53 protein-coding genes (2 of these 53 running past the window's edge) are annotated in these 55,525 nt (G+C 68.4%); 19 read left to right on the top strand and 34 right to left on the bottom strand.

The genetic code is table 11. The annotated features are described in order from the left end of the window. On the top strand, positions 1–1,010 hold the 3' portion of the coding sequence (locus MRBLWO13_RS11200; protein ID WP_341974078.1) for a helix-turn-helix domain-containing protein. It extends 637 nt beyond the left edge of the window; only the last 1,010 of its 1,647 coding nucleotides appear in the window; the start codon falls outside the window, past its left edge; the stop codon is at positions 1,008–1,010. Here MRBLWO13_RS11200 and MRBLWO13_RS11195 read toward each other — a convergent pair. From MRBLWO13_RS11195 to rsmA, 3 genes are read right to left on the bottom strand one after another with little or no spacing between them, the layout of a single operon-like run. Then, on the bottom strand, positions 1,000–1,932 hold the full coding sequence (locus tag MRBLWO13_RS11195; protein ID WP_341974077.1) for a 4-(cytidine 5'-diphospho)-2-C-methyl-D-erythritol kinase: 933 nt from the start codon (positions 1,930–1,932) through the stop codon (positions 1,000–1,002). The two genes, MRBLWO13_RS11200 and MRBLWO13_RS11195, sit on opposite strands and share 11 nt — an antisense overlap. A gap of 10 nt (positions 1,933–1,942) precedes the next feature. Continuing rightward, complete coding sequence (gene mgrA / locus MRBLWO13_RS11190) at positions 1,943–3,010, bottom strand: L-glyceraldehyde 3-phosphate reductase (RefSeq protein WP_341974076.1); 1,068 nt, start codon at positions 3,008–3,010, stop codon at positions 1,943–1,945. Between the two features lie 23 nt (positions 3,011–3,033). Next, on the bottom strand, positions 3,034–3,909 hold the full coding sequence (rsmA, locus tag MRBLWO13_RS11185) for a 16S rRNA (adenine(1518)-N(6)/adenine(1519)-N(6))-dimethyltransferase RsmA (RefSeq protein ID WP_341974075.1): 876 nt from the start codon (positions 3,907–3,909) through the stop codon (positions 3,034–3,036). Between the two features lie 36 nt (positions 3,910–3,945). Between rsmA and MRBLWO13_RS11180 the strand changes: the two genes are divergently transcribed. After that, complete coding sequence (locus MRBLWO13_RS11180) at positions 3,946–5,199, top strand: MFS transporter (RefSeq protein ID WP_341974074.1); 1,254 nt, start codon at positions 3,946–3,948, stop codon at positions 5,197–5,199. Between the two features lie 31 nt (positions 5,200–5,230). On the opposite strand, the gene MRBLWO13_RS11175 is transcribed toward MRBLWO13_RS11180, so the two are convergent. After that, the gene (locus MRBLWO13_RS11175) at positions 5,231–5,797 is read right to left on the bottom strand and encodes a WHG domain-containing protein (protein WP_341974072.1); all 567 of its coding nucleotides are present in this window, start codon (positions 5,795–5,797) and stop codon (positions 5,231–5,233) included. An 80-nt stretch (positions 5,798–5,877) separates the two neighbouring features. On the opposite strand from MRBLWO13_RS11175, the gene MRBLWO13_RS11170 reads away from it, so the two are divergent. From MRBLWO13_RS11170 to MRBLWO13_RS11160, 3 genes are read left to right on the top strand one after another with little or no spacing between them, the layout of a single operon-like run. Beyond that, positions 5,878–6,246, top strand: a complete 369-nt coding sequence (locus MRBLWO13_RS11170; protein WP_341974071.1) for a DUF4267 domain-containing protein — start codon at positions 5,878–5,880, stop codon at positions 6,244–6,246. A 42-nt stretch (positions 6,247–6,288) separates the two neighbouring features. Continuing rightward, positions 6,289–6,885, top strand: a complete 597-nt coding sequence (locus MRBLWO13_RS11165; RefSeq protein ID WP_341974070.1) for a helix-turn-helix domain-containing protein — start codon at positions 6,289–6,291, stop codon at positions 6,883–6,885. Continuing rightward, on the top strand, positions 6,878–7,600 hold the full coding sequence (locus MRBLWO13_RS11160) for an SRPBCC domain-containing protein (protein ID WP_341974069.1): 723 nt from the start codon (positions 6,878–6,880) through the stop codon (positions 7,598–7,600). Before MRBLWO13_RS11165 ends, MRBLWO13_RS11160 begins: the two co-directional genes overlap by 8 nt. On the opposite strand, the gene MRBLWO13_RS11155 is transcribed toward MRBLWO13_RS11160, so the two are convergent. The 11 genes from MRBLWO13_RS11155 to rsmI form a co-directional block, all read right to left on the bottom strand. Beyond that, on the bottom strand, positions 7,579–8,451 hold the full coding sequence (locus MRBLWO13_RS11155; protein ID WP_341974068.1) for a TatD family hydrolase: 873 nt from the start codon (positions 8,449–8,451) through the stop codon (positions 7,579–7,581). The two genes, MRBLWO13_RS11160 and MRBLWO13_RS11155, sit on opposite strands and share 22 nt — an antisense overlap. Before the next feature lie 3 nt (positions 8,452–8,454). Continuing rightward, a complete protein-coding gene (gene metG, locus MRBLWO13_RS11150; RefSeq protein ID WP_341974067.1) occupies positions 8,455–10,032 on the bottom strand; it encodes a methionine--tRNA ligase in 1,578 nt (525 codons plus the stop codon). Positions 10,033–10,099: 67 nt separating this feature from the next. Further along, positions 10,100–11,653 carry a molybdopterin-dependent oxidoreductase gene (locus tag MRBLWO13_RS11145; protein WP_341974066.1) on the bottom strand — a complete coding sequence of 518 codons (1,554 nt, stop codon included), beginning with the start codon at positions 11,651–11,653 and terminating at the stop codon, positions 10,100–10,102. Between the two features lie 63 nt (positions 11,654–11,716). Then, positions 11,717–12,886, bottom strand: coding sequence for a family 1 glycosylhydrolase (locus tag MRBLWO13_RS11140; RefSeq protein WP_341974065.1), 1,170 nt, complete (start codon positions 12,884–12,886; stop codon positions 11,717–11,719). 40 nt (positions 12,887–12,926) lie between these two features. Next, entirely contained in the window at positions 12,927–14,675 is a 1,749-nt protein-coding gene (locus MRBLWO13_RS11135; RefSeq protein ID WP_341974064.1) for an ABC transporter ATP-binding protein, read from the bottom strand. Beyond that, on the bottom strand, positions 14,672–15,586 hold the full coding sequence (locus MRBLWO13_RS11130) for an ABC transporter permease (RefSeq protein ID WP_341974063.1): 915 nt from the start codon (positions 15,584–15,586) through the stop codon (positions 14,672–14,674). The genes MRBLWO13_RS11135 and MRBLWO13_RS11130 overlap by 4 nt, the downstream gene beginning before the upstream one ends. Beyond that, positions 15,583–16,563 carry an ABC transporter permease gene (locus MRBLWO13_RS11125; RefSeq protein ID WP_341974062.1) on the bottom strand — a complete coding sequence of 327 codons (981 nt, stop codon included), beginning with the start codon at positions 16,561–16,563 and terminating at the stop codon, positions 15,583–15,585. Before MRBLWO13_RS11125 ends, MRBLWO13_RS11130 begins: the two co-directional genes overlap by 4 nt. After that, positions 16,560–18,224 (bottom strand): ABC transporter substrate-binding protein, encoded by a 1,665-nt coding sequence (locus MRBLWO13_RS11120; RefSeq protein ID WP_341974061.1) that lies wholly within the window; start codon positions 18,222–18,224, stop codon positions 16,560–16,562. The genes MRBLWO13_RS11125 and MRBLWO13_RS11120 overlap by 4 nt, the downstream gene beginning before the upstream one ends. Positions 18,225–18,367: 143 nt before the next feature. Continuing rightward, complete coding sequence (locus tag MRBLWO13_RS11115; RefSeq protein WP_341974059.1) at positions 18,368–19,474, bottom strand: LacI family DNA-binding transcriptional regulator; 1,107 nt, start codon at positions 19,472–19,474, stop codon at positions 18,368–18,370. Between the two features lie 68 nt (positions 19,475–19,542). Next, positions 19,543–20,172, bottom strand: coding sequence for a class I SAM-dependent methyltransferase (locus tag MRBLWO13_RS11110; RefSeq protein WP_341974058.1), 630 nt, complete (start codon positions 20,170–20,172; stop codon positions 19,543–19,545). After that, positions 20,169–20,990: a 16S rRNA (cytidine(1402)-2'-O)-methyltransferase gene (gene rsmI, locus MRBLWO13_RS11105; protein WP_341974057.1), complete on the bottom strand. Its 822-nt coding sequence runs from the start codon at positions 20,988–20,990 to the stop codon at positions 20,169–20,171. Before rsmI ends, MRBLWO13_RS11110 begins: the two co-directional genes overlap by 4 nt. A gap of 35 nt (positions 20,991–21,025) precedes the next feature. On the opposite strand from rsmI, the gene MRBLWO13_RS11100 reads away from it, so the two are divergent. Continuing rightward, positions 21,026–22,579: a phospholipid carrier-dependent glycosyltransferase gene (locus MRBLWO13_RS11100; RefSeq protein WP_341974056.1), complete on the top strand. Its 1,554-nt coding sequence runs from the start codon at positions 21,026–21,028 to the stop codon at positions 22,577–22,579. 7 nt (positions 22,580–22,586) lie between these two features. On the opposite strand, the gene MRBLWO13_RS11095 is transcribed toward MRBLWO13_RS11100, so the two are convergent. From MRBLWO13_RS11095 to hisC, 3 genes are read right to left on the bottom strand one after another with little or no spacing between them, the layout of a single operon-like run. Beyond that, complete coding sequence (locus MRBLWO13_RS11095) at positions 22,587–23,072, bottom strand: Lrp/AsnC family transcriptional regulator (RefSeq protein WP_341974055.1); 486 nt, start codon at positions 23,070–23,072, stop codon at positions 22,587–22,589. 9 nt (positions 23,073–23,081) lie between these two features. Then, entirely contained in the window at positions 23,082–24,470 is a 1,389-nt protein-coding gene (locus MRBLWO13_RS11090) for an amino acid permease (protein ID WP_341974054.1), read from the bottom strand. After that, positions 24,467–25,591 (bottom strand): histidinol-phosphate transaminase, encoded by a 1,125-nt coding sequence (gene hisC, locus MRBLWO13_RS11085; protein WP_341974053.1) that lies wholly within the window; start codon positions 25,589–25,591, stop codon positions 24,467–24,469. Before hisC ends, MRBLWO13_RS11090 begins: the two co-directional genes overlap by 4 nt. Positions 25,592–25,795: 204 nt before the next feature. Here hisC and MRBLWO13_RS11080 point away from each other — a divergent pair, with 204 nt between their 5' ends. Beyond that, a complete protein-coding gene (locus MRBLWO13_RS11080) occupies positions 25,796–26,014 on the top strand; it encodes a hypothetical protein (protein WP_341974052.1) in 219 nt (72 codons plus the stop codon). A gap of 9 nt (positions 26,015–26,023) precedes the next feature. Here the strand turns inward: MRBLWO13_RS11080 and MRBLWO13_RS11075 are convergent, their stop codons facing one another. From MRBLWO13_RS11075 to MRBLWO13_RS11065, 3 genes are read right to left on the bottom strand one after another with little or no spacing between them, the layout of a single operon-like run. Next, positions 26,024–27,826 (bottom strand): DUF255 domain-containing protein, encoded by a 1,803-nt coding sequence (locus MRBLWO13_RS11075; RefSeq protein ID WP_341974051.1) that lies wholly within the window; start codon positions 27,824–27,826, stop codon positions 26,024–26,026. A gap of 38 nt (positions 27,827–27,864) precedes the next feature. Further along, entirely contained in the window at positions 27,865–28,701 is an 837-nt protein-coding gene (locus MRBLWO13_RS11070; RefSeq protein WP_341974050.1) for an aldo/keto reductase, read from the bottom strand. 10 nt (positions 28,702–28,711) lie between these two features. Continuing rightward, positions 28,712–29,887: a heparan-alpha-glucosaminide N-acetyltransferase domain-containing protein gene (locus tag MRBLWO13_RS11065; protein ID WP_341974049.1), complete on the bottom strand. Its 1,176-nt coding sequence runs from the start codon at positions 29,885–29,887 to the stop codon at positions 28,712–28,714. A 51-nt stretch (positions 29,888–29,938) separates the two neighbouring features. Here MRBLWO13_RS11065 and hrpA point away from each other — a divergent pair, with 51 nt between their 5' ends. Genes hrpA through MRBLWO13_RS11050 form a run of 3 tightly spaced genes read left to right on the top strand, consistent with a single transcriptional unit; the run spans position 29,939 to position 35,713 of the window. Beyond that, a complete protein-coding gene (gene hrpA / locus MRBLWO13_RS11060) occupies positions 29,939–33,928 on the top strand; it encodes an ATP-dependent RNA helicase HrpA (protein ID WP_341974048.1) in 3,990 nt (1,329 codons plus the stop codon). A gap of 22 nt (positions 33,929–33,950) precedes the next feature. Beyond that, the gene (locus MRBLWO13_RS11055) at positions 33,951–34,895 is read left to right on the top strand and encodes an NADP-dependent oxidoreductase (protein ID WP_341974047.1); all 945 of its coding nucleotides are present in this window, start codon (positions 33,951–33,953) and stop codon (positions 34,893–34,895) included. Continuing rightward, positions 34,892–35,713 carry an alpha/beta fold hydrolase gene (locus MRBLWO13_RS11050; protein ID WP_341974046.1) on the top strand — a complete coding sequence of 274 codons (822 nt, stop codon included), beginning with the start codon at positions 34,892–34,894 and terminating at the stop codon, positions 35,711–35,713. The genes MRBLWO13_RS11055 and MRBLWO13_RS11050 overlap by 4 nt, the downstream gene beginning before the upstream one ends. 1 nt (position 35,714) lies before the next feature. Here the strand turns inward: MRBLWO13_RS11050 and MRBLWO13_RS11045 are convergent, their stop codons facing one another. The 7 genes from MRBLWO13_RS11045 to MRBLWO13_RS11015 are packed head-to-tail and all read right to left on the bottom strand — an operon-like array spanning position 35,715 to position 43,156. Next, positions 35,715–36,335: an alkylhydroperoxidase domain protein gene (locus MRBLWO13_RS11045; RefSeq protein ID WP_341974045.1), complete on the bottom strand. Its 621-nt coding sequence runs from the start codon at positions 36,333–36,335 to the stop codon at positions 35,715–35,717. Further along, positions 36,332–36,973, bottom strand: a complete 642-nt coding sequence (locus MRBLWO13_RS11040) for a CMD domain protein (RefSeq protein WP_341974044.1) — start codon at positions 36,971–36,973, stop codon at positions 36,332–36,334. Before MRBLWO13_RS11040 ends, MRBLWO13_RS11045 begins: the two co-directional genes overlap by 4 nt. Further along, complete coding sequence (locus tag MRBLWO13_RS11035) at positions 36,970–38,004, bottom strand: putative FMN-dependent luciferase-like monooxygenase (protein WP_341974043.1); 1,035 nt, start codon at positions 38,002–38,004, stop codon at positions 36,970–36,972. The genes MRBLWO13_RS11040 and MRBLWO13_RS11035 overlap by 4 nt, the downstream gene beginning before the upstream one ends. Then, positions 38,001–39,629 (bottom strand): ABC transporter ATP-binding protein, encoded by a 1,629-nt coding sequence (locus tag MRBLWO13_RS11030; RefSeq protein WP_341974041.1) that lies wholly within the window; start codon positions 39,627–39,629, stop codon positions 38,001–38,003. The genes MRBLWO13_RS11035 and MRBLWO13_RS11030 overlap by 4 nt, the downstream gene beginning before the upstream one ends. After that, positions 39,626–40,525 carry an ABC transporter permease gene (locus tag MRBLWO13_RS11025; RefSeq protein WP_341974040.1) on the bottom strand — a complete coding sequence of 300 codons (900 nt, stop codon included), beginning with the start codon at positions 40,523–40,525 and terminating at the stop codon, positions 39,626–39,628. The genes MRBLWO13_RS11030 and MRBLWO13_RS11025 overlap by 4 nt, the downstream gene beginning before the upstream one ends. Then, positions 40,522–41,508 (bottom strand): ABC transporter permease, encoded by a 987-nt coding sequence (locus MRBLWO13_RS11020; RefSeq protein WP_341974039.1) that lies wholly within the window; start codon positions 41,506–41,508, stop codon positions 40,522–40,524. Before MRBLWO13_RS11020 ends, MRBLWO13_RS11025 begins: the two co-directional genes overlap by 4 nt. 13 nt (positions 41,509–41,521) lie before the next feature. Continuing rightward, positions 41,522–43,156 carry a TIGR04028 family ABC transporter substrate-binding protein gene (locus MRBLWO13_RS11015; protein WP_341974038.1) on the bottom strand — a complete coding sequence of 545 codons (1,635 nt, stop codon included), beginning with the start codon at positions 43,154–43,156 and terminating at the stop codon, positions 41,522–41,524. A 195-nt stretch (positions 43,157–43,351) separates the two neighbouring features. Here MRBLWO13_RS11015 and MRBLWO13_RS11010 point away from each other — a divergent pair, with 195 nt between their 5' ends. Genes MRBLWO13_RS11010 through MRBLWO13_RS10995 form a run of 4 tightly spaced genes read left to right on the top strand, consistent with a single transcriptional unit; the run spans position 43,352 to position 47,135 of the window. Further along, positions 43,352–44,644, top strand: a complete 1,293-nt coding sequence (locus MRBLWO13_RS11010) for an O-acetylhomoserine aminocarboxypropyltransferase/cysteine synthase family protein (protein ID WP_341974036.1) — start codon at positions 43,352–43,354, stop codon at positions 44,642–44,644. A gap of 37 nt (positions 44,645–44,681) precedes the next feature. Beyond that, complete coding sequence (locus MRBLWO13_RS11005; RefSeq protein ID WP_341974034.1) at positions 44,682–45,677, top strand: Gfo/Idh/MocA family oxidoreductase; 996 nt, start codon at positions 44,682–44,684, stop codon at positions 45,675–45,677. After that, on the top strand, positions 45,670–46,662 hold the full coding sequence (locus tag MRBLWO13_RS11000; RefSeq protein ID WP_341974033.1) for an NYN domain-containing protein: 993 nt from the start codon (positions 45,670–45,672) through the stop codon (positions 46,660–46,662). The genes MRBLWO13_RS11005 and MRBLWO13_RS11000 overlap by 8 nt, the downstream gene beginning before the upstream one ends. Further along, positions 46,659–47,135, top strand: a complete 477-nt coding sequence (locus tag MRBLWO13_RS10995; RefSeq protein WP_341974032.1) for a heme-degrading domain-containing protein — start codon at positions 46,659–46,661, stop codon at positions 47,133–47,135. Before MRBLWO13_RS11000 ends, MRBLWO13_RS10995 begins: the two co-directional genes overlap by 4 nt. 38 nt (positions 47,136–47,173) lie before the next feature. Here MRBLWO13_RS10995 and MRBLWO13_RS10990 read toward each other — a convergent pair whose 3' ends face one another. Both MRBLWO13_RS10990 and MRBLWO13_RS10985 read right to left on the bottom strand, forming a co-directional pair. Next, positions 47,174–48,280: a Gfo/Idh/MocA family oxidoreductase gene (locus MRBLWO13_RS10990; RefSeq protein WP_341974031.1), complete on the bottom strand. Its 1,107-nt coding sequence runs from the start codon at positions 48,278–48,280 to the stop codon at positions 47,174–47,176. Then, on the bottom strand, positions 48,280–49,086 hold the full coding sequence (locus MRBLWO13_RS10985) for a sugar phosphate isomerase/epimerase (protein ID WP_341974030.1): 807 nt from the start codon (positions 49,084–49,086) through the stop codon (positions 48,280–48,282). Before MRBLWO13_RS10985 ends, MRBLWO13_RS10990 begins: the two co-directional genes overlap by 1 nt. A 119-nt stretch (positions 49,087–49,205) precedes the next feature. On the opposite strand from MRBLWO13_RS10985, the gene MRBLWO13_RS10980 reads away from it, so the two are divergent. Genes MRBLWO13_RS10980 through MRBLWO13_RS10970 form a run of 3 tightly spaced genes read left to right on the top strand, consistent with a single transcriptional unit; the run spans position 49,206 to position 51,406 of the window. Beyond that, positions 49,206–49,814 (top strand): TetR/AcrR family transcriptional regulator, encoded by a 609-nt coding sequence (locus MRBLWO13_RS10980; RefSeq protein WP_341974029.1) that lies wholly within the window; start codon positions 49,206–49,208, stop codon positions 49,812–49,814. A gap of 9 nt (positions 49,815–49,823) precedes the next feature. After that, entirely contained in the window at positions 49,824–50,441 is a 618-nt protein-coding gene (locus tag MRBLWO13_RS10975; RefSeq protein ID WP_341974028.1) for a DUF4166 domain-containing protein, read from the top strand. Beyond that, on the top strand, positions 50,438–51,406 hold the full coding sequence (locus tag MRBLWO13_RS10970; RefSeq protein ID WP_341974027.1) for a DUF1731 domain-containing protein: 969 nt from the start codon (positions 50,438–50,440) through the stop codon (positions 51,404–51,406). Before MRBLWO13_RS10975 ends, MRBLWO13_RS10970 begins: the two co-directional genes overlap by 4 nt. Here MRBLWO13_RS10970 and MRBLWO13_RS10965 read toward each other — a convergent pair. Both MRBLWO13_RS10965 and MRBLWO13_RS10960 read right to left on the bottom strand, forming a co-directional pair. Continuing rightward, positions 51,403–51,798 (bottom strand): PLDc N-terminal domain-containing protein, encoded by a 396-nt coding sequence (locus tag MRBLWO13_RS10965; protein ID WP_341974026.1) that lies wholly within the window; start codon positions 51,796–51,798, stop codon positions 51,403–51,405. The genes MRBLWO13_RS10970 and MRBLWO13_RS10965 overlap by 4 nt on opposite strands. 52 nt (positions 51,799–51,850) lie before the next feature. Then, on the bottom strand, positions 51,851–52,780 hold the full coding sequence (locus MRBLWO13_RS10960) for an aldo/keto reductase (protein WP_341974024.1): 930 nt from the start codon (positions 52,778–52,780) through the stop codon (positions 51,851–51,853). A 52-nt stretch (positions 52,781–52,832) separates the two neighbouring features. Here MRBLWO13_RS10960 and MRBLWO13_RS10955 point away from each other — a divergent pair, with 52 nt between their 5' ends. Then, on the top strand, positions 52,833–53,435 hold the full coding sequence (locus tag MRBLWO13_RS10955; protein ID WP_341974022.1) for a GNAT family protein: 603 nt from the start codon (positions 52,833–52,835) through the stop codon (positions 53,433–53,435). 13 nt (positions 53,436–53,448) lie between these two features. Here the strand turns inward: MRBLWO13_RS10955 and MRBLWO13_RS10950 are convergent, their stop codons facing one another. Both MRBLWO13_RS10950 and MRBLWO13_RS10945 read right to left on the bottom strand, forming a co-directional pair. Beyond that, positions 53,449–53,652 carry a hypothetical protein gene (locus tag MRBLWO13_RS10950; RefSeq protein WP_341974020.1) on the bottom strand — a complete coding sequence of 68 codons (204 nt, stop codon included), beginning with the start codon at positions 53,650–53,652 and terminating at the stop codon, positions 53,449–53,451. Beyond that, on the bottom strand, positions 53,649–54,710 hold the full coding sequence (locus MRBLWO13_RS10945; RefSeq protein ID WP_341974019.1) for a hypothetical protein: 1,062 nt from the start codon (positions 54,708–54,710) through the stop codon (positions 53,649–53,651). The genes MRBLWO13_RS10950 and MRBLWO13_RS10945 overlap by 4 nt, the downstream gene beginning before the upstream one ends. Before the next feature lie 422 nt (positions 54,711–55,132). Between MRBLWO13_RS10945 and MRBLWO13_RS10940 the strand changes: the two genes are divergently transcribed. Beyond that, a protein-coding gene (locus MRBLWO13_RS10940; RefSeq protein ID WP_341974017.1) for a S8 family serine peptidase crosses the window boundary here: on the top strand, positions 55,133–55,525 show its beginning. Its footprint extends 1,431 nt past the window's final position; the window shows 393 of its 1,824 coding nt (coding positions 1–393); the start codon lies at positions 55,133–55,135; its stop codon lies off the right edge, out of view.

Raw genomic sequence — 55,525 nt, 5'->3', positions numbered from 1 at the left:
ATCCGATCGACGTCGAACCCGTCGGCACCACCGACGGCACCCCGTCCATTCCCCGCGTCGCCCTCGCCGTACGCGCCGGCGACGAGATTCTGGGGTCGATCTGGGTCGCGGTCCAGGAGCCGCTGAGCGGCGATCGCGTTCGTGCGCTCAAGGACTCGGCGGGGCTCGTCGCGCTGCACATGCTCCGTCTGCGGGCCGGGGCCGACGTCGAGCGTCGCCTCCGTGCCGACCTGCTCGCGACGATCCTCGAGGGAGGACCGGGCGCCGCCGACGCCTCGGCGAGGCTTCGCCTGAACGACCATCGCTGCGTCGTGCTCGCCCTGTCGGTCGCCGACGGGCGCGGCGACGACCTGTCGCCCGATGCCAGAGGCGCCGCCGAGAGGCAGCGGATCGCCGACGCCTTCGCCATGCACCTCGGCGCCGTCTACCTCCGCTCGGCCGTCGCCGTCGTCGGCAATGTCATCTACGCCGTCGCCGGGGCCCGCCCCGACCACAGCGACGCCGACCTCCGCGCCGCCCGCGTCGCGACAGACTTCCTCGGCCGTCTCGGATCATCCTCCGACATCCGCGTCGGCGTCGGAACGATCGCCGAGGACACCTCCACGATCCCGGTCTCGCGAATCCACGCCGATCGCGCGCTGAGGGTCATCCAGCAGTCCACCCGCCACGACGCGGTCGCCGTCTTCGCGGCGGTGCAGATGGACGCGCTCCTGGTCGAGCTGGGCGATCTGGTACGTGCCCGCGGCGATCAGCCGACAGGAGCCGTCGCCCTGCTGATCGCGCACGATCGAGAGCGCGGCACCCAGTTCGTTGAGACCCTGCGCGCGTGGCTGGATGCCTTCGGTGACGTGAGCGTGGCCGCGAAGCGCGTCTATGCGCACCCGAACACGTTCCGCTATCGACTGCGCCGGCTCGGCGAGATCAGTGACCTGGATCTGACCGACCCGGACACCCGCTTCTCGGCGATGGTTCAGCTGCGCCTGCTCGTTCCCGACGAGATCAGGACATGATGCGCGCACCGGCGACGGCGCCGTGCACGTGCAGCGGATCGTAGCCGGCCATCCGCAGCGTCGACTGCACGTCCTGTGCACTCTCCGGGCCATCGCAGAGCAGCGCGACGGTCGGCCCTGAGCCGGAGATGATGCCGGCAAGAGCGCCCTCGCGGATGCCGATCTGGATCGTCTCCGCGAGGTCAGGACGTTCGTGGACGGCCGCCGCCTGCAGATCGTTGTGCAGACTCTCCGCGAGCAGCGCCGGATCGCCAGAGCGCAGCGCCTGCAGCACCGGGATCGGTACGTCGAGCGAGACCGGCGGGTCGTCGGCGAGCGCACCCTCCTCCGCGCGCAGCGCGTCCAGGCGTTGGTACACCACCGGGGTGGACAGTCCCTCGTCGCTCGTCACCAGCACCCAGTCGAAACGTCCCCTGGCGAGTGCGGGATTGAGCTGATCACCGCGGCCCGTGCCGACGGCCGTGCCGCCGTGCAACGCGAACGGCACATCGGCACCGAGTCGCGCAGCGAGCTCGTGCAGTCGCGACGGAGACAGTCCGGTGCCCCACAGCGCATCGCAGGCGACGAGAGCAGCAGCCGCATCCGCCGACCCGCCGCCCATGCCCCCGGCGACCGGAACGCTCTTGCGGATCTGGAGTGCCACACCACCGGAATAGTCCGTCGCCGACGCCAGCAGCTTCGCCGCGCGCATCGCCAGGTTGCGGTCGTCGAGCGGAACGCTGTCCGGGTCGTCCACGCCCGAGACCGTCACCGAGAAATCGTCCGCGTGGTGCGCGATCACGTCCTCATAGAGCGACACCGCCTGGAACACCGTCGCCAGGGCGTGATACCCGTCGTCGTGGCGCGCGCCGACGCCGAGGAAGACGTTGATCTTCCCCGGTGCCCGCACGTGCACGGCATCCGAGATCGAGGCGAAGCTCATGGGCTCGGGCTCACAGGTCGGACGACTTCGCCCAGAGGTTCACGTCGACGGCGTCGGCGAGCTCGTCGATCCGGGCGAGTTCCGAGGCGTCGAACGCGGGACCGTTCACGGCGGCGATGTTCTCGTCCAGCTGCGATGTCCGCGACGCTCCGATGAGCGCGGACGTGACGACCGGGTTGCGCAGCGTCCACTGCAGCGCCATCTGCGCGAGCGACTGACCGCGGTCGCGGGCGACGTCGTTCAGTGCACGCAGTGTGTCGACCGCAGCGGAGGTGAGCGGGCCGTCCGGGAGCGATCCGCGTTGCTGCGCGCGATCGGCGGTGCCGTCGCCGAGGTACTTGTCGGTGAGCAGCCCCTGCGCGAGCGGGGTGAACGCGATGGCGCCGAGCCCGTTCTGCTCCAGCGTCGCCGTGAGCCCGTCCTCCACCCAGCGGTTCAGGATCGAGTACGCGGGCTGGTGGATCACCAGCGGGGTGCCGAGATCGCGGGCGACCTTCACCGCCGCCTCGGTGCGCTCAGCGCTGTACGACGAGATGCCCACGTAGAGCGCCTTGCCCTGCCGGACGAGGGTGTCCAGCGCCCCGATGGTCTCCTCGATCGGCGTGACCGGGTCGACGCGGTGCGAGTAGAAGATATCGACGTAGTCGAGTCCCATCCTCGTCAGCGACTGCTCGGCGCTCGCAAGGATGTACTTGCGGCTGCCGAGGTCGCCGTAGGGACCGGGCCACATGTCCCAGCCGGCTTTCGACGAGATGATCAGCTCGTCGCGATACGGGCGGAGGTCCTCGGCGAAGATCCGGCCGAAGTTCTTCTCGGCAGAGCCATAGGGCGGGCCGTAGTTGTTGGCCAGATCGAAATGCGTGATGCCTCGGTCGAAGGCGTGGCGAAGCAGCGCTCGCTGGTTGTCGAGCGGGATGTTATCGCCGAAGTTCCACCACAGGCCCAGCGAGATCGGCGGCAGATACAAGCCGGTCGTGCCGACCTGGCGGTACTCGAACTGCTCGTAACGGTTCTCGGCCGCCGCGTACGGGCGGTGGAGTTCGGGGACGTCGGGGCTGAAGCGCGAAGACTCTGTCACCGTGCCAGGTTAGTCCCTGACCGTCAGTGAGCGCGTTCGCTCTCCTCGATCTCGATGCGCTCGGCATGCTGGGCGATGCGCTGATAGTCGTCGACAGTGAGATCCTCGCCCCGCGCTGTCGGTGCGACCCCGGCAGCGATCAGGATCTCGGATGCGCTGGCCGAGCTGCCGAAGATCCCGGAGAGCGCCTGTCGGAGCATCTTGCGACGCTGGTTGAAGGCGGCGTCCACGATCGCGAAGGTGCGTCGCCGCTCTTCCTCCGTGCCGCGCGCCGTCGCCGCACGAGCGAACCCGACGAGAAGGCTGTCGACGTTGGGAACCGGCCAGAACACCTGGCGCGAGACGGTGCCCGAGAGCTTCCATTCCCCGTACCAGGCGGCCTTCACACTCGGCGTGCCGTAGATCTTCGACCCCGGTTTCGCGGCGATCCGCTCGGCGACCTCCGCCTGCACCATCACGACTCCGCGCTGCAGGTAGGTGAAGTTCTCGAGGAAATGCAGCAGCACGGGCACCGACACGTTGTACGGCAGATTGGCGACCAGCACGGTCGGTTCGCCCGGAAGCTCGGTTATGCGAAGCGCGTCGGCGTCGACGACGGTGAGCATCTCGGGCGGGACGCCGTGCTCAGCGGCAGTCTGCGCCAGGCGCGCGGCCAGGCGGTGGTCGATCTCGACGGCGGTGACGGATGCGCCGGCTTCGAGGATGGCGAGCGTGAGCGAGCCCAGGCCCGGTCCGACCTCCACGACGCGCTCCCCCGGCTGAACGCGTGCTGCTTGCACGATCTTGCGGACGGTGTTCGCGTCGACGACGAAGTTCTGGCCGAGCTTCTTCGTGGGGGTGACGTCGAGCTCGGCGGCAAGGCGGCGGATCTCGGTGGCGCCGAGCAGGGTGACGGTCATCCGTCCATTGTCCCCTACCGCCAGTACTCTTTGATGATGCCCTCCCTCGGTGACCTCGTCGCGCCTCGCCGGATGGGAAGAGACTTCCGCTGGCTGCTCGCTTCTTCCTGGACGAGCAATATCGGCGATGGAGTCGCCCTCGCGGCGGCGCCTCTGCTGATCGCCTCGATGACGTCGTCGCCGATCCTGGTGGCATCCGGCGCCATCCTGCAGTTCCTGCCCTGGTTGCTCTTCGGCCTGCATGCGGGCGCCATCGCCGACCGGTTCGATCGCCGCCGACTGGTGATGTTCGCGAACGCCGCCCGCGCCGTCGTCCTGGCCGCGCTGTGCGTCTTCCTCGTCACCGGCTCGGCCAACATCTGGATCGTCTTCGCGGTCGCATTCCTGTACGGGACCGCCGAGGTGTTCGTCGACACGGCGGGCAGCACCCTGCTGCCGATGGTCGTGAAGCCGGCAGATCTCGGCCTCGGCAATGCGCGGCTGCAAGCCGGATACCTCGTCGCGAATCAGTTCGCCGGCCCGCCGCTGGGCGCCTTCCTGTTCGCCGCCGGCACGGCGTGGCCGTTCCTGCTCGAAGTCATCTGCGTGTCTTTCGCCGTCCTGCTGATCTCGCGGATGGCGAGGACACCCGTTCCGCCGAGAGAGTCCGGCGCGCACCCTCCGGTGCACACGGACATCGCCGAGGGGCTGCGCTGGCTGTGGCGAAACCCGCCGGTGCGGATGCTGGTGCTGATCATCCTCGTCTTCAACATCACGTGGGCCGCCCCCTGGGGTGTCCTCGTGCTGTACGCGACGGAGCACCTGCAGATGGGCCCCGTGGGGTACGGCATGCTCACGACGGCGTCCGCCGCCGGCGGCCTGCTCGCGACGGTGAGCTTCGGCTGGCTGGAACGGCACGTGTCGTTCGCCACCCTCATGCGCGTCGTGCTGACGCTCGAGGTGTTGATGCACCTCGCGTTCGCGCTGACCACCGTCGATTGGGTGGCTCTGGTGATCATGTTCGTCTTCGGCGCGTATGCGTTCATCTGGGGCACGATCTCGACGACGGTGCGCCAGCGGCTGGTACCAGCCGAGCTGCAGGGCCGGGTCGCCTCGGTGAACATGGTCGGCGTCTTCGGCGGCATGGTCATCGGCCAGGCGCTGGGCGGCGTGATCGCCCAGTTCTGGGGACTGACCGGTCCCTGGTGGTTCGCCTTCGTCGGCGCCGCGATCACGCTGCTCCTGGTGTGGAAGCCGATCTCGCAGATCGTCAGCGCGAAGCCGGTCGGCGGGCCCGAGCAGGGCGAATGATGTCGAGGCGCTTCAGTAACGCCTGGGCGCTTCAGCTGAAGAGATCGACGAGAGTGTCGACGCGAGCACCATGGTTCTCCGGTGCGAGGCGGCGCTCACGGGCCAGCACCGCGATCCCGTGCAGCCCGCTCCAGAAGACCTCGCCTCGCGTCGCCGCGTCCGCATCGCTCTTGCCGCCGACGACAGCGACGAGCACCGCGAATCCCTCACGCAGCTCCTGCGGTGTCGATTCCTGAGCGAACTCGACGGCGAGACGCATCGAGAACATCGCCTCGTAGGTGGCCGGATGCTCTGCCGCGAAGGCGAGATAGGCCTCCACGAACGCCCTCACCCGTTGTGCGCCCTCCACTCCTCCCGATGCCTCACGCATCGCGGCGGTGAAGTCGCGGAATCCCGACAGCGCCACGGCGTTCACGATGCCGTCCCTGCCGTCAGGGAAGTGGCCGTAGAGAACCGGCGGGCTGTACTCGATCTCGCCGGCGAGGCGGCGTGTCGTCACCGCCGACCAGCCATCGCGTTCGGCGATCTCCCGCGCGCGGGTGACGATGCGCTGCTCACGGTCCTGGCGGTCTCGCGCTTTGCGCTCCTGCACTCCCATGCTCGAATTCTATCACTGATAGCTTTTTCCTGTTCGATGATCTATCGTTGTTAGATCTTCTACTTATGAAAGGTTCACTTATGTTGCACGTGATCGGAATGGTCCTCAGCTGGACCGGCGCAGTCGGCATCATCGGAATCGGCATCGCCTACCTGATGAAGCACGAAGGCAATGCTTCCGGGTTTGGACTGCCCACCCTTCCGTCGCCGGATGCTCGCGGTTGGTGGCAGGTCAAGGGGATCCGCGACATCGGCACCGGCTTGACCCTCATCGCCTTCGCCCTCTTCGCGCCGACACAGCTCCCGCTGGCACTCCTGCCGATGGCGGTGATCCCGTTCGGAGACGCCTGCATCATCCTCGCGAACAAGGGCAGCAAGAAGACGGCGTACTCGGTGCACGTCAGCACCGCGGTGGCCATGCTGATCGCCGCAGGTCTGCTCGTGCTCTGAACGCTCTTGACAGATTTATTTGTCTAGCCGCAGACTGTCCATGTGAAGTACCTCGACGAACCCGATGTGGTGCGCACAGCACTGTCCCCGATACGCCGGCGACTGCTGGGCCTGCTCCGCGAGCCCTCCTCGGCGATCCGCCTCTCCGAGGAGCTCGGCCTCCCCCGACAGCAGATCAACTATCACGTGAAGGAACTGGAGAAGGCAGGCCTGATCGAACTCGTCGAGGAGCGGCAGCGCCGCGGCTTCACCGAGCGCGTCTACCGCGCATCTCAGTCGACGCTCATCGTCGATCCTGGAGTCATGGGGCGCGCCTTCGATGGCATCCATGATCAGTACGCCGCCGAACATCTTGTGCAGGTGGCTGCAGGTACCGTACGCGACGTCGCCCGGATGCAGGCCAAGGCCGACGAAACCGGACAGCGGCTGCTGACCTTCACGATCGAGGCCGAGGTGCGATTCGCGGAGCCCGGTGATCTTCACCGGTTCGCGGATGCGCTGACCGATGCCGTACGCCGTACCGTCGAATCCTTCGACTCCGCCGGCGGGCGGCCATACCGCTTCGTCGCCGGTACTCACCCGGCACCAGCAAGCCCTCAGGCCGAGAAACAGGAAGAGAGAGGCGAGAACGATGTCTGAAACACCCAGGATCCGCGTGACCATCGCCGCACCGGTGAGCGAGGTCTGGAGCGCCCTCCGAGACAAGGACCGCATCAGGCACTGGCACGGCTGGGTGTTCGACGGCGGACCGGACGGAAGCCTGGACCAGGAGATCGACCTGATCTACTTCACCGATGTGACGGTCGGCGAGCACCGGATCGATCTGAACGGCGGCGACACGATCGATCTGGAACAGGTCGAAGGCGGCACGCGCGTGACGCTGACTCGTGCGGCACCGGAAGACGACCCGGACTGGGCGCGGTACTACGACGAGATCACCGAAGGGTGGATCACGTTCATCCATCAGCTGCAGTTCGCCGTGGAACGCCACCCGCGCGCTGCTCGTCGCACTGTCCTCCTGCGCGGAAAGGCGCCTTCCGCGCTGGCGGCGATCTCCGACGACCCGCGACCGCTCGCAGGAGCCCCGTACGAGGGATCGCTCGCCGGCGGGATCGCCGGCGGCCGTGTCTGGTTCAGGTCCGACCACCAGCTCGGTCTGACGGTGTCCGAGTGGAATGACGCGCTGCTGGTGCTCCATCGCGATGGAGCCTCCGACGAGGTGATGGCGCTCCTCAGCCTCTACGGCGTCGACGAGGATCGCTTCTCAGAGCTCCGCGACCGGTGGGGTGCCTGGTGGCACAGCTCCGACGCCGAAACCGTCGACGAGCGCGCTCAGTCCTCGAAGGAACCGTAGACCGCGAGCGTGTTCGCGGCGACCTGGGCGGCGAACTCGTCGACCTCAAGCCCGAGCTCCGCGGCCATGAAGCGCAGCGTGATCGGCACGAGGTACGGCGCGTTCGGCCGGCCACGTAGCGGCACCGGCGTGAGGAACGGCGCATCGGTTTCGATCAGGATCCGCTCCACCGGCGTGACCTTGAGGGCATCACGCAGGTTCTGCGCGTTCTTGAACGTGACGTTGCCGGCGAAGGACAGGTAATAGCCGGCGTCCGCGCAGATCCGGGCCATGTCCTCATCGCCGGAGAAGCAATGGAACACCGTGCGCTCCGGGGCGCCGACGCGGACCAGCGTCTCCAGCACGGCGTCGTGCGCGTCACGGTCGTGGATCTGCATCGCGATGCCGTGCTTCTTCGCCAGGGCGATATGCGCCTCGAAGGAGGTGAACTGCGCGTCGTGGCCCTCAGGTCCCGTACGGAAGAAATCCAGCCCCGTCTCCCCGATCGCCCGCGCACGCGGATGCCCGGCGAGCTCGTCGATCGTCGCGATGGCCGCATCGAGCGTGCCGTTCGCGGCATACGTCGGTGCATCGTTCGGGTGGATGGCGACGGCGGCCAGCACGCGAGGGTCGGATGCCGCGGCATCCACCGCCCAGCGCGAGGATTCGATGTCTCCCGACGCCTGCACGACGCCGACGATGCCGACGGCCTGGGCACGATCGAGCTGCTCGGTCAGCGAGAGCGGCTCATCGCCGTCGACGATCTCCAGGTGCGCGTGATTGTCGTACATCGGCACCGCCAGTGGTTCGGGCGCCGCCGGATACCGCAGGTCTTTGCGCCCGTCGCCCGACCTCTGCTGCACGTAGACCATGGCTCAGGCAGTGGACTCCACGCGCGGGAACAGCGGGGCGAGCCCGTTGACGCTGGTTCCGGGACGCAGGGTGCCCCAGTTGCCCGCCTCGCGGATCGGCTGGTCCTGAAGTCGGCCGAGCGTCTCAGCGGCGCCGAGTGCGATCCAGAGCTTCTCCGTGGCCTGGGGCATCACCGGCGACAGCAGCACCGCGAGAGCCCGAAGACCCTCGGCGCAGGTGTAGAGCACGGTGCCGAGGCGCGCGCGCTTCTCTTCATCGCGGGCCAGCGCCCAGGGCTCGTTATCGGTGATGTAGCCGTTCAGCGCATCGACGATCGTCCAGATCGCTGCGATGGCCTCGTCGATGCGGAACAGGTCGACGGCGGCATCCGCCTTCGATGCCGCATCTGCGACGATCTTCTGAATCGTGAGATCCTGCTCCGTGTACTCCGCGGCCGGGGGCACGATCCCCTCGAAGTACTTCTCGATCATCGCTGTCGTGCGCGATGCGAGGTTGCCGAATCCGTTCGCGAGCTCCGCCTGGTAGCGAGCGGACAGGTCCTCCCAGGAGAACGAACCGTCCTGCCCGAAGGCGATCGCCGAGAGGAAGTAGAAGCGGTACGCGTCGGAGCCGAAGACGTCGGTGATCTCGGTCGGCGCGATACCGGTGAGCTTCGACTTCGACATCTTCTCGCCGCCGACGAGCAGCCAGCCGTGGGCGAAGACGCCCTTCGGCACCTCGAGCCCCGCAGCCATCAGCAGCGCCGGCCAGATGACGGCGTGGAAGCGCAGGATGTCCTTGCCGACCACGTGATACGCGGGCCAGCGACGATCGAAGGTCTCCTGATCGGAGCCGTAGCCGATCGCGGTGGCGTAGTTCAGCAGCGCGTCGACCCACACGTAGATGACGTGCGACTCGTCCCACGGCAGCGGGATGCCCCAGTCGAACGTGGAACGCGAGATGGAGAGGTCCTTCAGACCCTGGCTCACGAACGAGACGACCTCGTTGCGCGCGGAGTCGGGACGCACGAAGTCGGGCTGGGTCTTGTAGAGCTCGAGCAGGCGGTCCTGGAACTCGCTGAGCTTGAAGAAGTAGTTCTTCTCCTGCAGCAGTTCGAGGGGCTTGGAGTGGATCGCACAGACCTTCAGCCCTTCGAAGGGACCAGTGCCGTCGACGATCTCGGACTCGGGCTTGAACTCCTCGCAGCCGACGCAGTAGAGCGCCTCGTACTCGCCTGCGTAGATGTAGCCGCGGTCGTACAGGCGCTGGAAGAACGTCTGCACGTTGATCTCGTGGCGCTCCTGCGTGGTGCGGATGAAGTCGTCGTTGGCGACGTCGAGCGTGTCCAGCAGCGGGAACCATGCCTCGCTGACGAGCTTGTCGACCCATTCCTGCGGCGTGACGTTGTTCGCCGCGGCCGCGCGCAGCATCTTCTGGCCGTGCTCATCCGTTCCGGTGAGCATCCAGGTGTCATCCCCGGCCTGGCGGTGCCACCGTGCGAGGGTGTCGACGGCCACCGTCGTGTACCCGTGGCCGATGTGCGGCACATCGGAGGGGTAGTAGATGGGCGTGGTGATATAGAACGATTCGCCTGCGGGCATGCGGACAATTCTAGGCGGGATGCCGGGGGTCGTTACGCGCCCGGCGGCACAGCGCGCTCTGCTGCGATCAGGCGACCGACACGGAGATGCGGTGCCACCCCTCTGCGCCGTTGGGAGCCGGCGGGGTACGGTTCGAGGTCTGGGTGTCACCGGTGGCGCTGATCGCCCGGCACTCGATCTGATGATCGCCGCTCTCGGCCGTCCACGGCACGCTCCACTGCACCCAGGTGTCGTCCGAGATCGCCGTTGCGAGGTCGGCCGTCATCCAGGAGCCGCCGTCGACGCGCACCTCCACGCCGCGGACGCCGACGTGCTGCTGCCAGGCCATACCGGCGATCATCGTCTCGCCGGGGTCTATCTGCCGTCCCCGGCGAGGAACGTCGATGCGCGACTGCAATTTGATCGGACCGCGCGCATCCCATCCGCGGGTCGTCCAGTACGCATCGACCCGGTCGAATCGAGTGACTTCCAGCTGGGTGACCCACTTCGTCGCGGACACGTAACCGTAGAGCCCCGGCACCACCATGCGCACCGGAAATCCGTGTTCGACGGGCAGGGGCTCACCGTTCATTCCGATCGCGAGAAGCGAGTCGCGGTCATCGGTGAGCACCTCCAGGGGCGTGGAGGCGGTGAATCCGTCCACCGAGGTCGAGAGAACCATGTCGGCATCGTCCGCGACTCCGGCGCGGGCGAGCAGTTCTCGAAGGGGATGCCCGAGCCAGCGGGCGTTCCCGATCAGCGAGCCGCCCACGTCGTTCGACACGCACGCCAGCGTGACGTCCGCTTCCTGCATCGGCAGCGCGAGCAGCTCATCCCAGGTGATCACGAGTTCGCGATCGACCATTCCGTGGATCCGCAGCGACCACTCCGCCGGGTCGACCTGCGGCACGACGAGAGCGGTGTCGATGCGATAGAAGTCGCGGTTCGGCGTCACCAGCGGCGCCAAGCCGGGAATGTCCAGCTCCGCGCCGGCCGGGATCGGCGCTGCTCGTTCCGCGGCCGTCGGCAGGCGCAACGCCTTCCTGATCGCCTCGATCGAGCGGGATGCTCCGTGCGCCACGTTCGCGGCGACGAGAGCGACCACTCCGACAGCCCCGGCCGCGGCCGTCCAGATCAGGAAGCGGCGACGGTCGATCGGTCGGCTCTCCCCGCCCACAGGTGCGGCAAGGGCGGGGTCCGGACGCAGGCGCCGGATGAGCATCCGCAGGGCGACGATCGCCGCGGCACCCGCGACGGCCGACGGCGCCCACGAGAAGGCGCCGGCACCGGTGCGCGTCATCGCGATCGCCGCACCGACGACGCCGATCGCACCCACGATCACGACGCCGGCACCGGCACGACGCCGCTCGAGCAAGCCGGCGGCGGCGGCGATCGCGGCGAGCACCACCGCGATGCCGATCAGCAGCGCCGCCTTGTCGAAGGTGTCGAAGAGAGCGATGGCGAGGTCCTTCGCCCAGCTCGGCGCGATGTCGATCAGTGCGCCGCCGATCACGGCGAACGGACTCGCGGCCGGCAGGAACAGCGCGGCGCTCAGCTCACCGAGCCCCGCACCGAACGTCACGGCGGCGAGCCCAGCGGCCGCGGCCCGGTAACCATCGCGTGTCCCACTGCCCTGCGCCATGACCTGAGCGTAGCCCTGACGCCGACCAGAAGACCGGATGGGGAACGATCCGCGGCCGTCGTCTCACAGCCCGTTGCGGCGGGCGACCTCCCCCAACCATGCCAGGGCGGGCTTGGGCGTACGGGCGAACGTCTCGTGGTCGAACGCGATCAACCCGAAGGTCGGTGCGAAGCCGCTGGCCCACTCGTAGTTGTCCAGAGCGCTCCAGTGCTGGTACCCGCGCACCTCGATGCCGTCGGCGATCGCGCGGTGCAGCCCCTCCAGAGCCCCCTGAGTGTAGGCGATGCGGCGGGTGTCGTCGGAGGTCGCGATGCCGTTCTCGGTGACAAGCACGGGCACTCCCCCGCTCAACTCCCAAGCGCTGCGCACACCCATCTCGAGGGCCGGCGGGAAGAACTCCCAGCCGGTGAGCGTGGTCTCCACGTCATCCGCGACCGGGCGAGGCCCCTCCGGCCCGATGAAGGTGCGGGTGTATGCCTGCACGCCGACGAAGTCGTCGCCGGCGGACTGCTCCAGGTACCAGTGATCCCGCGGGTCACCGTACTCCGCGAGCATCTCGTCGGCCCCCGGCTCGCCCGTGGAGTGGAAGGCCTGAGTGGCGATCGTCCAACCGGCCTTGACGCCTGTGACCGTGTGCAGGATCTCGGACGCCCTTCGATGCGCGGCGAGCAGCGTGTCCGCAACTCCGAGATCAGGGCGCGGGAGCCCGAACGCGACCAGGTTCGATGCCTCCTCGCCTCCGGCGAGCATCGCAGCGATGTTCGGCTCGTTGATCGTGCAGACGTAGTCGACGCCGTCCAGGATCGGCAGCACCGTCTCCACGTAGCGGGAGAAGAGGTCGACGGCGTCGTCCGCACGCCAGAAGCCGTCGCGCTGGAACCACTGCGGCACCGTGAAGTGCATCAGGGTGACCGTCGGGTCGAGTCCGTGCTCGCGCGCCGTGTCGATCATGCGTCGGTAGTGATCGAGCATCGCCCGCGAGATGAACCCGCGCTCCGGTTCGATCCGCGCCCATTCCACCGAGAAGCGGTAGGAGTTCAGCCCGGCCTCCGCGAGAAGGCGCATGTCTTCCGGGTACCGGTGGAAATGGTCGGCCGCGTCACCGGACGGCTCGACCATCGGCGATCCAGGGGCATGCTCCATCGCCCACCAGTTGCTGGTGGTGTTGTTCCCCTCCACTTGGTGGGCCGCTGTCGCGGCTCCCCAGAGGAAGCCATCGGGGAATTCGAGCACGGGTGCTCCTTTCGTCATCATGAACAGACCAGCGGCGCGGTCAGCGGGCGCGCGCCGGATTGGGTACGGCATCGAGAAGCTGGACGGTGTACGGATCCTCCGGATGCTGGAGCACATGCGCGGTCTCGCCTCGTTCGACCACGCGCCCGCTGTTGAGCACCAGGATGTTCTCGGTGACCAGGCGAGCGCTGAGCAGATCGTGCGTGATGTAGAGCATGCTGATGCCCCAGCGCTCCCGCAGGTCCTCCAGCAACGCGAGCACCCCGGCGCGCAGCGAGACATCGAGCATCGACACCGGCTCATCGGCGATGAGCACCTGCGGGTCGCTGGCGAGGGCACGCGCGATCACGACGCGCTGTCGCTGTCCTCCCGACAACTGGTGGGGCAGCTTGGCGGCGAACTGCTCGACCGGTGTGAGCCCGACCGTCTCCAGAAGTTCGAGCACGCGGGCCTTGGCTTCCTGTCCCCGCAGGGGGGTGTAGTTGACCACGGGACGAGTGAGCGCGTACTCCACGGTGTGCAGCGGGTTCAAGGCCGAGTACGGGTCCTGGAACACCATCTGCAGGTCCTTGCGAAGATCACGCAGACCGCGACGGCGCAGGGAAGCCACATCGACGTCGCCGAAGCGCACCGATCCGGAGGTCGGCTTCTCGATACCGGTGAGCAGCTTCGCGATCGTCGACTTGCCCGAGCCCGAGGCACCGACGAGCGCGAGCGCCTCACCCGGTTCCAGACGGAACGAGACGTCGTCGACCGCGGTGACGGGCCCCTGACCGCGCCGGGGCGGCGGATACACCTTGGAGACGCCGTCGACCACGATCGCGGCGTCGGCTCGACGCTCGTGACGCTGCGACACCGTCGGCTGCGTCTCGGTGACGTCTGTGCGCAACGTGCCCTCACGTCGCCGCGTGCCGAGGTCGACGAATCCGGGGATCGAGATCGTCTCGGCGCGCGGGTCCGCGTAGTGGCTCAGCAGCATCCGCGTGTACTCGTCCTTCGGGTGCATCAGGATGTCACGGCTGGGTGCGTCTTCGACGATCCGGCCCTCGTGCATCACCATGACGCGGTCCGTCGCCTCCAGCACGATCCCGAGATCGTGGCTGATGAGGATGGCCGTGAACTGCTCGGCCCGCTGCAGATCGCGGATCGTGTCCATGACGGCGTGCTGGACCAGAACGTCCAGCGCGGTCGTCGGCTCATCGAAGACCATGAGCTGCGGTTCCAGAGACAGCGCGATCGCGATCGACGCACGCTGCCGCATCCCTCCGGACAACTCCCCCGGGTACCGCTTCAGCACGTCGGGGTCGAGTCCCATCTTGCCGACCAGGTCGCGGGCACGCTCCTCCCTTTCCTCCCGGGGCACGTGGCCGTGGGCGGCGAAGACGTCGCGGAAGTGGGCGCCCACGGTGCGCACGGGGTTGAGCGCGTTCATCCCGGACTGGAGGACCATGGCGAAACCGCCCTGCCGTTGGCGGCGCAGTTCTTCCGCATCCAATTCGCGGACGTCGCGGCCCGCGAACAGGATCCGGCCGCCGCTGATCCGGGCCGGCGGCTTCTGCAGCCTCGTCAACGCGAACCCGAGCGTCGACTTGCCCGAGCCGGATTCGCCGACGAGACCGACGAACTCACCGCGGCGAAGAGTGAACGACACGTCCTCGACGGCGGTGACGGGCACCGCACCCGGCGAGGCGTACTCGACCGAGAGCTCCTGGACGTCGAGCAGGATCTCCCGCTCGTCCGTGGCGGCGGGTGCATTCGCTGCGACCGATGTCGGCGTATTCACGCTCATCGTCCCTTTCCTTCCCGCAGGCGCGGATTGGAAATGCCATCCACGCCGAAGTTGATGAGTGTGAGGCTCAGCGCCAGCAGGGCGATGCACAGACCCGGAGCGAACAGCAGCAGCCACTGCCCCGTCAGCAGGGAGTTGGAGTTCTGCGCCCAGTAGAGCATCGTTCCCCAGCTGACGATGCTGGAGTCGCCGAGCCCGAGGAACTCGAGGCCGGCTTCGGCGAGGATCGCCGCGGTCGCCGCACCGAAGAGCGTTCCGGCGATGATCGACGTCATGTTCGGCAGGATCTCTCGGAAGACGATCCGTGCCGGGCTGTCACCGGAGAACTGCGCCGAGGCCACGAAGTCGTTGCCCCGCAGCGACTGCGTCTGGCTGCGAAGGACGCGAGCGCCCCATGCCCAGCCGGTCACGACGATCACGGCGATGATCATCCGGATGCCGCCGTTCTGCAGATATGCGGCGATGACGATCATGAGCGGCAACCCGGGGATCACGAGGAACAGGTTGACGACGAAGCCCACGGCCTCGCCGGCGAAGCCGCGCATGTAGCCCCAGCTCAGCCCGATGAGGACGGCGACGATCGTGGAGAGGATGCCGGCGGCAAAACCGACCAGCAGGCTGATCTGCGCGCCGTAGACGAGCTGGCTGAGCACGTCTTCACCGGCGGCCGTGGTGCCCAGCCAGTGCGCCGCCGAGGCATCGGCGTTGCGCTCGAATCCGTTCTCCTTGGGACCGTAGGGCGCGATGAGCGGGGCGAACACCGCCACAAGGACGAAGAACGCGAGGATGCAGAGTCCGAGGCGAGCTTTGCCATTGCTCCACAGGGTTCCGACCATCCGTCCGATCGATCGCCATCGACTGGGCGCGGCGATCCGGTTCACGGGCACTTTGACGTTCATCGTGGAGGTCATCGGCGGGTCCTTGGGTCCAGTACGCCGTACAGGATGTCGACGAGGAAGTTGGCGATGAGCACGCTCACGGTGATCATCAGGAAGAGCGCCTGCATGAGCGGGTAGTCCTGCCCGATCACGGCGTTGAAGAGCAGATATCCGATACCGGGATAGCCGAACACCTGCTCGACGAGGATCGATCCGCCCACCACCCCGCCGAGCGTGAGCCCGAAGCCGGTGAGGTTGGGAAGGATGGCGTTTCGGGCCGCGTACCGAAGCGCGATGGTGCGCCCGTGCAGCCCGTTCGCCTCCGCGAACGTGACGTAGTCCTCGCCGAGGGTGTTGATCATCGCGTTGCGCATGCCGATGATCCAGCCGCCCAATGAGGTGAGCAGGATCGTGAGCGCCGGAAGCACCGCGTGTCGGGCGAGGTCGGCGATGAACTCGCCGGTGAACCCGGGTGTCGTCGTCGCCGAGTATGCCCCGGTCGTCGGGAACCAGTGCAGCACGTATCCGAGGAAGAACAGCAGGAGCAGAGCGGTCCAGAAGTACGGGAACGTGCTGAGGAAGGATCCGGTGAGCGTGGGCAGCGCATCCAGCCAGGTGCCGCGTCGCCATGCGGCCGCGACACCGATGAGCGTGCCGATGACGAATGCCAGGATCGTGACGATCCCGACGAGGACGAGCGTGTACGGCAGCGCCGTCGAGACCATGCTCGCCACGCTCTGCGGATAGAAGGTGTACGAGACGCCGAAGTCCAGACGTGCCACCTGGCCGAGGTAGGCGATGTACTGATCCCACATCGATCCGGTGGGGACACCCAGCTGCGCCTCGATCGCCGCGCGCGTGGCGTCGGAGACCGGGCCGTTCTGTGACAGCTTCGCGAGCGCCGCGTCTGCGGGCGAGCCCGGCATCAGCCGTGGCAGGAAGAAGTTCAGGGTGATCGCCGCCCACAGCGTGAGCAGGAACAGTCCGAGCTTCTGGAGCAGGTACTTCACTGGCCCTCCTCCTTCACTCGCTCGAGCCGCGTGAAGATCATCAGCGGCGCCGAATCGTAGTTCTGCGGAATCATGTACGGGTCCTCCTCTGAGGGCCAACCGGTGAATTTGGCGTCGTTGAACAGGCCCCAGATTCCGCCGTAGTAGAGCCCGATCACTGGCAGGTCGTCATAGACGATGGCCTGCAACTCGTGCACGATCTCCTTCTGCCTGGCAGGGTCCACCGTGGCGCGGTACTCGGCCAGCAGGGCGTCGGCCTCCTCCGAGCGGTAGCGCTGGAAGTTGTTCGAGGTCGTCTCTCCCGAGGGGACGTAGAACTCGCTGGAGAGGAGACCGTTGTACGCCTGGTAGACGTCGCCGTTCCCCATCCCGCCGATGGCCATCTCGAAGTCGCCGTTGCTGATGGCGCTCTGGTAGCCCGCCGGCTGCGGGAGTTTCAAGGTGACCTTCACACCGACCGCCGCGAGCTGTCGCTGCACGGCCTGCGCGGCGCGCGTCCAGTCGGAGAAGCCGTTGGCCGTGGTGAGGGAGAACTCCAGCTGCTCGCCGTCGGCACCGACCAGTCGATCGCCCTGCAGCGTGTAACCGGACTCGGCGAAGGCCGCCAGCGCGGCATCCGCATCCTGGGCGATCATCCCGCCGTCAGGGATCTCCGGGTCCAGATACTCCTCCTGGTTCGGCAGCACGAGACCCGTCTGTCCCGCCGGCTGCATGTAGCCCTCGGAAGCCGTCTCGGCGATCTCCTCCCTGTCGAGCGAAAGGGCGATCCCCCGGCGCACGTTGACGTCGTCGAAGGGTGCGACCTCGAGGTTCGGCACCAGGGAGATCACGCCGGCCGGCGGGAACCACCAGTCGTTGTGCGGGCTGGCCGCTCCCCAGGTGCCCTCGACATCGGAGATGAAGGAGTAGGCCCAGTCGTATCCCCGGGTGACGGTGTCGAGCTGGGAGTTGGTGGCCGGCAGCACGACGTGCTCGATCTCGATCGAATCCGACTGCCAGTAGTCCGGGTTCCTGTCCATCGAGTACTGCTGGTCGTTGTAGTTGCCGAGCACGAACGGCCCGGTGCCGACGGGCTCCTCGTTGCGCCAGGTACCAGGATCAGCGACGTCCGACCAGATGTGCTCCGGAACGATCATGGTCTGCCCGAGAATCGACAGCGAGGGGGCATCCTCGCCCTTCAGACGGAAGACGACATCGCCGCCCTTCACCTCGACGCCGTCGAGGTGCTGCCAGGCGCCCTTGATGTCGAGCGCCGGGTTGTCCTTCAGCAGATCGAACGTGAACGCGACGTCCTCTGCGGTGAAGTCCTCGCCGTCGCTCCACTCGACACCGTCGCGGATCGTCATGACGATCGTGCGGGCGTCCGGTTGCGACCATTCAGAGGCAAGCCAAGGGTTCTGCGTGCCGTCGAGCGGGTTGATCAGGATGAGGGGCTCGTAGATCCAGCGCGAGGCCGTACGAGTGTTGGTGAGGTACGGGTTGAAGTTCCGCGTGAAGAAGGGGTTCCCCTTGTCCGCGTTGATCAGCATCGTGTTGTCGCCGATCGATGGATCCGGCTGCGAACTGATCTGGATGCTGCATCCGCTGAGCACCACGGCCGCAGCCGCAAGGCCCACCACCGCGGCCCGCCGCCAGCGCCGGAACATGTGCGTCTTCGACACCCTGCCACCTCATGTCGTCTCTGTCATGAAGGGCGCCCACTGATCGGAGCACCCGCACGGCATCAGCCGCAAGAGCAATTGTAAGCGCATACATTTTGCGACCGCAACCCCTTGGCTCCGGCCGGGGAAGCACGCGACGCGCGTCAGCGGCGCCGCAGCGAGCTGTCGCGCAGGGTGATCTCGAGCGGAAGACGCACGAAGACGGGTTCGGTGTCCGGCTGCTCCAGCCGGCGCGCGAGTACCTGGACAGCCGCCCGTCCGAGCTCGATCATCGGTTGGCGAACCGTGGTCAACTGCGGCGTCGAGAGTGCCGCGGCCTCGATGCCGTCGAAACCGGTGACGAGCAGATCCTCAGGCACGCGGACCCCGGCGGCCCGGAACACATCGAGCGCGCCCAGAGCCATCTGGTCGTTCGCCGACATCAGCGCTGACGGCAGTCCGGCGGCGATCAGTTCTTCGGCGGCACGTCGGCCGGACGCTCGCGTGAAATCACCCCGCAGGACCGTCACATCGTCGATCGGGATGCCGGCCTCGACGATCGCCGCGGAGAATCCCTCCCAGCGCTGCATGCCGTCCGGAGAATCCTCTGGCCCCGCCAGGAACACCGGCGGCCTTCCGTCGGACTGCGCGAGCACGAGGCGGGTGAGCTCGGCCATCGCCTCGGTGTTGCTCACCGTCACGTGGTCGTATCGGTCTCCCCGAGGGGGCCCGGCCAGCACCACGACGGGGATGCGTCTGGCGAGCCTGGCGAGCACGTCGTCGGGCACGCTGCGGGCGAGGACCATGAGCCCGTCCACCCGTCCCGCCATGTCGCGCACGGTGGAACGCTCCGGATCGTCGCGTCCGACGCCGATCATGAGGACGAACCCCTGTTTCCACGCTTCGAGTTCGGCCCCGCGGAGCACCTCGTCCAGGAAGAGCATGCTCGGGTGACTCTCGACGTCCGTCGCCTCGTCGTGCACGATCGTGAAGGGATGCGTCGGCGCTCCGTCGGCGGCGAGCACATCGAGCAACGGCGCTTCCTCGGCCGCGTCGAAGCCGGGGAAGTAGAGTCCCAGCACGCCGGTCCGCCGCTCGGCGAGGCCTCTCGCGCTCCCGCTCGGCACGTACCCGAGTGCCGAGACCGCGTCGAGCACACGTTCGCGGGTGACAGGTCGCACCGCATCGGGCATCCGCAGCACCCGGGAGACGGTTGCGATCGAGACTCCCGCGCGGTCGGCGACGTCGTACACGGTCGCAGCCTTCGTCACGGTTCACTCCCTCCATCCGCCTGTGCCCAGGCTACCCGGCGGGCATCCACGAACCGCCGGAACCCGCGTCAGACACGACGGGCGAGTACGGCACCGTGCGGGCGTCGGCTCGGCTCGTCGGGCCCGCGATCCCGATGCTCCTGCTCCACGACCTCGAACCCCGCCTCCGCGAGGACCTCGGCAAGGGCATCGACCGACCAGAAGTAGGCAGTGGTGACGGCATGGGGGAACGCCGTGCCCGTCACCCCGTCGAAGAAGCCGAGGAGGATGCTCCCGTCCGACGCGAGGACCCGCGCGAACTCGGCAAGCACGACGGGGATGTCGGTGGGCGGCGTGTGGATCAGGGAGTACCAGGCGAGGATGCCGCCGATCGAGCCGTCCGGGAACGGGAGGTCGCGGAATGTTCCGTCCAGGAACCGCAGGTGCGGGAACGCCGCCCTCGCCGAAACGAGGAACTCCGCGCAGAGATCGACCCCGACGACCTCGCGGTCGCCGTCGTGCAGGAGCGCGGTCCAGTGCCCTGGCCCGCACCCGGCATCCAACAGGGTGCCCGGCGTCGCGTCCCGCCAGCGCGTGATCAGCGCGCGATCGGCCGGCGCCATCTGCTCGACGGTGCCGGCGAGATCGATGTACTCGGCGGCACGGGCGTCATAGGCAGCGGCGATCCCGGAATCAGCAGAGGTGTGCAGGTCGCTCATCGGGTCCGGGCGGCGAGCGCCGCCTGATACAGGTCGCGGGAGGACAGGCCGGTGAGGCCGGCGACCTCGGCGGCCGCATCCTTCAGGCGAATGCCGGAGGCCACCAGCGTCTGCACCTGGGCGAGCGCATCGTCCGGTGACGCATCACGGTGCGGAGCGCCCTCGACGACGACCACGATCTCGCCCTTGACTCCGGCCGAGGCCCACTCCACGAGCTCGGACGCCGTACCGCGCCTGACCTCTTCGTAGAGCTTGGTGAGCTCGCGGCAGACGGCGATCCGGCGCGTGTCACCGAAGGCGGCTCCCATATCGGCGAGCGCGCCGGCGAGGCGAGCGGGCGATTCGAAGAAGAGCATCGTGCGCGGCTCGGCGGCGAGCGCGCGCAGCATCGAGCGCCGCTCCCCCGGTTTGCGCGGCAGGAAACCCTCGAAGGTGAACCGGTCGGTGGGCAGGCCGGAGATGGCGAGCGCCATGAGCACGGCACTGGGCCCGGGAATGGCGGTGACCGTGACGCCCTGGGCGACGGCCTCGGCGACCAGCCCGTAACCCGGGTCACTGATCGCGGGCATTCCGGCATCACTCAGCACGACGATGTCCGTCTCGACGGCGAGCGTTGCCAGCTCCGCCGCCTTCTGCTTCTCGTTGTGGTCGTGCAGAGCGATCAGCCGTGGCCGGTTCTCGATCTTCAGCGCCTTCAGGAGGCGCTGGGTGGTGCGGGTGTCTTCGGCGGCGACGATCTCGGCGTTCTCGAGAACCTCGATCAGGCGGCGCGAGGCGTCGCCGAGGTTGCCGATCGGGGTGGCAGCGAGAATGATCACTCGCTCAGCCTATGTCCGTTGTCTAGGCTGTAGCCGTGACCGCACCCCCGTCCCTCCTGCCTCCCCATCAGGAGCGATTGACTCGATACGGCGGACTTCGCGACCGCATCCTCTTCGACCCCGACTGGGGGCGGATGCTGCGCTGGTTCGCGCCGCTCGTGGTGACGATGCTCGCGCTCGTGCTGCGCGTCACCAATGTCGGCCATCCGCATGTCCTCGCGTTCGACGAGACCTACTACGTGAAAGACGCCTGGTCGTTGTGGACCCTCGGCTACGAGGGCACCTGGGGAGACGGCGCGAACGAAGCGTTCCCGACCGGCAAGGACCTCCCCCTCGAGGCGGCCGGCTCCTTCGTCGTGCACCCGCCTCTGGGCAAGTGGATCATCGCGCTGGGCATGGCGATCGGCGGCCCTGGCGCCAGTGAGGGGTGGCGTCTGACGACGGCGCTGCTCGGTACCGGCACCGTGCTGCTGGTCTACCTGATCGCGCGTGAGCTGTCCGGCTCGCTCGTCGTCGCCACCGTGGCCGGGACGCTGCTGGCGATCGACGGCCTCAGCATCGTGATGAGCCGGGTCGCTCTGCTCGACGGGTCGCTGACGTTCTTCATCGTGCTCGGTGCGCTGTTCGTGCTGCTCGATCGAAGGCGGACGATCCCTCTCCTGGAGCGGCGCGATCCCGACGATCCTGACCCGTTCTGGGGTCCGGTGCTGTGGCGCCGGCCGTGGCTGATCGCTGCCGGAGTCGCCCTCGGCGCGGCATCGGCCGTGAAATGGTCGGGCCTGTACGCCCTCGCCGGTCTCGGCCTGTACGTGGTGGTCACGGATGCCCTCGCCCGCCGCCGCGCGGGTGTGGTGTTCTGGCCGACGGCCGCCGCCTTCAAGCAGGGCCCGGTGTCGTTCCTTCTGGTCGTGTTCCCGGCGCTCGCGGTGTATCTGATCAGCTGGACCGGTTGGCTGGTGACCGCCGGCGGCTACGACAGGCAGAGCGATCCGAATCCGCTCGTCGCCCTCTGGAACTACCACCAGTCGATCCTCGGCTTCCACGTCGGGTTGTCCACCGGTCATCAGTACGAGAGCCCGGCCTGGCAGTGGCCGCTGCTGCTGCGTCCGACGGCGGTGTGGGTCGGCGGTGAGGAAGGCGCCTGCGGCGTGGATCACTGCATCGCCGTGATCTCGACGATCCCGAACCCGCTCATCTGGTTCGGGGGTGTCGCCGCATCCGTCTACCTCCTCTACCGCTTCGTACGCGGCCTGATCAGGCGTGCTCCGGTGGGCCCGGGTATGACGTTGCCGCTGGTCGGCCTCGCAGTCACCTATGTGCCGTGGCTGCTGATCCCGGAGCGGACCATCTTCCAGTTCTACACGGTGACGATGATGCCGTTCCTCGTGCTCGCTCTCGCGCTGACGCTGCGGGTGATCGCGGGAGAACGGGATGATCCGCTGTACCGCCGCCGATCCGGCGAGAGCTGGGTGCTGGTCTTCCTTGTCGTCACCGTGCTGGTGTCGGCGTTCTTCTACCCGGTCTGGACCGGAATGAACGTCCCGTACGAGTTCTGGCTCGTGCACAACTGGATGCCGGGCTGGATCTGAACCCAGGTCATCGCTGTTCCGCCTCATGTGCCACATGAGCGACGAGCGGCAGTATCCGCCCCGAAAGGTGCGTGCGCATCGCGATGGATGACGCGGTGCGCGCCACCCCGGGGACGACGGCGACCCGATCGAGGACATCCTGCAGCTGCACCGCGTCGCGGGCGACGAGCCGCAACTGCATGTCGCTGGCACCGGTCACGGTGTACATGTCGACGATCTCGGGAACGGCATCCGCCAACGCGACGGCGACGTCGTCGTGGCCGACCTTCTGATCGATCTCGACGAGGCAGAACGCGACCAGGCCGTACCCGAAGCCGCTCGGGTCCAGCCGCGGCACGATGGCCTCGATCACTCCGCCCTCCTGCAGACGGGCGAGGCGGCTGGTCACGGTGCCCCTGGCGACACCCAGCCGCCGCGCGCACTCCAGGACCGGAAGCTGCGGCGACTCGGTCAGCATCCGGATGAGATCAGCATCCAGCCGATCGATGCGCATGGCTCGCTCCTACTCCCTCGGGACACCCGGGCGCGAGACGCCGCGGGTCAGGCGTGCGGCGAGCAGCAGCACGGCCATCAGTGCGAGCGTGAGCAGCAGCTGGGTGCGTGCAGCCGGATCGATCATGACGAGGGCGATGACCCCAGCGAGCAGCGCGAGGCACAGCCACGACAGCCACGGGAAGCCCCACATGCGCATCGGCATCGACTCGCCGGCGCGATCCGCCCGCCGCCGCAGGATGATCTGTGCGATCGCCGTCGCCGTCCAGATCACGAGCAGCGTCGAACCGACGACGTTGAGCAGAGCCGGCAGCACCACGTCCGGGAAGGCCCAGTTCAGTCCGACCGTGACGAAGCCGAACGCGACGGATGCGAGAACCGCGACGTACGGGACTCCCTTGTCACTGGTGCGGGTGATCGCTCGCGGCGCCAGACCGCGCTCACCCAGCGAGAACGCCATCCGCGAGGCGCCATAGATGTTCGCGTTCATGGCGGACAGCAGCGCGATCACGACGATGAGCGACATGACCAGGTCGACACCGGGCACCCGGATCGTGGCGAGCACGGCCGAGAACGGTCCGTCCAGTACCGCGGGGTCGTTCCAGGGCAGCACGGCGACGATGACGAAGATCGAGCCGAAGTAGAAGACGATGATGCGCACCATCACCTCGCGGACGATGCGTCGGATGTTGCGTGCGGGGTCATCCGACTCCGCGGCGGCGATGGCGACGACCTCCGTCCCGCCGAACGCGAACATGACGATGAGGAGCGCGGCGGCGATGCCGGCGATGCCGTTCGGGGCGAAGCCGCCATGTGCGGTGAGATTGCCGATACCGGTCGCCGGAACGCCGGGGACGAGACCGATGATCGCGCACACCCCGACGATGAGGAACAGGATGATCGCGGCGACCTTGATCGCCGCGAACCAGAACTCGAAGCGACCGTAGTTGCGCACGCCGAAGAGATTCACCGTGGTGAGCGCGACGACGAAGACGAGCACCCATACCCAGGCGGGCACTCCTGGCACCCAGCCGGCGACGATGCCGGCGGCACCGGTCGCCTCGGCCGCGATCACGACGACGAGCTGGATCCAGTACAGCCAGCCGACGGCGCTGCCGGCACTGCGTCCCATCGCCTTCTGGGCATAGGAGCTGAAAGCCCCCGAGCTCGGCCTGGCTGCGACCATCTCCGCGAGCATCGCCATCACCAGCACGACGATGGCGCCGGCGACGAGGAACGAGATCAGCACGGCGGGTCCCGCGACGCCGATGGCCTGACCGGACCCGACGAAGAGGCCCGCGCCGATCGCACCGCCGAGCCCCATCATCGAGATCTGGCGCCGGGTGAGGCCGGGGTGCAGGCCCTTCGTGGTCGTTGTCATCGTCGTTACTTCGGTCATGCGTGGACTTCCTCGTTCATGCGCTGATCTGATCGGTGTGGAGTGCGAGTGGTACGGGCGGAGGCGGCGAGCGCGGCTTCGACTCGATCGATGTCATCCGCCGAACCCGACGAGATGCGCACGCCTTCGCCGGCGAACGCCCGGGTGATGACGCCGCCCTCGCGGAGCAGCGTCTCGAGTTCTTCGGAGCGGGTGCCGGCAGGCACCCAGACGAAGTTCGCCTGCGATGCGACGGGAGCCCATCCGGCATCCTCCAGCAGCGCGCACAGCCGTTCGCGCTGGGCGACGACCTCGTCGATCCGGAGGGCGAGTTCGTCTTCGGAATCCAGCGAGGCGACGGCGGCCGCTTGCGCGAGGTCACTGACCCCGAACGGGATCGCGACCTTGCGCTGATTTTCGGCGATCTCGACCGGCGCGATGGCGTAGCCGACGCGGAGTCCGGCGAGGCCGTACGCCTTGGAGAACGTGTGCAGCACGGCGACGTGCGGGAAGCGACGGAGGAGATCGATACCCGCACCCTGGCCGCCCTCGTCGGAGTACGAGGTGCGGTCGAAGTGCACGTACGCCTCGTCGATCACCACGAGGACGTCGCGCGGCACCGCGGCGACGAACTGCTCCAGCGCCTCGGCTGAGACGACGGTGCCGGTGGGGTTGTTCGGATTGCAGATGAAGATGAGCCGTGTGCGCGGCGTGATCGCCGCACGCATCGCGTCGAGGTCGTGGCCGTGATCCGCATCCAACGGCACGGCGATGGGCGTCGCACCCGCGATGCGCACGAGCGCCGGGTAGGCCTCGAAGGAGCGCCAGGCGAACATGACCTCATCGCCCTCTCCCGCCGTCGCGTGGATGAGCTGAGCGGCGAGCTCGACGGAGCCCGCTCCGACGGTCACCTGTGCCGGATCGACCGCGTAGCGTGCGGCGAGACGGGACCGGAGCTCTGCCGCGCTCATGTCGGGGTAGCGCTGGATCGTGCCGAGCCGCTCCTGCACCGCGTCGATCACGGAGGGAAGCGGCGGGTGCGGGGACTCGTTCGAGGAGAGTTTCGACGCGCCGACCGGCGCGGAACGGCCTTGGCGATACGCGGGGACGGCATCGAGGCCGGCGCGGACGGGGAGTGTCATCGTCAGAGCATCCTTGCTGTGATTCGTGGCGGATCGCAGAACCCGCCGGCTGTCGCGCCAGACTAGACCGAATGCCGCTGACTGGGCAATCGGTTCAGCAGTTACTGCGCATGCCGCGCAATCGAAGCGCGCTTCGGGCAAAATCGATAGGCATTCTGCTCACCGCTGGCATCGGATACCGTGACTCGTCGTTAGGATCACCCCATGGGCACCGCCAGTGGATTCACGTTCACCGTGCGCGGCGATGACGTCGTGATCCGGCATCACGGCACCACCGCGACCACCCTGCGCGGCGCCAGCGCGGCCGACTTCCTCGCTCAGGTCGAGCGGGGAGACTCCCAGCTGCTGATGGCTCGCGTGACGGGGAACTACCGCCGCGGCAACGAGCGCACCGCTCGTCAACATCCGCGCAACGTCGGCTGAGATCCGCGCTCAGCGCTCCATCGCCAACTCCGACGGGTCCGACACCGGCAACCGGCACACGAACGCACGACAGTCGAATGCGCGCTCCGGGACCTCGGCCTTGCCGGCGAACAGCTCGAACCCGGCATCGGCGAAGGCCTCCGCCTGTGCGGGAGTCACCACGGCGACCACGTCGGCATCGGCGGCGCGCGCCGCATCGGCGAGTGCGCTGCCGCGAGCGGCGGTGACGACGACCACCTGCCGAGGCGGTTCGGCGAGCTCGGACGCGACCCGCAGCAGGGACCCGTACGCGAACGGCTGCGCCAGCGCTCGCACAGAGAGCTCGCGCACAGCGGCCTCCGCGGCTGCGCGGTACTCCTCGCCCGCCCCGAGCCGCCAGGCGGTCAGCGCCGCCGCGGCGATCGCCGCGGATCCGGACGGCAGGTCTCCGTCGCTCTGATCCGGCGACAACGCCATTCCGTGCGCCGACAGCACCGGATCCGGTGCGATGCCGTCGAATGCTCGATCGAGGATCTCGCGCCCCGTCACCGCCCAGGCCGCGTCGCCGGTCGCGACGGCGAGCGCGAACAGGCCGTCGGCGAGAAGGCCGAGATCGGCCGGGGCGGCCACCGCAGCGGATGCGACACCGTCGAGGGATGCGCGCACGAGCTCGCCGTTCGCGCCGCGGTTCAACCGCTGCACCGCGTCGGCCGCTGCGATGGCAGCCACGATCCAGGAGTCTTCGCCCAGGGCGGCGCCGGCACGGGCGAGCGCCCCGATCGCCAGACCGTTCCAGCCGGTGATCACCTTGCCGTCGACCGCCGGCGGCTCGAGTGCGGCGCGCTCAGTTGCGCTCCGCGCGTAGTAGCCGCCCTCGCTTCGCTCCCCCTCGATCCACGACTCCGAATCCTGCGCCGCACCGAAACCGCCGCCCTCGCGCTGCAGCACGGTCAGCAGGAAGCCGGCGATGCCGCGCGCCGTCACGGCATCGCCGGCGGCGAGCGCGACATCCAGCAGCTGGGCGTTGTCGGTGAGCATCCGCTCGTAGTGCGGTACCGTCCAGTCCCGCTGCGTGGCATAGCGGAAGAAGCCGCCGTCGACGGTATCGCGCAGTTCGGACGAGACCATCGCGGCCAGCGCGCGCTGGGCGGATGCCGCGGCATCCGGAGCATCCCGTCGCACCAGCGCGTTCTGCAGGAACCGCAGCGTCGTCGCGACCGGGAACTTCGGCGCGCCGCCGTACCCGCCGAACCGGGGATCCTCGCGCGCGGCGATGGACTCGGCGGCGTCGACGATCGCGGCCGGGGTCGGCAGCTCGGATGGCGTCGTCGCGGCGGCCCGCGCGAGCGCATCCGCAACGGCACCGGCCGACTCTTCCACCTTGTCCCTTCGCGTCGTCCATGCGTCCTGCACCGCCGCCAGCACGTCACGGAACGCCGGCATGGGCTCGCGCGCCACCGGCGGCCAGTACGTTCCGGCGTAGAACACCTGCCCCTGCGGCGTCGCGAACACGGTGAGGGGCCAGCCCAGGTTCTGGGTGAACGCGGATGCAGCGGCCATGAAGGCGCCGTCGACGTCCGGATGCTCCTCCCGATCGACCTTCACCGAGACGAAGCCCTCGTTCATCACGGCCGCGATCACCGGATCGGCGAAGGACTCGCGTGCCATCACATGGCACCAGTGGCAAGTGGAGTAACCGATCGAGACGAGCAGCGGCACATCGCGTCGCCGAGCCTCGGCGAACGCCTCCGATCCCCACGGGAACCAGTCCACCGGGTTCTCGGCGTGCGCGCGGAGGTACGGGCTGAGCGTGTCGGCGAGCCGATTGGTCATGCCTTCACGCTACGCCCGCAGCCTCCGGCGCGGATGCCTCAGTTCACGTCGTTCGGGTGCGAGCCGACCCGGCCGGAGCCGTCCAGCGGGTCGAGCGCGTCGATCGCGGCGACCTCGGCATCGGTCAGTGCGAAGCCGAAGACGTCGAGGTTCTCCCTCAGTCGCTCGGCGCGCACCGACTTCGGGAACACGATGATGTCCTTCTGCAGGTGCCAGCGCAGCACGGCCTGTGCCGGCGTGACGCCGTGGGCGGCCGCGGCATCGGCGACGGCCGGCGCTCCGAACAGGTCATACTTGCCCTGGCCGAGCGGCCCCCAGGCCTCGGTGCGGATGCCACGCTCGGCGCCCCATGCGACGACGTCACGCTGCTGGTACGCCGGATGCAGTTCGATCTGGTTCACGGCCGGCACGACGCCGGTCTCGTCGACGACGCGCTCGAGGTGCTCGACGAGGAAGTTGGACACGCCGACGCTCCGGGTGAGACCCGCTTCGCGGAGCTCGACGATCTTCGCGAAGGCATGAACGAAGTTGTCCTTCGCGGGGGTCGGCCAGTGCACGAGGTACAGGTCGACCTGCTCGAGGCCGAGCTTCTCCAGGCTCTCGGCGATCGCCGCGTTCGGTGCATCGCCGTCATGACGGTCGTTCCAGAGCTTCGTCGTGATGAAGAGCTCGTCACGAGGGATGCCGCTCTTCGCGATCGCGGCGCCGACGCCTTCTTCGTTGCCGTAGATCGCGGCCGTGTCGATGTGGCGGTAGCCGATCTCGAGCGCATCGCTCACGGCCCGTTCGGTCTCATCCGCCGGAACTTTGAAGACGCCGTAACCGAGCTGCGGGATGGAGTTGCCGTCGTTGAGTTCGAGAGTGGGAATCGTCATGCGATCCAGCCTATGGGCGCTGCGCACCGGGTGGCGCGGATGCCGCCGCATCGGCCACTCGCGCAGTCAGGCGCTCCAGCGGACCTCGTCCGGAGAAGATCGACCACGCGGTGGTCGCGATCAGCAGCACGACCACCGACCAGACCCAGGTCTCGTTCGACGAGATGAATCCGCCGGGCCCCGCCATCAGCACATAGGACACCACGTGGGCGCTGTATGCACTGAGCGGCATGGAGCCGAGTGCGGCGAAAGGCAGCAGCACCCAGCGCAGCGGAGCACTGAGCAGAATGCACACTCCGATCACGGCGACGCCGAGGCCTCCTGCGCCGAGAATCTCCATCACACCGCCCGAGTGCGGGGCGGCGGCCAGCACGGCATCGAGCATCCGCTCGAACGGCTCCGCGCTCCCCAACAACTGCAGCCAGCCCGCCCACGCCCGTGGGGATTCGGCCCATGCCAGGCCGGGATCAGCCGAAGTTCCGGTGTCTCCGAGGCCGTAGCCGATCGTGAGAAGCACGACACCGACGACGACGAACCACACGGCCGTGCGCGTCCGGTCCAGGCGCAAGCGCCCGAGCACCATTCCTGTGACACCGAAGCACAGCCACACGGTGATCGGATAGCTGCCGAACAGGACCAGGGATATGCCTCCGCCGTTTGCGCCGGCCGAGAGGGTCGTCAGCAACGCCAGCAGCGGCGGCCCGCAGAGCCCGAGCAGCGCGGCTGTCAGGATCAGCCGCGAAGTGCGCCAGCGCAGCAGCGGGATGATCGCGACATAGAGCACGCCGTACAGCGTGAGGATCACCGCGATCGGGGTGTTCAGCAGTTCGAGGAACAGCCCGATCACGAAGATCGTGGCACCGCGACCGAGCATCCGCAGGCGCATCGCCGGGACGTCAGCCGGCGCGATCGCACCGCGGCGTGTCATCAACGAGATCGAGAAGCCCGCGAGAAGGGCGAACAGCAGTGAGGGGTTGCCGTGCACGATCGCCGACCAGGTGGAGGGATCGGAGGGCTCGACCGTCTCGGCGGTCTGCCCCAGGTGCGCACCGATCATGCCGGTGATCGCGATCGCACGTGCGATGTCGAGGCCCATGATCCGCGGGGGACGCCCGAACGTGCGCCACCACGTCGACACGTTCAGCCAGGGCGGGATACTCGCGAGTGATGCTGCGCCGGTCGTCACGGATCGATCATAGGGATGTCGCGTGCCAAGAGAGTCATACGATAGAGAGCTATGTCCGCGTCCCCCCTTGTGATCTCCTATCCCCCGGAGCTGCCCGTCAGCGCCGCCAGGGAGGAGATCGCCGACGCCATCCGCGACCATCAGGTCGTGATCGTCGCCGGTGCGACCGGTTCGGGAAAGACCACGCAGCTGCCGAAGATCTGCCTCGAACTCGGGCGGGAGCGCATCGCGCACACCCAGCCGCGCCGCCTCGCCGCCCGCACGATCGCCGAGCGCGTCGCCGAGGAGCTGCACGTCGAGCTCGGCACGCTCGTCGGCTACAAGGTGCGCTTCACCGACAAGGTGTCGGAGGCCACGCGCGTGGCCCTGATGACCGACGGCATCCTGCTGAACGAGATCCACCGCGACCGGCTGCTCACCCGCTACGACACGATCATCATCGACGAGGCGCACGAGCGCTCGCTCAACGTCGACTTCCTGCTCGGCTACCTCGTCCGCATCCTGCCCGAGCGCCGCGATCTGAAGGTGATCATCACCTCGGCGACGATCGATCCGGAGAGCTTCGCCAAGCACTTCGCCGACGCTGCGGGCAATCCCGCGCCGATCATCGAGGTCTCCGGGCGCACCTATCCGGTCGAGATCCGGTACCGTCCGCAGATCGACGAATCGGAGGACTCGCCCACGACTCCTCAAGAGTCTCCGTCCGCGGGGGCAAAGGGTGCCGGATCGGGTCGATCCGGCACGAAATCGAGGAGTCATGAACGTCCCGGTGACGATCCGGCCGATGAGGTCTCCGCCATCGTCACAGCGCTCCGCGAACTCGATCGCGAGGAACCCGGCGATGTGCTGGTCTTCCTCCCCGGCGAGGCGGAGATCCGGGATGCGGCCGATGCCGTGCGCGGCGCCTACGCGAAGGACCGATCGCCCACGGAAGTGCTCCCCCTCTACGGCCGGCTGTCCGCCGCGGAACAGCATCGGGTCTTCGAGCGCAGCCGCGTGGCGGGCGTTCGCCGTCGAGTGATCCTGGCCACCAACGTCGCGGAGACGAGCCTCACCGTTCCCGGAATCCGTTACGTCATCGACACCGGCACCGCTCGCATCTCGCGCTACAGCAACCGCTCCAAGGTGCAGCAGCTGCCGATCGAACCGATCTCCCAGGCCTCGGCGAACCAGCGCGCCGGCCGCGCCGGCCGCACCAGCGACGGCATCGCGATCCGCCTGTACAGCGACGAGGACTACGACAAGCGGCCGGAGTTCACCGAACCCGAGATCCTGCGCACATCGCTCGCCTCGGTGATCCTGCAGATGCTGGCGCTGGGCTTCGGCGACATCACCGCCTTCCCCTTCCTCACCCCGCCGGATTCCCGCGGAGTGAAAGCGGCCTTCGAGCTCCTCACCGAGCTCGGCGCGGTCGCTGCCGCGCGAGGCTCTGAGGCACCGCGACTCACCCGCGTCGGGCGCGACATCTCGCGCATGCCGATCGACCCGCGGTTCGCGCGCATGCTCGTCGAATCGGCTCATCATGGCGTCACCGCATCTGTGCTCCCGATCGTCGCCGGCCTCTCGATCCAGGACGTCCGGGAGCGCCCGGAAGAACGCCGCGAGGAGGCCGACCGCTTACACGCCCGGTTCGCGGACCCGACGAGCGACTTCCTCACGATGCTGAACCTGTGGAATCACCTCCGTGAGCAGCAGAACGAACTCGGCTCCAGCGCCTTCCGCCGCCTCTGCAGAGCCGAGCACCTGAACTACGTGCGGGTGCGGGAATGGTTCGACGTGCACCGACAGCTGCGCACGCTCGTGAAGGCGCCCGATTCCGCGGGCACCGCGGATCCGGATGCCGTGCATCGCGCGCTGCTCGCCGGGCTCCTCTCCCAGATCGGGCTGCTCGACGAGCGCAACGCTCCGGCCGCGAAAGCGCACTCCCCCGGGAAAGAGAAGGGTCGCCGCGTCGCCGAGTATCGGGGCGCCCGCGGCATCCGCTTCTCGATCTTCCCCGGCTCGGCGCTTCGCAAGAAGAGTCCGCGTGCGGTGATGGCGGCGGAGATCGTGGAGACGTCGCGCACCTTCGCGCGGACTGCGGCCGCGATCGACCCGGCATGGGCGGAGCCTCTCGCCGGCGACCTGGCGAAGCGGCAGATCACCGAGCCGCACTGGTCGAAGGACGCCGGCGCCGCGGTCGCCTTCGAGAAGGTGACGCTCTTCGGGGTGGAGATCATTCCCCGGCGCCGTGTGCAGTTCGCGCGGATCGACCGGCCGGCGTCCCGAGAGTTCTTCCTCCGGCACGCGCTCGTCGAGGGCGAGTGGGACCCGAGCCGCATCGACAAGCGGGTCTCGGCGTTCTGGCGCAGCAACGCCGAACTGCGCAAACGCCTCGAGAAACTCGAAGAGCGTGAGCGCCGCCGTGACATCCTGGCCGGCGATGAAGCCGTCTACCGCTTCTACGACGAGCGGATCCCCGCCGAGGTGTTCGACGTGCGCTCCTTCGAGGCGTGGTGGCGCGAGGCTCTGCAATCGACCCCGAAGCTGCTGGTCATGCGCGAGGGCGATCTGCTCGACGATGACGGCCGCGCGGATCAGAACGAGTTCCCGACGCGCTGGACCCAGGGCGACCAGCTGCTCGGCCTCGCCTATCGATTCGAACCGGGCGCCCCCGACGACGGCGTGAGCGTGGTCATCCCGCTGGCGCTGCTGGCGCAGATCGAGGATCGCGGCTTCGACTGGCAGGTCCCCGGCCTCCGTGCCGAACTCGTCACGGCGCTGCTGCGCGCCCTTCCGAAGGCGATCCGCCGGCACGTCGTGCCCGCGGCCGACTGGGCCGAGAAGTTCGGAGCCGCTCTCGCGGAGGAGGGACCGGAGGCGCACGCGGGATCGCCGGGGCGATCTCTGAAGGAAGCGCTGGCCCGGATGATCCAGCCGCTGGCCAATCAGCTGGTCTCGGCGGCGGACTTCGATGAGGAACGCGTGCCGGCGCACCTGCGGATGAACTTCCGTGCAGTCGACGAGCGGGGCCGGGTCGCCGGCTCCGGGCGTGACCTGCGCGCCCTGCAGGACCAGCTCTCGGACCGAGCGAGAAGCAGCGTGGCCCGCTCGATCGCCGCCCCCGCCCGCACGCGCGAAGGCTCTGCCGATGCCGCGGCCTCCGTTGCTGCGGCGTCGCACCGCGGCTCGATCGAGCGTGAGGGCCTCACCTCCTGGAACTTCGGCGATCTGCCCGAAGTCCTCGACACGAGAGTCGCCGGCGGGGTCGTGCGCGGCTACCCGGCCATCATCGATCAGGGCAAGAGCGTCGCCGTGCGTGTCGAGGCGACGGCGGATGCGGCGACCGCGGCCACCCGCGACGGCGTTCTGCGCCTCATCCTCCTCGCGGTGCCCTCGCCGTCGTCGTATGTGCAGCAGCACCTGACCAGCCACGAGAAGCTGGCGCTCGCTGCGTCGCCGTACTCGTCTGCAGCGGCCTTGATCGAGGACTCGAGAGCTGCCGTGGTGCGCGGGATCATCGAGCGGACGGCTCCGGGAGGCCTGCTCCGGACCGCGGCCGAGTTCTCCCGGGTGCGCGACGCCGTGTCCGAAGTGATCGTCGACGAGCTCTTCGCCTGCGTCTCGCTGGTCGCGCGCATCCTGACGAAGTCCCGCGAGGTCGAGCGCGGCATCAAGTCGCAGAACTCACTCGCCCTGCTCGGCCCGCTGAACGACGTCCGCACGCAGTTGACGGGTCTGCTGCATCCCGGTTTCATCTCCGCAACCGGCATCGCACGCCTTGCGAACTATCCGCGGTATCTCGAGGGGATGCTGGACCGGCTGAAGACCCTCGCAGAGGCCCCTGGCAAGGACCGCACGCGGATGACCGAGTATGAGCGGATGTCCACGGCGTACGCAGATGCGGGCGGCACGATCCCCCTCCCCGCCACGGCGTCGCCCGCGCTCCTGGAGACGCGCTGGCTGCTGGAGGAGTACCGGGTGAGCCTCTTCGCGCAGCGGCTCGGTACGGCCCAGCCGGTATCCCCGCAGCGCATCATGAAGGCGTTGTCCGGGCGCTGAATCCGACGGGTAGCCTGATCGTATGACCCGCGCGATCGTCTACACCGAAATCGGTTCCCCCGACGTCCTGCACCTCATCGAGACCCCCGATCCGCTCGCGACCTCCGGCGAGGTCGTCGTGCGGATCGAAGCGGCAGGGGTGAACCCGATCGACGCGAAGTTGCGCAGCGGCAAGCGTGCATCCAAGCCGATCACCGAACCTCGGCCGGTCGGCTACGACGGCGCCGGCGTGATCGAAGCGCTGGGCGACGACGTCGAAGGCTTCGCTCTCGGCGACCGCGTGGCGATCCGCGACACCGTCGGCACGTACGCATCGTCGCTGGCCGTGCCGGTGCGGAACCTCGCGGTGCTCCCCGACTCGGTGACCACCGCCGAAGGCGCCGGCATCGGCATCCCGGCCGGCACGGCGTACCAGGCGCTCCGCTCACTCGGAGTGAGCGCCGGAGACACACTGCTCGTACACGCCGGTTCCGGCGCGGTCGGCCAGGCAGCAGTGCAGTTCGCCGTGGCCTGGGGCGCCACCGTCATCGCAACAGCGAGTCCCGCGCGACACGATCAGCTGCGCGAACTCGGCGCGATCCCCGTCTCCTACGGCCCCGGCCTGCTCGAGCGGGTGCGAGAGGCGGCCCCCGGCGGCATCACCGTCGCACTTGACTGCGCCGGAACCGACGAGGCCATCGAGGCTTCGCTGGAACTCGTGTCCGACCGCGACCGTATCGCCACGATCGTCCGCGGGGCGGACGCCGCGGGGTTCGGCATCCGCGGCTTCCAAGGCGGCTCTCCGATCCCGCTCACCGAGGAGGAACTCGCCTGGCGCGCAGAGGCGCTGCCGAAGACGATCGAGCTGCTCGCCAGCGGCGACTTCACGATCGAGCTCGGGCCGGAGCTGCCCCTCGCCGAGGCGGCACGCGCGCACGAACTCGTGGAATCGGGCGCAACCGCCGGCAAGATCATCCTGATCCCGTGACGCGCGAGAACGTCGCCTCCGGCCGGGCTCGGCTCGCGGTCGAGCACAGCGGATCTGCGTCCGGCGCGCCCGTACTGATGATCCACGCCGGTGTGACGGATCGACGGTCCTGGGCGCCCCTGGTGGACCGTCTCGGCGCCGCTGTGCACAGCATCCGCTACGACACTCGAGGCTACGGCGAGACGGAATACGACGCGGAGGACGGCTGGTCGCCCGTGTCCGACGCCGTCGCCGTGCTCGACGCCCTGGTCGTCGACAGGGCGATCGTCATCGGCTGCTCGATGGGCGGCCGCGCGGCGATCAACCTCGCCCTTGCGCACCCGGACCGCGTCCGGGCCCTCGTCCTGATCGCCCCGGCGATCGGCGGCGCGCCCGCACCCGATCTCGAACCGCTCGTCGCGGAACTGGACCGCCGCATCGACGCCGCCGATGCCAGGGGCGACCTCGACGAGGTCAACCGTCTCGAGGCCGAAGTGTGGCTCGACGGCCCCGGGCACGCCGATCGTGCCGCGCCCGGGGCCCGCGCCCTCTTCCTGGAGATGAACGGCCGCGCTCTCGCCGCCCCCGACCCCGGCGCGGAGGCCTCGATCGGCGAGGCCTGGCCCCGCCTCGCCGAGATCACGGTGCCCGCGATCGTACTGATCGGCGAACTCGACCTGGCGCACGTACGGCGGAATGCCCATCACATCGCCACCTCCCTGCCCGATGCCGAATTGGTCGAGCTCCGCGACGTCGCGCACCTTCCGCATCTGGAGGAGCACCCAGAGACACTGACGGCGATCGCACGGTTCGTCGCAGCCCAAGCCGCGCCGGCCTGAGTCAGTGGGACTCGCCGACCGGTGCCACGGCCCTCCCGAGCGAGAGCATCAGCCGGTTCGCCCAGTTGAAGAACGCGGCGCCGTGGATGACGTCGGCGATCTCCAGATCGTCGAGGCCGACGTCACGCAGGCGATCGATCTCGGCATCGTTGAACGAACTCGGCGTATCGGTAAGGGCGACGGATGCCGCGACCACGGCATTCCATCGCGCGCCCAGATCTGCACCCACTCCCTCCGCAAGGAGCCGATCGACATCGTCGGCGCGCTTGCTGTGATGGGCCGAGAAGCGCGAGTGCACCGACGCGCAGAACACGCAGCCGTTGCGGCGGGAGGCGGCGGTCGCTGCGAGTTCGCGATCGGCGCGCGGCAGCCCTTCGGCCGCGTTGTAGAAGATGTCCTTGTCGACGAGGGTGCGCGCCTTCAGGACCTCCGGGTCGCGGGCGAGCAGTCGGAAGTAGTCGCTCTTCACGCGAGCGGCATCGACCAGCCCGTCGATGTGTCGCTCGGTGAGTTCATCCTCGGCGAGCGGAGCGAGATGCGGCGTCCAGCCGACTTCGGCACGGGTGAAAGCGTGCGGATGGGGAGCACCGTCCTCCAGGAGAACCCTCTGGGCATGGCTCATGCTGCTTCCTCCTCGGAGTCGATCGCGAGCGCGATGTTCGCGGCGCGATCCTCGGCGAGCCCCGTCGCGGAGAGCACGCGAAGACCGGTGACCACGCGCTGCTGGAAGGCGAGGAAGGAGATGAGCTGGGAGAGCGTGACGATTCCGTCCGGCGACCAGCCTGCCGCGAGCAGACTCCGCAGGTCCGCGACCCCGGCTTCCCGCGGCCGGAAGACCAGCAGGTGGGTGTGCGCCAACGCCGAGGCGAGCCGCTGACCGAGCGCGACGGATGTCTCCAGCGAGGGCGCATAGCGCTCCCCCTCGGTGTTCTCTCCCTGAAGGCCGTCCTCGGCGAAGACGCCGAAGGGACCCCTCTGCGCCGCGGATGCGGCCTCGGCGAGGACGACGGCGGCCCGTTCCGGTTCGACGTCCAACGCTCGTGCGGCATAGAACGTCGCGGTGGCGTCGGTCCCGGCGAGCCCTGTCGCGAAGGCCGCGACGAGCTCACGCTCGGCCAACGAGACGTGCTCGGTCGAGACGGGGTGGAAGAGCGCGTCGAAGGTCGCCTGCAACTGCTCCCTGGTCACCGGGCGTCGACGGCGCAGCGCATCCAACGCCGGCGTCACCCCCGCGATCTGATCGACGATGTCCTGAGTCATGCTTTCTCCTTCACGGTTCCGTTGTCGAATGAGGTGTCGAGCGCGTAGCCGAGCGCCGGGGCGACCTCGGCGGTGAACAGCTCGATCGAGCGCAGCACGTGATCATGGGGTGCGTCCACCGAGTGCACCTGGAATGCGATCTCCGTCGCTCTGCGAAGCGAGGCATCAGCGGCCAGGGATGCGGCCACGTCCTCCGGCGTGCCGAGGTGGGTGTCCAGCGCGGCGATGAGGTCGTCCAGGGTGTCGCCCGGAATCACCTGCCCCTGGCGGCGGAAACCTTCGGCGGCGCGGCGCAGACCGACCTCGGCGAAGCGCAGCGCCTCGGCGCGGTCATCGGCCACGAAGATCGTGCGGGATGCGGTGATCCGCGGTTCGGCACCAGGCGGGAGAGCCTCGAGGTAGGCGTCGATGATCGGTTCCTGCAGCCTCGCGAGCGGAGCCTGCGGGTCGTCCTTCGGTCGCGGTTGCGTGCGCGAGAGCAGGAGCCCGTGCCCGTGAGCACCGGCGCGTGTGCCGCCGTGGGCGGAGAACGTCGCCTGCCAGATCCGCGACGACAACGCGGAGCCGTCGGGGTAGAGAGTGTTGGCCGCCCCGATGTCACGCCCGGAGAGCGCATCCAGCAGCACCCCGAGCTTGCGGTCATAGGTCGCTGCCTTCTCACGTACGTCTTCGCCGAAAGGTGCGAACGATGAGGGCGTGCCACCGCTGCCGAGCCCGATGTCGATCCGCCCTCCGGAGAGGAGGTCGGCGACCGCCGCGTCTTCCGCCACGCGCACCGGGTCCTCGATCGACAGTGTGATCACGCCGGTTCCCAGCCGGATGCGCGAGGTGTGCGCCGCGACGTTGGCGAGGAAGACCAGCGGCGAAGGCAACCCGCCCTCCGCGGCGCGGAAGTGGTGCTGCGCGACCCAGGCACGCTGGATCCCGTGCTGTTCGGCGTGCTGGATCTGCGCGGTGGCGAGCGCATAGCGCTCCGCCGGAGAAGCGTCGTCGAGCAGACGGGTGAAGAAGGCGAGTGTGGGCGCGGTCATCCGAGAACCTCCGATCGGCCGGGGACGGCGGCGAGCAGCTCCCGGGCGTATTCGTGCTGGGGGTCGTCGAAGAGGCGCTCCGTCGGCCCCTCCTCGACGATTCGGCCACGGCGCATCACCGAGACCGTGTGGCTGATCCTGCGCACCACCGCGAGATCATGCGAGATGAACAGGTAGGTGAGGCCCAGTTCGCTCTGCAGCGAGGCGAGCAGCTCGAGGATGCGCGCCTGAACAGTCACGTCCAGAGCGGAGACCGCTTCGTCGAGCACCACGATCTCCGGGTCGATCGCCAGGGCGCGGGCGATCGCGACACGCTGCCGCTGACCTCCGGACAATTCGCGTGGCGTGCGCCGCGCGACGTCGGCGGGCAGGGACACCCGGTCGATCAGTGCGAGAGCGCGCGTTCGGCGTTCCTGCTTCGAGCCGATGCGGAAATTCTGCAGCGGCTCGGCGATGATGTCGGCGATCTGCTGGCGCGGATCGAGCGAGGCGAACGGGTTCTGGTAGACGAACTGGATGCGTTCCCGCAGCGCGCGAAGACGTTCGCCGGATGCCGAGGTCACATCTTCTCCCGCGACTTCGACGCTCCCCGCGTCCGGCCTGTCGAAGCGCGCGATCAGCCGAGCCGTCGTGGTCTTGCCCGAGCCGGACTCCCCCACCAGCGCGTGCGTCGTGCCTCGACGCACGCGGAACGACACATCGTCGACCGCGCGGAACCGCTCGCGTCCTGCGACGCGGAATTCCTTCACGAGGCCGGTGGCGACGAGCGCATAGGGGTTCTCCGCTGCGACGGCAGCCGCATCCCGGAGGAAGGGCGGAGCTTCCGTACGGCGGAACCCCGTGACGAACGCGGGCGCGTCGGCGAGCAGCTGGCGCGTGTAGGGATCGGTCGGCGCATCCAGGACGCTCGCGCTCTCTCCCTGTTCGACGATACGACCGTCCTTGAGCACGACCAGCCGTTGCGCACGGTCCGCGGCGACGCCGAGGTCGTGTGTGACGAGGAGGATGCTCGTTCCCTCGTCCCGACGAAGGTCGTCGAGCAGATCGAGTACGCGCCGCTGCACCGTGACGTCCAAGGCACTGGTCGGTTCATCGGCGATGAGCAGCCGGGGGCGCAGGGCGACCGCGGTCGCGATGAGCACGCGCTGACGCATCCCGCCAGAGAGCTCGTGCGGATACTGTCTCGCCCGCAGGTCGGGGTCGTCGATTCCGACTCTTTCGAGCAGCTCGAGCACCCGCGCCCGACGCGAGCGGCGGTCGCGGTGCCCGTGCAGTCGCAGGATCTCCCCCACCTGTGCGCCGATCGGTCGCACCGGATCGAGCGAGGTCACCGGGTCCTGCGGGACGAGTCCGATCGCTGGACCCCGGATGCCACGCAGCGCACGATCCGACCACCCGGAGATGTCGAGCTCGCCGAGCCGCACCTGTCCGCCCTCGACGCGCCCGCCGTCAGACAGCAGACCGAGAAGTGCATGCGCGGTGGTGGACTTACCGGAACCGGACTCGCCGACCAGGGCGAGGGTCTCCCCCTCCCCGATCTCGAATGTCACTCCGTGCACGACATCACGTCGGCCGTCTCGGGTGGCGTAGGAGACCCGCAGGTCCGCAACGGAGAGAACGCTCATCTTGTGCTCCTGCCCAGTCGATGACTGATCCGGTTGGCGCTGAGGACGACGGCGACCACGACGAGTCCGGGGAGCGCTGTGAGCCACCACGCCGTCCCGACATGGTTGCGCCCCTCGGCGATGAGCAGCCCCCACTCCGGAGTGGGCGGCGGCGCACCGTACCCCAGGAAGCCGAGGGTCGAGATCGCCAGAATCGCGGTGCCGAACTGCAGGGCGGCGAGCGCCACGATCGGAGTGAGCGAGTTCGGCAGCACGTGCCTGCGCAGCACGGCGAAGAAGGTCGCGCCGCTGCCGTACGCCGCCTCGACGTACTCGGTGCGGCGAACTCGAGCCACCTCCGATCGCATCAGCCGTGCGAAGGCGGCGATGCTCCCGAGCCCGACGGCGATCGCCGCGTTCACCGTGCCGAACCCGAGCAGGATGATGATCGAGAGCGACAGCAGCAGCCCAGGGATGGCGAGGAGTACATCGACGACCCGCATCAGGATGTCGTCGAGCACGCCACCGACGGATCCAGCGATCGCGCCGATGAGGGTGCCCAGCACGAGACCGACGGTGACCGCGATCAGCGCACCGGACAGCGAGTGGACCGAGCCGTGCACGACGCGTCCGAACAGATCGCGCCCCAGGATGTCGGTGCCGAACCAGTGCGCGGCGCTGGGCGGCAGAAGTTTGTCGGACGGCACACCCTCGAGCGGGTTGCTCGGTGCGAAGACGCCGGGAATGACCGCCCACAGCACGGCGAGCGCGACGACGGCGAACGCGAGGAGGAGTGCCCAGGGCGCCGCGCGCAGGCGCGATCGACGACGTGCGGACTCGGACGCCGCGGCCTCCGGCGGCGGCTCGATCGCTGCGAGGACCAGCGCATCGGTTTCGGAGATGACGGGAACGCTCATGCGATCACCTCCTGATCTCTGCGCGCGTCGAGGGGCGCACGGCGGGCGGATGACGCGACGGTCCGGCGCTGACGCGGGTCGATGAGCGGGGTGACGAGATCGACCGCGAAGCTGATGAGGACGAACCCGAGCGCCGAGATGAGCACGACTCCCTGCAGCACCGGGATGTCCTGGTTGGCGACGGCCTGCTCGGTGAGGCGTCCGATGCCGGTGCGCCCGAAGACCGTCTCGGTGACCACGGCTCCGCCGACGAGTTCGCCGAAGAGCAGGCCGGCGATGGTGAGTGTCGGCAGGGCGGCGTTCCGCGCGACCGATCGGGTCAGCACCCAGGCGGGCGGTGCCCCCTTGGCCCGGACGACGGTGATGAACGGCTGCGCCTGCACCTGGTCGATCGCCCGCACGAGCACCTGTGCGATCGGTGCCGAGATCGGCACGGCGAGCGTAAGCACCGGAAGGATGAGCCCCTGCACCGGGTCGGCGCCGACGATCGGCACCCAGCCGAGGCCGAAGGAGAACACCTGGATGAGCAGGATGCCGAGCCAGAACACCGGAACCGCGACGAACAGTCCAGGCACCTGCCGAAGGAGGCCACGCAGCCAGGCGAAGGGCGCCAGCGACGACACCGCCGCGATGACCGCCGCGAGCAGGACCGCGACGACGAACCCCAGCGAGGCGAGCAGCAGCGTCGACGGGATCGCCTCGGTGAGGAGGGCGAGGACCGGCGTGCCGAACTGGGTCGAATAGCCGAAGTCGCCGCGGAGGAACCCGAGCGCCGCGTGCGCGTACTGCTGCCACCAGGGCAGGTCGGCGCCGTAGGTGGCGCGGATGCCGTCGAGCTGCTCGGCCGAGAGTCCGAGGCTGGGATCGGCGAACTTGATCAGGATCGCATCCCCCGGCAGCAGCTGCAGCAGGAAGAAGGTGGCCGTGAAAGCCGCGATCAGCACGATCGCGGCCTGCCCGGCTCGTCGGAGGACGAAGCTCATGAGTGCACCCCCGTCAGTGGTCCTGGAGCCAGACCCCGGAGAAGGTGGGGCGGCCCACCGACTCGTAGGCGACTCCCTGGACGTATGTCGCGGCGCCGTAGACCTGCGGCTCCTCGAACAGGGGGAGGACGTACGCCTGCTCGGCGATGTAGTCCTGCACCGCCTGCGAGGCGGCGATGCGCTTCTCGGCATCGGGCTCGGAGGCCACGGCGAGGAGGAGCCCGTCGAGCTTCGCATCCTTCGAGATCAGCACGTCGCGGTTCTTCGTGAAGTACTGGCTCTTGATCACGTCGAGATCCGCCCGGCCGACCATCGAGTGGTAGAAGCCGGTCTTCAGCGGGTCGCGCGTGTCCTCCGCGTAGCTGCCGGCATCGCCGGGCTTGACCAGGAGCTCGACGCCCACCTTCGCCAACTGCTGGGCGACGAGTTCGAGTGTCTGCTTCGACTGCGGCTGCGGCTTGGCCTCGTAGACGGTGATCGACAGGCGCGCACCGTCCTTCTCGCGGATGCCGTCGGCGCCGGGCTTCCACCCGGCCTCGCCGAGCAGCTTCTCGGCCTTCTTCGGGTCGTACGCGTAGTGCTCCGACTCGTCCTTGTAGCCGAGGGCCTGAGAGGACAGCACCGACGTCGCCACCGGATAGTTCTCGGTGAAGAGCGTGTCGACGACCTCCTGGGCATCCACCGCGGCGATGATCGCCTGGCGGACGCGGATGTCGGACAGCAGCGGGTTCTCGGGACGCAGCGCGATCGAGTTGTTCACGCCGCGGGTCTGCGGAGCGTAGAGCGCGAACCCGGCGCTCTCGACGCGCTCCTCGTCGAATGCCTGCACATAGCGGACGTAGTCGGCCTGGCCCGCGAGCAGCGATCCGATGCGCACCGAGTCCTCCGGGGTGACGATGAGGTGCACCTCGTCGAGGTACGGCCTGCCCTGGTTCTCAGCGCTCTCCGGCGCCCAGGCGTAGTCCTCGCGGGCGGCGAACGTGAGTTCGGCGCCGAGCTTCTCCTGCGTGACGGTGAAAGGCCCCGCACCGATGATCTCGGTGGCGTTGCCGGCGCCGAAGTCCTCGATGGTGCCGTCGAGCGTGTCCGGGGACAGCAGGCCCGAGTTGATCGTCGACGTCGCCTGGAGGAACCCGGGCGACGGCGCCGAGAATCGGAACGTCACGGTATCCGCATCGACGACCTCGCTGCCGGCGTAGTTGTTGATCGCCTCGGAGACCGTGAGACCTCGGTCGGCATCGCCGAGTCCGTAGGTGTCGAAGTTCTTCTGCACCGCCTCGGCATCTACCGGGGTCCCGTCCGAGAACGTCACGTCCGGCTGCAGATCGAACGTGTACTCGGTCGCGTCGGCGTTCACCGTCCAGGCGCTCGCGATCCACGGCTCGATCTCCAGGGTCTCCGGGTTCTGCCAGGTGAGCCGCGCGGCGATGTTGTTGACAATGCCGCCGTTCGGGTAGAAACCGGCCTGCGGCGGGTACAGGTTCGTGTAGGTCTGGTGCTCGAGATAGGTGAGTGTGCCGCCCGTGATCGGCTCTCCTGTTTCCGCAGGTGCGCCGGCCGGAGCAGGCGAAGCGGCACAGGCGACGAGGCTCGCCACCATCACGAGCGGGACTGCTACTGCTGCGACGCGGACGAGTCGACGGTTCATGCGGGGCCTCCTGGAGAGGGTTCGATGTGACGGGTGCCGTTCACGCTAGGGAGTTCCGGATGCGGGTCGCGAACGACGTCGTCACGAGAAGACACCGCTCGTCACGGCCGGAAACAGCGCGTCACGTGGGCGGCTCATGTCGCAACAGTTCGACATATCCCGGTGCCGGATCGGCGCTCCCCGGATGATGGACGGATGAGCGAGTTCGCGACCCAGCAGATCCAGGCAGGCTATGTTCCGGGGACCCCTCAGAACAGCGCGATCCCGCCGATCTATCAGACGGCCGCGTTCCAGTTCGCCTCGCTCGCCGATGCCGCCGATCTGTTCGCGCTGCGCAAGACCGGCAACCTGTACAGCCGCAACGCCAGTCCGACCCAGCAGGTGCTCGAAGAGCGGGTCGCGGCTCTCGAAGGCGGCGCGTCCGCCGTGGCCGTGGCCTCCGGCCAGGCCGCCGTCGCGGTGACGCTGCTGGCGCTCGTCGGCCGGAACGGGCACATCGTGGCCGCGAACCAGCTCTACGGCGGCACGGTCGACCTGCTGCAGGACACCTTCGAGGACTTCGGCATCAACACGACATTCGTCGACCAGGACGACCCGGAGGCCTGGCGCGCTGCGATCACCCCGCAGACGCGCGCCCTGTTCGCCGAATCGGTCGCCAATCCGGTGGCGCAGGTGCTCGACATCCGACTCGTCGCCGACATCGCGCACGAGGCCGGCGTCCCCCTCGTCATCGACAACACCGTCGGCACACCCTTCCTCGTGCGACCCGGCGAGCACGGTGCCGACTTCGTGGTGCATTCGGCGACCAAATTCCTCTCCGGGCACGGCACGTCGCTCGGCGGCGTCGTCGTCGATCAGGGCACGTTCGACTTCGGCGCCGACCCCGAGCGCTGGCCGCAGTTCACCGCGCCGTACAAGCGGTTCGGCGAACTCGTGCTGTGGGAGCGCTTCGGAATCGGGCAGTCGTTCGCGCCGCTGGTGAAGTCGAAGTACGTGCACGATCTCGGCCCCTCCCTCTCGCCCTTCAACGCCTGGCAGATCCTGCTGGGCATCGAGACGCTCGACCTGCGGGTGTCCAGGCAGAGCGCGACGGCGCTGGCCGTCGCGAAGCACCTGCAGCAACACCCGGCCGTGGCGAAGGTGAACCACCCCGGACTCGACGACAACCCCTGGCACGACCTGGCGCTGCGCTACCTGCCGCGCGGCGTTCCCTCCGTGTTCTCCTTCGAACTCGCCGGGCCGGAGGACGACAGCACGCACGAGCGCGTCGCACGCGTGGTCGACAGCCTCACGGTGGTGCGCCTGATCGCGAACATCGGCGACGCGCGCAGCATGGTCGCGCACCCCGCCTCGATGACGCATTCGCATCTGAACGCCGAGCAGCGTGCTGCCGCCGGCATCTCGCTCAACACCATCCGACTGTCGGCCGGGCTCGAGGACCCCGCCGACATCATCGCCGACCTGGATCAGGCGCTGGCTCTGGCCTGAGTGCCGGCACGTCACCCGCACCCCGTACGCTGAGACCATGACTGGTCTTCGTTGGGGAATCCTCGCAACCGGCGGCATCGCCGGTTCCTTCGCATCCGATCTGCGTACGGCAGGACTCGATCTCGTGGCGGTCGGATCCCGGTCGCAGGAGTCGGCGGACGCGTTCGCCGCCCGCTTCGACATCGCCCATGCGCATCCCTCGTACGAGGCGCTCGTCACCGACCCTGACGTCGACATCATCTACATCGGAACCCCGCATCCGATGCACCACGAGAACGCGCGTCTCGCGCTCGAGAACGGCAAGCACGTGCTCGTCGAGAAGGCGTTCACGCTGAACCGGGCCGAGGCCGAAGACCTGCAGCGTCTGGGAGCCGAGCGCGGACTGCTGGTCATGGAGGCCATGTGGACGCGCTACCTGCCGCACATGGTCCGCATCCGCGAGATCATCGCCGCCGGAACCCTGGGCGAGATCCGCGCCGTGACTGCCGACCACACGCAGCTGCTGCCTTCCGACCCCGCGCATCGCCTCAATGCCCTGGAACTGGGCGGCGGCGCGCTGCTCGACCTCGGCATCTACCCGATCTCGTTCATCTGGGACATCCTCGGTGCCCCCACCAGCATCCACAGCGTCGGTCGCCTGATCGAGACCGGCGCCGACGCCGAGGTCGCCACGGTGATGACCCACGAGGGCGGCGCGGTCTCCACCAGCCTGTCGTCGTCGCGAGCCGCCGGATCGAACGCCGCGACCGTCATCGGAACCGAGGCACGGATCGAGATCGACCGGGTCTGGTACTCCCCCACCACGTTCAGGGTGGTCGGACCGGACGGCACGGTGCACGAGGAGTACTCCTCCGAGATCGAGGGACGCGGTATGCAGTTCCAGGCGCTCGCCGCCGAGCGGCTGGTGCGCGACGGAATCCTCGAGGGAGACATCCTGCCGATCGCGGAGAGCGTGGCCATCATGGGCACTCTCGATGAGATCCGCGCGCAGATCGGGGTGCGCTACCCGAGCGAAGGTGCCGACCGTGGCTGAGACGACCGACGCACGCGTCGCGGTCTACCTCGACTTCGACAACATCGTCATCTCCTGGTACGACCGTGTGCACGGCCGCAACGCCTATGGCAAGGATCGCCAACGGATCACTGAGCAGCCGAACGACCCCGAGGTCACCGAGCGGCTGAGCCGCGCGATGATCGAGGTCGGCGCGATCATCGACTACGCCGCGTCCTTCGGCACGCTGGTGCTCACCCGCGCCTACGCCGACTGGTCGTCGCCGGTGAACGCCGTATACCGTTCACAACTCGTGGCGCGTGCCGTCGACCTCGTGCAGCTCTTCCCCGCCGCCGCGTACGCCAAGAACGGCGCCGACATCCGTCTGGCCGTGGATGCCGTCGAGGACATGTTCCGCCTTCCCGACCTCACCCACGTGGTGATCGTCGCCGGAGACAGCGACTACGTGCCGCTCGCGCAGCGCTGCAAGCGACTCGGACGCTACGTCATCGGCGTGGGCGTCGCCGGCTCCACCGCGAAGTCGCTTGCTGCGGCGTGCGATGAGTTCGAGTCCTACGACTCGCTGCCCGGTGTGGTGCGCCCGGCGAAGGCTCCCGTCATCGTGCCGCAGGCGGTCGCGGAGGTCGTGCCGGATGCGGCAGCCGAGGTGGCAGCGGAAGCGCCGCCGAAGGCGAAATCCGCTCCGCGGACACGCACCAAGAAGGCCGCGAAGCCGGCGGAGGTCGCGGAGGCGGAGGTCGAATCCGCCCCGATGACCGAGCAGGAGGAGGCGACCCAGCTGCTCGAGCGCGCGCTGCGTCTCGGCCACGACAAGGCGGGCGCCGATGAGTGGCTGCACAGCTCGGCGGTGAAGACGCACATGCGCCGGATGGATCCGTCGTTCAGCGAGAAGGCTCTCGGGTATCGCTCGTTCTCCGACTTCCTCAAGTCACGTGATGCGATCGCCGAGCTCGAGGAGACCGGGCACGAACGTCTCGTGCGCCTGCACGAGGCGACGACCGCATGACGGCGGAGAAGCTCGACGCACTGATCGCCGACATCCGCGCGCAGGAGGCACGCCTCGTACTCCCGGGCTTCGCGTTCGAGGATGCCTGGGCCATCGGCACGCGGTTGGTCGACCTGGGCCGCGAACGCCGCCTGCCGATCACCATCCGTATCGTGCGCGGCGAGCAGGTGCTCTTCCACGCCGCGTTGCCCGGCACGTCCGCGGACAACGACATGTGGGCAGCGCGCAAGGCGAACGTCGTGCAGCGGTTCGGGCAGAGTTCGTACCTGGTCGGTCTGACGCATCAGCGGGACGGCACGGACTTCAGCGAGCACCCGTGGAACGACGGCATGAAGTACGCCGCGCACGGCGGCTCATTCCCGGCGACGGTCGGCGGTGTCGGCGTCGTCGGCAGCATCACGGTGTCAGGGCTGCCCCAGGCCGACGACCACGCGCTCGTCGTCGAGGCGATCGAGCAGCACCTCGGAGCCTGAGGCAGACCCAGACTCCGAGGCACCGTGGACTCGTTCGATCAGAGCGTTGCGGCGAACGGGTCGAAGTCGGCGGCGATCGCGCCCACCTCGCCGAGGGTGCTCTCGACGGCGACGAAGCTGCGGGACTCCGCAGCCTCCTCGATCGAGAGCAGCGTGTCGAGCACGTGGTAGCCGAACTCTCCCGTCGCGACGTGAGGACGATCGGCGGCGATCGAGCGCACCATGTCGAGCAGGCCGACGCCACGACCGGACAGCACACCCTCCTGTGCGACATCGACGACCACCTGATCGCCGCGGATGATCGAGATCGCGCCGCCGAACATGTTCGGATCGGGAATGACCAGCGTCCCCTCGGTGCCGGTGATCTCGACGATGCCCTGTCGCGCCAGCGGAGAGTCGGTGCTGTACATGCTCTGCCCCTGACCGCCGCCCTCGAAGCCCATCAGCACGCTCAGCGTCGACGGGATCTCGACGGGGAACTCCTGGCCGGCGAGATCGCCGACCTGCACGCGGCGGGTCGGAGTTCCCTGCAGGCCGAGAGCCGCGACCGTTGCGACCGGGCCGAAGACGTGCACGAGCGTGGAGACGTAGTACGGCCCCATGTCGAGCAGCGGTCCAGCGCCCTTCGCGTACAGGAACGCCGGGTTCGGGTGGAAGACCTCAGGGCCGCCCCACTGGAACGTGGTCTGGGCGAACAGCGGCCGACCGATGTCTCCACGGGCGATCACACGCTTCGCGGTCTGCACGCCGGGCCCGAGCACGGTATCCGGCGCCACTCCTACGCGGAGACCGGCAGCATCCGCCGCCTCCAGCAGTCGACGCGACTCCTCACGGCTCACGCCGATCGGCTTCTCGGTCCACACGTGCTTGCCGGCCGCCAGGATCGCCAGGGATACCTCGACGTGGGTCGCCGGAATGGTCAGGTTCACGACGATCTCGATCTCGGGATCGTCGAGCACCACGTCGACGCCGCCGGCACGGGGCACGCCGTACTTTTCGGCCTGTGCTCGTGCGCGCTCTTCGACGATGTCCGCGACGGCGAGCACGCGCACGTCCGGGAACGTGGTGAGGTTGCTCAGGTACTGGTCACTGATGTTGCCCGCGCCGATGATGCCGACGCCGACGGGTCCGTTGCTCGACGCCATCAGCCGGCCACCTTCTCTTCGAGGTAGACGCGGCTGCGCTCGACGGCGTCGAACAGGTCTCCTTCGTAGTGGTCGAACTCGACGATCGCGAGCTCGAGCGCGGGCGCGGCCTTGATCGCCTCGACGAGCGGCACGACGCCGTCTCCGGCGGCAACCTGATCGGCGGGCGGGTACGCCTGGACCGCCTCAGGGGCGAGCGTGCCGTCCTTCGCGTGCACCGCGATGACGCGGTTGCCGAGGCGCTGCACCAGCGCCACCGGGTCCTGGCCGGAACGCGCCACCCAGTACAGGTCGACTTCGAGCACGACGCGCCCGTCGAGGAAACCGGCCAGCACCTCGAGCCCGGTCACGCCGTCGAATACGGCTTCGAGCTCGTGAGCGTGGTTGTGGTAGCCGACGCGGATGCCGAGCGGTGCGCCGATCTCAGCGGCCTCGTTGAGCAGGCGAGCAGTCTCTTCGATCTGCTCGACGGACGTCCAGCGTGCAGGCTCGACGTAGGGCTCGATGACCGTGGTCATCCCCAGGACCTTCGCTGCCGCGAACACCACAGCGGGCGTCGGCACCGCATTGTCGGTCCCGGTGCCGTCCGGGTTGACGAACGACGGGGAAGCGAGGAATGCGTGGCCGCTCGGGGCCGTGAGGCCCGCCGTCGCGAGGGCTGCCGCGAGCGGCTCGGCCCGGCGCACGAAGTCGTAGGGCTCGACCGTGGTGAAGCCGCGCTTCGCGATCTCGGCGAGGGCGCCCTCGAGGTCGGATTCCAGGTGATCCCTGATCGTGAACAACTGGATGGATGTCTGAACCGTCATCGGTGGGGCTCCTTCTGTGTCGTCGGCGACGCGTGGAAGCGCATGTGTGCGCCCGCGATACGAGGCACGCTATCACAAATACCTCCGGCTGGAGGTTTTCCTTCGGCTAGGCTTCACCCATGTCCGACGACTCCGCATCGCCGCGTCCGCGCGGCACCTACGCCAAGGGTGTCGCCCGACGGCAGGAGATCCTCGACCGTGCCATCGAGGTGTTCGCGGCCCGCGGTGCGGATCGCACCAGCCTCCGATCGATCGCCAAGGAGGTCGGCGTCACGCACGCCGCCCTCACCCACTACTTCGGCTCTCTCGAGGAGCTCCTCGTCGCCGTGTACCGCGCAGCCTCCGAGCGCCCCTCTCCCGGCCCGCGGCCGAAGATCGCGCCGACCCCCGTCGAGATCATGATCCACTCGGCGAAGGCGAACCGCGCCGTCCCCGGTCTCGTGCAGCTGTACTCGTCCCTCGTCGCCGCGGCGTTGGAGGAGGGCCACCCCGCCGCTCGCGAGTTCGCCACCGAGCGCTTCACCGAAGTGCGGGCCGACCTCGTCAAGCGGGTCATCGCGCAGCAGCGCACCGGGCGCATCCGCACGGACGTCGACCCGGCGGCCGTGGCTGCGCTCGTGGTCGCCGCATCCGACGGCCTGCAGACGCAGTGGCTCCTGGATGACACCGTCCCGCAGCAGGACGCGCTCGAGCTGCTCGAACGGCTGCTGCGTCCGCCGGAAAGCTAGTCTCGAAGGGTGCCGCCTTCGCAGTCCCCCTACGCCAGGGCGCTCGGCGACCGCATCCACGAGCTGCACCCGGCGCTGCGCACGTACTTCCAGGCGATCCCGGACGGCAGCGTCGGCGTCGGAGAAGGCGTGCTCCACCGCATCGGCACTCCACGCCGGTGGCTGTGGCCGTTCCTGCGCCCGCTGGAGCGGCTCGGCGTCATCGTCGCCTGCTGGGAGAACGATGTGCCGTTCCGGGTCGAGAATCGCACCATCGCCTCCCGGGCGATCGGCGAGCGCGCGTTCCACCTCGCCCGCGGTTCGTGGACGATGAGAGATGCCGTCGCCCTCACGCGCCACGGGCGCGTCGTCGATGAGCTCGGCGAACCGGGTCTGATCGCGGCGTGCTTCGACGTCGACGTCCGCGATGGGTCGCTCATCCTCACCAGCCGTGCGGTCGGCATCCGGCTCGGCCGACTGCGGATCCGCCTGCCGCGACCGCTCTCCCCCGCCATCCGCCTCACCGAGCGCTTCGACGACGTTCTCGGTCGTCAGATCGTCGAGCTCACCGTCACCGCCCCCGTCATCGGCCGGGTGTACGAGTACAGCGGCGATTTCACCTATTCGATCGAGGAGGCAACCGCGTGAGCGCAGGCAGAGTGGTGATCGGCGGATCGACCGGGTTCATGGGGCAGTACCTGCTCCCGCGCCTGCGCGCAGCGGGTCGCGAGGTCGTCACGATCTCCCGTGCCGGCGCCGATCTGCGCTGGGGCGACCAGGCCGGGATCAACAGCGCCGTCGACGGCGCGGCACTGGTGATCGGACTCGCCGGCAAGAGCGTCAACTGCCGCTACACCCCCGAAAACCGGGCCGAGATCTTCCGCTCACGGCTCGACACCACCTCATCGCTCAGCCAGGCGATCGCCGCGTCCGAGACGCCGCCGGCGCTCTGGGTGAATTCCTCCACGGCGACGATCTACCGTCACGCGGAGGACCGCCCGATGACCGAGTCGACCGGCGAGCTCGGCTCGGGATTCTCGGTCGAGGTCGCGAAGGCCTGGGAGCGCGCGCTGTTCGCCGACGAGCTGCCGCACACGCGCCGGGTGGCGCTGCGGAGCACGATCGTGCTCGGCCACGGCGGCGTGCTCGGCCCAGTGCAGAACCTGGCAAGGCGCGGCCTCGGCGGTGCGCAGTACGACGGCAGATGGCCGGTGAGCAGGCGGCGCCGTGCGGCCGGTACCGGCCACTTTCCCGGCGCCCGTCGTGGAACGCAGCGCTTCAGCTGGGTGCACGTGGAAGATGTGGCGCGCATCATCGACTTCCTCGAACAGACGCCATCGCTCGACGGCCCGGTCAACGCGGCTGCACCGCATCCCGTCGACAACAACGAGTTCATGGCGACGGTGCGCCGAGTTCTCGGAGTCAGGTTCGGACCGCCGATGCCGCGCTGGATGCTGGAGCTCGGCGCCATCGGCATCCGCACCGAGACCGAACTGATCCTGAAGAGCCGTTGGGTGCTGCCGGAGAAGCTCACCCACGCGGGATTCGAGTTCCGCTACCCGACCCTGGAGCCCGCGATCCGCGAGTCCTTCGGAATCGAAGGCGCTGCCTAGCCCGGCTGGGTCTCCGTGCCGGCCGGAGAGCCGCCGTCCTCGCGCTTTCTCTTCTCGACCTCCTGGCGCAGGCGCCACTCCTCGATCTCGCGGTCGAGGTCGGCGATCTGCTGCTCGGTCGTACGCGTGTCGACGGGGGCGGCAGGCGCCGGTCGCACATCCGTCTGTGCGGGGCGCGTGACCCTGCGCATCCGCGGAATGGCGATTCCCGATTCGCCGTACTCACGTCCGATCGCGAACCAGAGGATGCTGCCGATCAGCGGCAGCAGGATCACGATGATGATCCACACCATCTTCGGCAGGTACTTCACCTGCGAATCGTCGCGGGTGATGATGTCGATCAGCGCGCCGATCATCAGCGCGACGACGAGCATCGAGAACAGGAACGGCATGGCTACAGGGTAGACGACAGATCGGATCCCCGAACCGGCCGAACGGCGTCGGTCATGGCAGCAGGTGACCGGCGGCCCGGAACAGCTCGTACCATTCCGGGCGGGTCAGGGCGATGTCCGCGCCGGCCGCGGCATCGCGCACCCGTTCCGGGGTGGTCGTCCCGAGCACGACCTGCATGTTCGCGGGATGCCGAATGATCCATGCCGTGGCGATCGCGATCGGAGTCACGCTGTACGACGCCGCGAGCCGGTCGATGACGGCGTTGAGTTCGGCGTACTCCGGGTTTCCGAGGAACACACCGGTGAAGAACCCGCCCTGGAACGGTGACCATGCCTGGATCGTGATGCCGTTGATGCGGCAGTAGTCGACGATGCCGCCGCCGTCGCGTCCGACGCTCTGCTCCTCGGCGGCCATGTTCGCAGCGACCGGCTGCGCGATGATCGGCGCATGCGTGATCGACAGCTGCAGCTGGTTGGCGACGAGCGGCTGCCGCACGGCCGTGCGCAGCAGATCGATCTGTCGCGGGGTGTGGTTGGAGACGCCGAAAGCGCGCACCTTGCCAGCGGCCTCGAGTTCGTCGAAGGCTCGGGCGACCTCGTCCGGCTCGACGAGCGCGTCGGGTCGGTGCAGCAGAAGCACGTCGATGAAGTCCGTGCGCAGCGCCCGCAGCGATCCCTCGACCTGCGTGACGATGTGTTCGTAGGAGAAGTCGAACATGCCCTGCGCCGGCACGATCCCGCACTTCGTCTGCAGGACGATCTCGGCGCGCTCGGCGGTGCTCAGCTGCAAGGCATCGCCGAACCGCGCCTCGCAGGCGTGCATGCTGCCGCCGTAGATGTCGGCGTGATCGAAGAAGTCGATACCGGCAGCACGGGCGGTGTCGTAGAGTTCCCGGATCTGCGCGTCGGTCTTGTCGGTGATGCGCATCATTCCGGCGATGACGGCGGGGGCGGTGGTCGATCCGAACGGCACTGTCTTCATGGGGCAACGCTACCGCGCGGGTCGGACGGCTCGGCGCTGGTTGAATGAATCCATGGCCTTCCTCGTCGATCCCTCCCCTGTCACCCTCACCGGCCGTTTGGTCGAACTCCGCCCGCTCGAGCGCGCACATCGCGACGAGCTGATCGAAGCCGTCGAGGAGGGCGATCTCTGGCAGACCGCGTGGTACACCTCGGTCCCGTCACCGGACGGGGTCGCCGCCGAGATCGAGCGTCGCCTCGCTCTGAGCGAGAAGCACGAGATGGTGCCGTTCACGGCATTCGACACCGCGGGACGGGTGATCGGGATGACGACGTTCTACGACCTCGACCCCGACGTGCCCCGGCTGCACATCGGCTACACCTGGAATCGTCCATCGGCGCACGGAACCGGCACGAACGCCGAGTCGAAGCTGCTGCTGCTGCAGCACGCGTTCGAGACGCTGGGCGTGTTCCGGGTCGGACTCACCACGCAGTGGGTGAACTTCCAGTCGCGCGCAGCGATCGAACGCCTCGGCGCCAAGCAGGACGGGGTGATGCGTGCCATGAGCCGCTACCGGAACGGCGCACTGCGCGACAGCGTCGAGTTCTCGATCATCGAGCCGGAGTGGCCCGCTGTGAAGGCGAACCTCGACGCACGCCTCGCCAGGAGGCGCTGACGTCGGGAGGTCGTTATTCGGCGGCGTTGCCCGACCAGTTGTTCGAGCGGCGCGTCGCCGATCCGCGCTGGCGCATCATGAAGGCGAGCGAGAGGCACATGATGAGCAGGCCCGCGACGAAGATGATCGCCTGGAAGTCTTCGAGCGACTGCGCAAGACCCATGAGCCAGATGCCTCCGAGGAAGAGGATCAAGAAGAAGATGAAGCTGAGGATCACGGGGTCTCCTGTCGTAGCGGCCGCCTACCAGGATACTTCTCGTCCGCCGGCGTTCCGACCGCCCGCCGGAAAGTGATGACCTCACCGCGACGCGACTTCTCCATGATGAAGCCCGCCAGCTCCAGTCGGCGGAAGACCCGCCTCGGCAATGGAGGCAGCTCGGCCGTCCGACCCGCAGGCGCTTTGGCGATGCCCGTGAGGAGCGACAGATCGACGCCGGCCCCGCGGATCTCGACCCTGGCGTAGTCGCTGCGGCCGCGCCAGCGCAGGTATTCGAGGTCGGAGTGCCGGATGACGGATGCCGTCGCCCCGACGTCGATCCGGACCTCGTCGTTGCCGAACGCGACGGTGCACTGCTCTGTCCCCCGCCGGAGCACCGCGGTCAGAATCAGATAGGAAGGAAGGCCGAGGACCAGACCGAGGAAGACGATCAGCATCCGCGGGCCGAAGTTCAGCACGACGTCGCCGAGGGCGATCAGGAGTACCACGGCCAGCGCGCCGACGACGACCACGATCGCGACGATGGCGACGGTGAGCTGCCGCAGCCGCATTTGTATGGCGGGGAACGTCACGAACGAGCCGTCCCCTCGCTCGTCGCGCTCCCATTCCGGGGTGACGCGCACCGGAGCGTTCTTGCGCTGGCGGCGGGTGAACGCGTCGGTGATCCGGCCGAGGAGACCCAGCCAGATCCACCCTGTCGCGGGGATCGTCGCCATCCAGAGGACGACGAAGACCCCGCGTACCGGATCAGGAAGCGGCTCGATCAGCCGCCCTCCATACTCGGTGACGAAGATCATCAGCGCCCCCAGGATCACGGCCACCGCGATGTGCAGCACCGCGCCGTTGCGCGGCATCCGATCCGTGGCGTTCACGAAGGCGAAACCGAAGCACCAACCAGCGACGAGCATCAGCACGAGCTGGACGATGTCGAGGTCGCCGGCCCCCAGAGTCAGCGCCGTCGCGGCCAGCAGAAGGACGAATCCCCACGTGAGGGAATTGAACACGAGCCGGCGCCACCAGGGGGCGGTCGCCGCCGCGGGTGCCGTCATCTCGCTCATCATGGCAATCCTAGGATGCGTCCGCATCTGCCTCGCTGCGAGCCTGCGGATACCGCGGAAAGGAAGTATGCCCGAGTCCGGGACTAAATATTGGATCCGATGCAAAAACTGGCCGAAGGTCTGCTGCATGAGTCCATTCGTGTGCCAAAAGGCAAATTGACGCTCCTCTGACGAACCAATAATTTTCAGTCACGAGCCGATCAATTCCGAGGCCTCCCGTTGGAGCACGTGATGACAGCACTGCGCACTGCGACTGCCGACGGCCTCTCCCATTCGACTGGTTCCCATCGCGTCGACGCGCACGCAGCGCGGGGCGGCGCCCACCGATCGCGTTCGGGCACAGCCCCGGACCGCGCGTTGACCTCCCCGTCAGCGCGGGGCGTCCACAAGACGCCTTCATCACCACAACGAGAGGGAATCCATTGTTCAAGAAGACCCCGTGGCGCAACGCCGCGTCACGAGGAGCCGCCACCGCGGCAGCACTCCTCACATGCACGGCCGTCATCCTGACACCATCGTTCGCTGGAGCGAGCACCGATTCGACCGGTGATCCCGAGATCGTTGGCGCAAGCTCCACGAACGCCATTCCGGGCGAGTACATCGTCGTACTGAAGTCCCCCGGTGAGATCGGCACCGCCGACGACGTCTCATCCGCTATCACCAACGAAATCGGCGGCGAAGTGCTGAGCACTTTCAACGCTGCACTCACCGGGTACTCGGCCGTCCTCAGCGAAGCGGAGGCGCTGACGATCGCGTCGGACGACCGCGTCGAGTACGTCGAACAGGCGCAGACCTTCTACGCTCTCGACGAGCAG

It is taken from the genome of Microbacterium sp. LWO13-1.2, assembly GCF_038397725.1.
GTDB lineage: Bacteria > Actinomycetota > Actinomycetes > Actinomycetales > Microbacteriaceae > Microbacterium.
The sequence above is the reverse complement of the archived record's forward strand: the minus strand, read 5'-3'. Positions and strand labels throughout refer to the sequence as shown.

Excerpts from the sequence above, each read along its gene's own strand:
- MRBLWO13_RS11195 (WP_341974077.1), bottom strand. The coding sequence starts at position 1,932 with ATGAGCTTCGCCTCGATCTCGGATGCCGTGCACGTGCGGGCACCGGGG.
- rsmA (WP_341974075.1), bottom strand. The coding sequence starts at position 3,909 with ATGACCGTCACCCTGCTCGGCGCCACCGAGATCCGCCGCCTTGCCGCC.
- MRBLWO13_RS11180 (WP_341974074.1), top strand. The coding sequence starts at position 3,946 with ATGCCCTCCCTCGGTGACCTCGTCGCGCCTCGCCGGATGGGAAGAGAC.
- MRBLWO13_RS11175 (WP_341974072.1), bottom strand. The coding sequence starts at position 5,797 with ATGGGAGTGCAGGAGCGCAAAGCGCGAGACCGCCAGGACCGTGAGCAG.
- MRBLWO13_RS11170 (WP_341974071.1), top strand. The coding sequence starts at position 5,878 with ATGTTGCACGTGATCGGAATGGTCCTCAGCTGGACCGGCGCAGTCGGC.
- MRBLWO13_RS11160 (WP_341974069.1), top strand. The coding sequence starts at position 6,878 with ATGTCTGAAACACCCAGGATCCGCGTGACCATCGCCGCACCGGTGAGC.
- MRBLWO13_RS11155 (WP_341974068.1), bottom strand. The coding sequence starts at position 8,451 with ATGGTCTACGTGCAGCAGAGGTCGGGCGACGGGCGCAAAGACCTGCGG.
- metG (WP_341974067.1), bottom strand. The coding sequence starts at position 10,032 with ATGCCCGCAGGCGAATCGTTCTATATCACCACGCCCATCTACTACCCC.
- MRBLWO13_RS11145 (WP_341974066.1), bottom strand. The coding sequence starts at position 11,653 with ATGGCGCAGGGCAGTGGGACACGCGATGGTTACCGGGCCGCGGCCGCT.
- MRBLWO13_RS11135 (WP_341974064.1), bottom strand. The coding sequence starts at position 14,675 with ATGAGCGTGAATACGCCGACATCGGTCGCAGCGAATGCACCCGCCGCC.
- MRBLWO13_RS11130 (WP_341974063.1), bottom strand. The coding sequence starts at position 15,586 with ATGACCTCCACGATGAACGTCAAAGTGCCCGTGAACCGGATCGCCGCG.
- MRBLWO13_RS11110 (WP_341974058.1), bottom strand. The coding sequence starts at position 20,172 with ATGAGCGACCTGCACACCTCTGCTGATTCCGGGATCGCCGCTGCCTAT.
- MRBLWO13_RS11095 (WP_341974055.1), bottom strand. The coding sequence starts at position 23,072 with ATGCGCATCGATCGGCTGGATGCTGATCTCATCCGGATGCTGACCGAG.
- MRBLWO13_RS11090 (WP_341974054.1), bottom strand. The coding sequence starts at position 24,470 with ATGACCGAAGTAACGACGATGACAACGACCACGAAGGGCCTGCACCCC.
- hisC (WP_341974053.1), bottom strand. The coding sequence starts at position 25,591 with ATGACACTCCCCGTCCGCGCCGGCCTCGATGCCGTCCCCGCGTATCGC.
- MRBLWO13_RS11080 (WP_341974052.1), top strand. The coding sequence starts at position 25,796 with ATGGGCACCGCCAGTGGATTCACGTTCACCGTGCGCGGCGATGACGTC.
- MRBLWO13_RS11075 (WP_341974051.1), bottom strand. The coding sequence starts at position 27,826 with ATGACCAATCGGCTCGCCGACACGCTCAGCCCGTACCTCCGCGCGCAC.
- MRBLWO13_RS11070 (WP_341974050.1), bottom strand. The coding sequence starts at position 28,701 with ATGACGATTCCCACTCTCGAACTCAACGACGGCAACTCCATCCCGCAG.
- hrpA (WP_341974048.1), top strand. The coding sequence starts at position 29,939 with ATGTCCGCGTCCCCCCTTGTGATCTCCTATCCCCCGGAGCTGCCCGTC.
- MRBLWO13_RS11055 (WP_341974047.1), top strand. The coding sequence starts at position 33,951 with ATGACCCGCGCGATCGTCTACACCGAAATCGGTTCCCCCGACGTCCTG.
- MRBLWO13_RS11045 (WP_341974045.1), bottom strand. The coding sequence starts at position 36,335 with ATGAGCCATGCCCAGAGGGTTCTCCTGGAGGACGGTGCTCCCCATCCG.
- MRBLWO13_RS11040 (WP_341974044.1), bottom strand. The coding sequence starts at position 36,973 with ATGACTCAGGACATCGTCGATCAGATCGCGGGGGTGACGCCGGCGTTG.
- MRBLWO13_RS11035 (WP_341974043.1), bottom strand. The coding sequence starts at position 38,004 with ATGACCGCGCCCACACTCGCCTTCTTCACCCGTCTGCTCGACGACGCT.
- MRBLWO13_RS11030 (WP_341974041.1), bottom strand. The coding sequence starts at position 39,629 with ATGAGCGTTCTCTCCGTTGCGGACCTGCGGGTCTCCTACGCCACCCGA.
- MRBLWO13_RS11025 (WP_341974040.1), bottom strand. The coding sequence starts at position 40,525 with ATGAGCGTTCCCGTCATCTCCGAAACCGATGCGCTGGTCCTCGCAGCG.
- MRBLWO13_RS11020 (WP_341974039.1), bottom strand. The coding sequence starts at position 41,508 with ATGAGCTTCGTCCTCCGACGAGCCGGGCAGGCCGCGATCGTGCTGATC.
- MRBLWO13_RS11015 (WP_341974038.1), bottom strand. The coding sequence starts at position 43,156 with ATGAACCGTCGACTCGTCCGCGTCGCAGCAGTAGCAGTCCCGCTCGTG.
- MRBLWO13_RS11010 (WP_341974036.1), top strand. The coding sequence starts at position 43,352 with ATGAGCGAGTTCGCGACCCAGCAGATCCAGGCAGGCTATGTTCCGGGG.
- MRBLWO13_RS11005 (WP_341974034.1), top strand. The coding sequence starts at position 44,682 with ATGACTGGTCTTCGTTGGGGAATCCTCGCAACCGGCGGCATCGCCGGT.
- MRBLWO13_RS10995 (WP_341974032.1), top strand. The coding sequence starts at position 46,659 with ATGACGGCGGAGAAGCTCGACGCACTGATCGCCGACATCCGCGCGCAG.
- MRBLWO13_RS10990 (WP_341974031.1), bottom strand. The coding sequence starts at position 48,280 with ATGGCGTCGAGCAACGGACCCGTCGGCGTCGGCATCATCGGCGCGGGC.
- MRBLWO13_RS10985 (WP_341974030.1), bottom strand. The coding sequence starts at position 49,086 with ATGACGGTTCAGACATCCATCCAGTTGTTCACGATCAGGGATCACCTG.
- MRBLWO13_RS10980 (WP_341974029.1), top strand. The coding sequence starts at position 49,206 with ATGTCCGACGACTCCGCATCGCCGCGTCCGCGCGGCACCTACGCCAAG.
- MRBLWO13_RS10965 (WP_341974026.1), bottom strand. The coding sequence starts at position 51,798 with ATGCCGTTCCTGTTCTCGATGCTCGTCGTCGCGCTGATGATCGGCGCG.
- MRBLWO13_RS10960 (WP_341974024.1), bottom strand. The coding sequence starts at position 52,780 with ATGAAGACAGTGCCGTTCGGATCGACCACCGCCCCCGCCGTCATCGCC.
- MRBLWO13_RS10955 (WP_341974022.1), top strand. The coding sequence starts at position 52,833 with ATGGCCTTCCTCGTCGATCCCTCCCCTGTCACCCTCACCGGCCGTTTG.
- MRBLWO13_RS10945 (WP_341974019.1), bottom strand. The coding sequence starts at position 54,710 with ATGAGCGAGATGACGGCACCCGCGGCGGCGACCGCCCCCTGGTGGCGC.